The sequence below is a fragment of the Cryobacterium sp. Hz7 genome, from assembly GCF_004402815.1.
GTDB lineage: Bacteria > Actinomycetota > Actinomycetes > Actinomycetales > Microbacteriaceae > Cryobacterium > Cryobacterium sandaracinum.
On the sequence record NZ_SOFB01000027.1, the window covers coordinates 54,554 to 103,776 of the forward strand.

General features: G+C 67.5%; 54 protein-coding genes, 2 tRNA genes and 3 pseudogenes (1 of these 59 cut by a window edge). 33 read left to right on the forward strand and 26 right to left on the reverse strand.

Going from position 1 to position 49,223, the window contains the following annotated elements; genetic code table 11:
- A pseudogene (locus E3N86_RS17815) lies at positions 1-303 on the forward strand (PTS glucose transporter subunit IIA); it begins 104 nt to the left of the window's first position.
- 96 nt (positions 304-399) lie between these two features.
- On the opposite strand, the gene E3N86_RS17625 reads toward E3N86_RS17815, so the two are convergent.
- The 7 genes and pseudogenes from E3N86_RS17625 to E3N86_RS17825 form a co-directional block, all read right to left on the reverse strand.
- Positions 400-525, reverse strand: coding sequence for a hypothetical protein (locus tag E3N86_RS17625; RefSeq protein ID WP_255453042.1), 126 nt, complete (start codon positions 523-525; stop codon positions 400-402).
- Complete coding sequence (locus E3N86_RS17120; RefSeq protein ID WP_198412889.1) at positions 522-761, reverse strand: hypothetical protein; 240 nt, start codon at positions 759-761, stop codon at positions 522-524. The genes E3N86_RS17625 and E3N86_RS17120 overlap by 4 nt, the downstream gene beginning before the upstream one ends.
- A 9-nt stretch (positions 762-770) precedes the next feature.
- Positions 771-989, reverse strand: a complete 219-nt coding sequence (locus E3N86_RS17125) for a hypothetical protein (RefSeq protein WP_198412890.1) — start codon at positions 987-989, stop codon at positions 771-773.
- Between the two features lie 195 nt (positions 990-1,184).
- A complete protein-coding gene (locus tag E3N86_RS07000) occupies positions 1,185-1,514 on the reverse strand; it encodes a hypothetical protein (RefSeq protein WP_134511625.1) in 330 nt (109 codons plus the stop codon).
- The gene (locus E3N86_RS07005) at positions 1,511-2,116 is read right to left on the reverse strand and encodes a hypothetical protein (RefSeq protein WP_134511626.1); all 606 of its coding nucleotides are present in this window, start codon (positions 2,114-2,116) and stop codon (positions 1,511-1,513) included. Before E3N86_RS07005 ends, E3N86_RS07000 begins: the two co-directional genes overlap by 4 nt.
- Before the next feature lie 37 nt (positions 2,117-2,153).
- Complete coding sequence (locus tag E3N86_RS17820; RefSeq protein WP_370295357.1) at positions 2,154-2,291, reverse strand: sigma factor-like helix-turn-helix DNA-binding protein; 138 nt, start codon at positions 2,289-2,291, stop codon at positions 2,154-2,156.
- Positions 2,292-2,338: 47 nt separating this feature from the next.
- Positions 2,339-2,575: pseudogene (locus E3N86_RS17825) on the reverse strand (RNA polymerase sigma factor); the annotation flags it as partial.
- Between the two features lie 264 nt (positions 2,576-2,839).
- Between E3N86_RS17825 and E3N86_RS07015 the strand changes: the two are divergent.
- The 7 genes from E3N86_RS07015 (at position 2,840) to E3N86_RS07045 (ending at position 8,194) form a co-directional block, all read left to right on the forward strand.
- Positions 2,840-3,277 (forward strand): Asp23/Gls24 family envelope stress response protein, encoded by a 438-nt coding sequence (locus E3N86_RS07015; protein WP_104100729.1) that lies wholly within the window; start codon positions 2,840-2,842, stop codon positions 3,275-3,277.
- A 23-nt stretch (positions 3,278-3,300) separates the two neighbouring features.
- Positions 3,301-3,468: a DUF2273 domain-containing protein gene (locus tag E3N86_RS07020; RefSeq protein ID WP_347232577.1), complete on the forward strand. Its 168-nt coding sequence runs from the start codon at positions 3,301-3,303 to the stop codon at positions 3,466-3,468.
- Between the two features lie 98 nt (positions 3,469-3,566).
- The gene (locus E3N86_RS07025; RefSeq protein WP_241980565.1) at positions 3,567-3,866 is read left to right on the forward strand and encodes a hypothetical protein; all 300 of its coding nucleotides are present in this window, start codon (positions 3,567-3,569) and stop codon (positions 3,864-3,866) included.
- Positions 3,863-4,444 (forward strand): DUF6286 domain-containing protein, encoded by a 582-nt coding sequence (locus E3N86_RS07030; RefSeq protein WP_134511627.1) that lies wholly within the window; start codon positions 3,863-3,865, stop codon positions 4,442-4,444. Before E3N86_RS07025 ends, E3N86_RS07030 begins: the two co-directional genes overlap by 4 nt.
- A complete protein-coding gene (locus tag E3N86_RS07035) occupies positions 4,441-5,061 on the forward strand; it encodes a hypothetical protein (protein ID WP_134511628.1) in 621 nt (206 codons plus the stop codon). Before E3N86_RS07030 ends, E3N86_RS07035 begins: the two co-directional genes overlap by 4 nt.
- A 91-nt stretch (positions 5,062-5,152) precedes the next feature.
- Positions 5,153-6,034 (forward strand): SDR family oxidoreductase, encoded by an 882-nt coding sequence (locus E3N86_RS07040; RefSeq protein ID WP_241985970.1) that lies wholly within the window; start codon positions 5,153-5,155, stop codon positions 6,032-6,034.
- Between the two features lie 627 nt (positions 6,035-6,661).
- Positions 6,662-8,194, forward strand: coding sequence for a PTS transporter subunit EIIC (locus tag E3N86_RS07045; RefSeq protein ID WP_134511630.1), 1,533 nt, complete (start codon positions 6,662-6,664; stop codon positions 8,192-8,194).
- Positions 8,195-8,730: 536 nt separating this feature from the next.
- On the opposite strand, the gene E3N86_RS07050 is transcribed toward E3N86_RS07045, so the two are convergent.
- On the reverse strand, positions 8,731-9,186 hold the full coding sequence (locus E3N86_RS07050; RefSeq protein WP_104100736.1) for a hypothetical protein: 456 nt from the start codon (positions 9,184-9,186) through the stop codon (positions 8,731-8,733).
- Positions 9,187-9,281: 95 nt separating this feature from the next.
- Between E3N86_RS07050 and E3N86_RS07055 the strand changes: the two genes are divergently transcribed.
- The 5 genes and pseudogenes from E3N86_RS07055 (at position 9,282) to E3N86_RS07070 (ending at position 11,253) form a co-directional block, all read left to right on the forward strand.
- Entirely contained in the window at positions 9,282-9,857 is a 576-nt protein-coding gene (locus E3N86_RS07055) for a TetR family transcriptional regulator (RefSeq protein ID WP_104100737.1), read from the forward strand.
- Positions 9,858-10,188: 331 nt separating this feature from the next.
- Positions 10,189-10,341, forward strand: a complete 153-nt coding sequence (locus E3N86_RS16790) for a hypothetical protein (protein ID WP_158250256.1) — start codon at positions 10,189-10,191, stop codon at positions 10,339-10,341.
- A gap of 17 nt (positions 10,342-10,358) precedes the next feature.
- Positions 10,359-10,568: a hypothetical protein gene (locus E3N86_RS07060; RefSeq protein ID WP_134372020.1), complete on the forward strand. Its 210-nt coding sequence runs from the start codon at positions 10,359-10,361 to the stop codon at positions 10,566-10,568.
- 243 nt (positions 10,569-10,811) lie between these two features.
- A pseudogene (locus E3N86_RS17830) lies at positions 10,812-11,172 on the forward strand (IS5/IS1182 family transposase); the annotation flags it as partial.
- A gap of 8 nt (positions 11,173-11,180) precedes the next feature.
- Positions 11,181-11,253: transfer RNA gene (locus tag E3N86_RS07070), tRNA-Thr, on the forward strand.
- A gap of 97 nt (positions 11,254-11,350) precedes the next feature.
- Here the strand turns inward: E3N86_RS07070 and E3N86_RS07075 are convergent.
- A complete protein-coding gene (locus E3N86_RS07075) occupies positions 11,351-13,069 on the reverse strand; it encodes an AarF/ABC1/UbiB kinase family protein (protein ID WP_134511631.1) in 1,719 nt (572 codons plus the stop codon).
- Positions 13,070-13,252: 183 nt separating this feature from the next.
- On the opposite strand from E3N86_RS07075, the gene E3N86_RS07080 reads away from it, so the two are divergent.
- Both E3N86_RS07080 and E3N86_RS07085 read left to right on the forward strand, forming a co-directional pair.
- Complete coding sequence (locus tag E3N86_RS07080; protein ID WP_241980561.1) at positions 13,253-13,957, forward strand: NAD(P)H-hydrate epimerase; 705 nt, start codon at positions 13,253-13,255, stop codon at positions 13,955-13,957.
- 110 nt (positions 13,958-14,067) lie between these two features.
- Positions 14,068-14,247, forward strand: a complete 180-nt coding sequence (locus tag E3N86_RS07085) for a hypothetical protein (RefSeq protein WP_134372014.1) — start codon at positions 14,068-14,070, stop codon at positions 14,245-14,247.
- Between the two features lie 108 nt (positions 14,248-14,355).
- Here the strand turns inward: E3N86_RS07085 and E3N86_RS07090 are convergent, their stop codons facing one another.
- Positions 14,356-15,267 carry a LysR family transcriptional regulator gene (locus E3N86_RS07090; protein ID WP_134372012.1) on the reverse strand — a complete coding sequence of 304 codons (912 nt, stop codon included), beginning with the start codon at positions 15,265-15,267 and terminating at the stop codon, positions 14,356-14,358.
- Positions 15,268-15,339: 72 nt separating this feature from the next.
- Here E3N86_RS07090 and E3N86_RS07095 point away from each other — a divergent pair, with 72 nt between their 5' ends.
- The gene (locus E3N86_RS07095; RefSeq protein WP_134511632.1) at positions 15,340-16,308 is read left to right on the forward strand and encodes a DMT family transporter; all 969 of its coding nucleotides are present in this window, start codon (positions 15,340-15,342) and stop codon (positions 16,306-16,308) included.
- A 194-nt stretch (positions 16,309-16,502) separates the two neighbouring features.
- On the opposite strand, the gene E3N86_RS07100 is transcribed toward E3N86_RS07095, so the two are convergent.
- Positions 16,503-17,429, reverse strand: a complete 927-nt coding sequence (locus E3N86_RS07100) for an ornithine cyclodeaminase family protein (protein ID WP_134372008.1) — start codon at positions 17,427-17,429, stop codon at positions 16,503-16,505.
- Positions 17,430-17,849: 420 nt separating this feature from the next.
- On the opposite strand from E3N86_RS07100, the gene E3N86_RS07105 reads away from it, so the two are divergent.
- A complete protein-coding gene (locus E3N86_RS07105; RefSeq protein WP_134342993.1) occupies positions 17,850-18,776 on the forward strand; it encodes a carbohydrate kinase family protein in 927 nt (308 codons plus the stop codon).
- A 15-nt stretch (positions 18,777-18,791) separates the two neighbouring features.
- Here the strand turns inward: E3N86_RS07105 and arsM are convergent, their stop codons facing one another.
- From arsM to E3N86_RS07125, 4 genes are all read right to left on the reverse strand, one after another.
- Positions 18,792-19,580, reverse strand: coding sequence for an arsenite methyltransferase (gene arsM / locus E3N86_RS07110; RefSeq protein ID WP_134511633.1), 789 nt, complete (start codon positions 19,578-19,580; stop codon positions 18,792-18,794).
- A gap of 174 nt (positions 19,581-19,754) precedes the next feature.
- Positions 19,755-20,507: an SGNH/GDSL hydrolase family protein gene (locus tag E3N86_RS07115; protein ID WP_134511634.1), complete on the reverse strand. Its 753-nt coding sequence runs from the start codon at positions 20,505-20,507 to the stop codon at positions 19,755-19,757.
- Between the two features lie 49 nt (positions 20,508-20,556).
- Positions 20,557-21,165 carry a HEAT repeat domain-containing protein gene (locus E3N86_RS07120; protein WP_134342996.1) on the reverse strand — a complete coding sequence of 203 codons (609 nt, stop codon included), beginning with the start codon at positions 21,163-21,165 and terminating at the stop codon, positions 20,557-20,559.
- 49 nt (positions 21,166-21,214) lie between these two features.
- Complete coding sequence (locus tag E3N86_RS07125) at positions 21,215-21,679, reverse strand: GNAT family N-acetyltransferase (RefSeq protein WP_158250258.1); 465 nt, start codon at positions 21,677-21,679, stop codon at positions 21,215-21,217.
- A gap of 55 nt (positions 21,680-21,734) precedes the next feature.
- On the opposite strand from E3N86_RS07125, the gene E3N86_RS07130 reads away from it, so the two are divergent.
- From E3N86_RS07130 to E3N86_RS07140, 3 genes are read left to right on the forward strand one after another with little or no spacing between them, the layout of a single operon-like run.
- Entirely contained in the window at positions 21,735-22,181 is a 447-nt protein-coding gene (locus tag E3N86_RS07130) for a MaoC family dehydratase N-terminal domain-containing protein (RefSeq protein ID WP_104100749.1), read from the forward strand.
- On the forward strand, positions 22,178-22,612 hold the full coding sequence (locus tag E3N86_RS07135; protein ID WP_104100750.1) for a MaoC/PaaZ C-terminal domain-containing protein: 435 nt from the start codon (positions 22,178-22,180) through the stop codon (positions 22,610-22,612). Before E3N86_RS07130 ends, E3N86_RS07135 begins: the two co-directional genes overlap by 4 nt.
- A gap of 13 nt (positions 22,613-22,625) precedes the next feature.
- On the forward strand, positions 22,626-23,804 hold the full coding sequence (locus E3N86_RS07140) for a UDP-N-acetylmuramate dehydrogenase (protein ID WP_134511635.1): 1,179 nt from the start codon (positions 22,626-22,628) through the stop codon (positions 23,802-23,804).
- 65 nt (positions 23,805-23,869) lie between these two features.
- Here E3N86_RS07140 and E3N86_RS07145 read toward each other — a convergent pair whose 3' ends face one another.
- From E3N86_RS07145 to E3N86_RS07160, 4 genes are all read right to left on the reverse strand, one after another.
- Positions 23,870-24,442: a hypothetical protein gene (locus tag E3N86_RS07145; protein ID WP_134511636.1), complete on the reverse strand. Its 573-nt coding sequence runs from the start codon at positions 24,440-24,442 to the stop codon at positions 23,870-23,872.
- On the reverse strand, positions 24,442-25,773 hold the full coding sequence (locus tag E3N86_RS07150; RefSeq protein WP_134511637.1) for a PspC domain-containing protein: 1,332 nt from the start codon (positions 25,771-25,773) through the stop codon (positions 24,442-24,444). Before E3N86_RS07150 ends, E3N86_RS07145 begins: the two co-directional genes overlap by 1 nt.
- Before the next feature lie 402 nt (positions 25,774-26,175).
- Positions 26,176-26,625 carry an ABC transporter permease gene (locus E3N86_RS07155; RefSeq protein ID WP_134511638.1) on the reverse strand — a complete coding sequence of 150 codons (450 nt, stop codon included), beginning with the start codon at positions 26,623-26,625 and terminating at the stop codon, positions 26,176-26,178.
- Positions 26,626-26,662: 37 nt separating this feature from the next.
- The gene (locus tag E3N86_RS07160) at positions 26,663-27,865 is read right to left on the reverse strand and encodes a pyridoxal phosphate-dependent aminotransferase (protein ID WP_104170384.1); all 1,203 of its coding nucleotides are present in this window, start codon (positions 27,863-27,865) and stop codon (positions 26,663-26,665) included.
- A 171-nt stretch (positions 27,866-28,036) separates the two neighbouring features.
- Here E3N86_RS07160 and E3N86_RS07165 point away from each other — a divergent pair.
- The 5 genes from E3N86_RS07165 to rplA all read left to right on the forward strand — a co-directional run bounded on the left by E3N86_RS07165 (position 28,037) and on the right by rplA (position 30,863).
- A tRNA-Trp gene (locus E3N86_RS07165) sits at positions 28,037-28,109 on the forward strand.
- A 42-nt stretch (positions 28,110-28,151) separates the two neighbouring features.
- Positions 28,152-28,427, forward strand: a complete 276-nt coding sequence (gene secE / locus E3N86_RS07170) for a preprotein translocase subunit SecE (RefSeq protein ID WP_104100756.1) — start codon at positions 28,152-28,154, stop codon at positions 28,425-28,427.
- Between the two features lie 134 nt (positions 28,428-28,561).
- Positions 28,562-29,545, forward strand: coding sequence for a transcription termination/antitermination protein NusG (gene nusG, locus E3N86_RS07175; protein ID WP_134343003.1), 984 nt, complete (start codon positions 28,562-28,564; stop codon positions 29,543-29,545).
- A gap of 103 nt (positions 29,546-29,648) precedes the next feature.
- Complete coding sequence (rplK, locus tag E3N86_RS07180) at positions 29,649-30,080, forward strand: 50S ribosomal protein L11 (RefSeq protein ID WP_104100758.1); 432 nt, start codon at positions 29,649-29,651, stop codon at positions 30,078-30,080.
- Between the two features lie 93 nt (positions 30,081-30,173).
- Positions 30,174-30,863, forward strand: a complete 690-nt coding sequence (rplA, locus tag E3N86_RS07185; protein ID WP_104100759.1) for a 50S ribosomal protein L1 — start codon at positions 30,174-30,176, stop codon at positions 30,861-30,863.
- Between the two features lie 74 nt (positions 30,864-30,937).
- Here rplA and E3N86_RS07190 read toward each other — a convergent pair whose 3' ends face one another.
- Positions 30,938-32,497, reverse strand: a complete 1,560-nt coding sequence (locus tag E3N86_RS07190; RefSeq protein WP_104100760.1) for an APC family permease — start codon at positions 32,495-32,497, stop codon at positions 30,938-30,940.
- Between the two features lie 209 nt (positions 32,498-32,706).
- Here E3N86_RS07190 and E3N86_RS07195 point away from each other — a divergent pair, with 209 nt between their 5' ends.
- From E3N86_RS07195 to E3N86_RS07205, 3 genes are all read left to right on the forward strand, one after another.
- Entirely contained in the window at positions 32,707-33,972 is a 1,266-nt protein-coding gene (locus E3N86_RS07195) for a CaiB/BaiF CoA-transferase family protein (RefSeq protein WP_174843002.1), read from the forward strand.
- Positions 33,973-34,010: 38 nt separating this feature from the next.
- A complete protein-coding gene (locus E3N86_RS07200; protein ID WP_104100791.1) occupies positions 34,011-35,165 on the forward strand; it encodes an acyl-CoA dehydrogenase family protein in 1,155 nt (384 codons plus the stop codon).
- 70 nt (positions 35,166-35,235) lie between these two features.
- Positions 35,236-35,895, forward strand: a complete 660-nt coding sequence (locus E3N86_RS07205; RefSeq protein WP_134415396.1) for a GntR family transcriptional regulator — start codon at positions 35,236-35,238, stop codon at positions 35,893-35,895.
- Positions 35,896-35,905: 10 nt separating this feature from the next.
- Here E3N86_RS07205 and E3N86_RS07210 read toward each other — a convergent pair whose 3' ends face one another.
- Positions 35,906-36,679: an ATP-binding cassette domain-containing protein gene (locus E3N86_RS07210; protein ID WP_134511639.1), complete on the reverse strand. Its 774-nt coding sequence runs from the start codon at positions 36,677-36,679 to the stop codon at positions 35,906-35,908.
- Positions 36,680-37,095: 416 nt separating this feature from the next.
- On the opposite strand from E3N86_RS07210, the gene E3N86_RS16800 reads away from it, so the two are divergent.
- A complete protein-coding gene (locus tag E3N86_RS16800; protein ID WP_158250260.1) occupies positions 37,096-37,248 on the forward strand; it encodes a hypothetical protein in 153 nt (50 codons plus the stop codon).
- A gap of 206 nt (positions 37,249-37,454) precedes the next feature.
- Here the strand turns inward: E3N86_RS16800 and E3N86_RS07215 are convergent, their stop codons facing one another.
- Positions 37,455-38,885 (reverse strand): FAD-binding oxidoreductase, encoded by a 1,431-nt coding sequence (locus tag E3N86_RS07215; protein WP_134511640.1) that lies wholly within the window; start codon positions 38,883-38,885, stop codon positions 37,455-37,457.
- Positions 38,886-38,968: 83 nt separating this feature from the next.
- Complete coding sequence (locus E3N86_RS07220) at positions 38,969-40,459, reverse strand: helix-turn-helix transcriptional regulator (protein ID WP_104170391.1); 1,491 nt, start codon at positions 40,457-40,459, stop codon at positions 38,969-38,971.
- A gap of 186 nt (positions 40,460-40,645) precedes the next feature.
- Here E3N86_RS07220 and aceB point away from each other — a divergent pair, with 186 nt between their 5' ends.
- Both aceB and E3N86_RS07230 read left to right on the forward strand, forming a co-directional pair.
- A complete protein-coding gene (gene aceB, locus E3N86_RS07225; RefSeq protein ID WP_104100766.1) occupies positions 40,646-42,328 on the forward strand; it encodes a malate synthase A in 1,683 nt (560 codons plus the stop codon).
- A 109-nt stretch (positions 42,329-42,437) separates the two neighbouring features.
- Entirely contained in the window at positions 42,438-43,010 is a 573-nt protein-coding gene (locus E3N86_RS07230; RefSeq protein WP_134511641.1) for an N-acetyltransferase, read from the forward strand.
- Here the strand turns inward: E3N86_RS07230 and E3N86_RS07235 are convergent.
- The 3 genes from E3N86_RS07235 to E3N86_RS07245 all read right to left on the reverse strand — a co-directional run bounded on the left by E3N86_RS07235 (position 43,007) and on the right by E3N86_RS07245 (position 46,558).
- Positions 43,007-44,434 (reverse strand): deoxyribodipyrimidine photo-lyase, encoded by a 1,428-nt coding sequence (locus E3N86_RS07235; RefSeq protein ID WP_134371988.1) that lies wholly within the window; start codon positions 44,432-44,434, stop codon positions 43,007-43,009. The genes E3N86_RS07230 and E3N86_RS07235 overlap by 4 nt on opposite strands.
- Positions 44,431-45,495 carry an NADP-dependent oxidoreductase gene (locus E3N86_RS07240; RefSeq protein ID WP_241985972.1) on the reverse strand — a complete coding sequence of 355 codons (1,065 nt, stop codon included), beginning with the start codon at positions 45,493-45,495 and terminating at the stop codon, positions 44,431-44,433. The genes E3N86_RS07235 and E3N86_RS07240 overlap by 4 nt, the downstream gene beginning before the upstream one ends.
- A 406-nt stretch (positions 45,496-45,901) precedes the next feature.
- Positions 45,902-46,558: a YqaJ viral recombinase family protein gene (locus E3N86_RS07245; RefSeq protein WP_370295361.1), complete on the reverse strand. Its 657-nt coding sequence runs from the start codon at positions 46,556-46,558 to the stop codon at positions 45,902-45,904.
- A gap of 196 nt (positions 46,559-46,754) precedes the next feature.
- On the opposite strand from E3N86_RS07245, the gene E3N86_RS07250 reads away from it, so the two are divergent.
- Both E3N86_RS07250 and E3N86_RS07255 read left to right on the forward strand, forming a co-directional pair.
- Positions 46,755-47,504, forward strand: coding sequence for a response regulator transcription factor (locus tag E3N86_RS07250; protein ID WP_134371984.1), 750 nt, complete (start codon positions 46,755-46,757; stop codon positions 47,502-47,504).
- Positions 47,501-49,009 (forward strand): cell wall metabolism sensor histidine kinase WalK, encoded by a 1,509-nt coding sequence (locus tag E3N86_RS07255; RefSeq protein WP_241980555.1) that lies wholly within the window; start codon positions 47,501-47,503, stop codon positions 49,007-49,009. Before E3N86_RS07250 ends, E3N86_RS07255 begins: the two co-directional genes overlap by 4 nt.
- Positions 49,010-49,223: the final 214 nt, after the last annotated feature.

Genomic DNA, 49,223 nt, shown 5'->3' on the forward strand with positions numbered 1-49,223 from the left:
CAACCCTCCCCGGAAATCGGCCCCGTGACGGTTCGTGCGCCGGTGAGTGGCACCCTCGTCCGGGTCCAGCCGCACGCCTTCGTCATCCAGTCCACGTCGGGGACCGGGATCCTGGTCCACCTTGGCATCGACACGGTTCACATGAATGGCGAGGGCTTCGAGGTGTTGGCCACCGAAGGGTCCACCGTTCGCGGGCGGTGTGGCGTTGGACCGGCTTCTGCTTATAGCGCTGTGGCCGCAGTGGGGCAGGGATCCACCAGTGCGATGGATGGAGCGAGGATAGGCCATCTTTCCAATGGCTGAGGATGTGCTCGGCCACCCGGGTGACCAGTTCAGAATTAAGCGCCGCCAATTCCAAACCGGACACCCATCGAGTAATACTCACGCGGGGCCGGTCTGCTAGCGCACGATGTTCGTGCGGCGGGTGCTGCCGGTGCCGGCGGAATTCATGCTGTTCTGCATCTTGTTCTTCGCCTGCTCGGCCTGTTCTTTCACGCTGGGCGCGTCCTTGGCCTGTTCTCTCATCTTCGGGGCTTCTTCCTCGGCTTGGCGAGGTAGGACTCCCAGCGGGCCTGTATGGGCTTGATCAGGCCGCCGAGGGCGCCCTGGATGAGGGTCTTCATGCCCGCGGCAACGGCCGCGGCGATGATGATGATGATTGCTACGATGATCTTCGGCAGGAAAGCGATGATCCCGGCGAGCAGATCACTGAGCGGGTTGGGTCCGAATACTCCGAATGCGAACTGTAAAACGAACAACACCAGCGTGTACTACAGAATCTTTGCGATGATGTCCGACGCGTCCATGGACGAGCTGGCCAAGGCCTTTTTCACACCGCCGCGCTCCACAACGCGGTCAAAGTCCACCTTTCCGGGCAGCTTCGCCAGCACCTTGGAGATCAGCTTCGCCACGATCAAGCCGACGATCACAATGACCAGGAACAACAGAAGCTGCGGGACAAAAGTCGAGAGTAGCCAGCCCAACTGCAAGGGCGTTGGTGAATTCGTTTTGCATGTCAACCTCCAGGGATGGGTCGCGCCGATTGGTCGACAGGGTCACTTCGTGTGTCGCGCCTGTCCTGAGTGAAGGGGCGCGTTACGATGCGAACCGAGCGCAAGAGTGCCACACCTCAAAGACGCAGCTACCGGCCGTTTCGTCACGCTCGGCGGAAAATGACCGTACTTCTAGCCGATGCTGGCAACCGTCACAGAGATGGTGTTGATGGGGGCAAGCGCCAAAATGGCGGGATTCGCGGCGATCGTGTCATGCACACGTCGGCACACTCCGGTGGATGACGCTGCGTCGGCGACGCCGATTCTCGCGGTCACGCTCAGGCTGGCCTTTCCCGTCGTCACGGTAACTAGTTTCGGTGCCTTTTCCCGCTGCGTAAGGGCATCGACAACAGACCCGACAATCGTGACGACGATCGGCGTGGTCGGGTACAAGGCTGTCACCCCCGGGACAGACCTTACGATAACTTCGAGATTCCCTGCGAGCTCGGCGGCATCCGTCATGGTGTTGCTTCTTCTTCGCCGTGCTCTGGCTTAGTGAGGTAGATGTCGCGAATGATCACCTCGATGCCCGCCATGGCGAGCTCGGTGTGGGTGCGTAGCGCGCCGACGAGCGTGTCTCGCAACTTGTCGGCAAGGGCGGGAATGTTCTCACCCTTGCAGACGCTGGCATCGACCGTGACCGTGACCGTGATCGGAGCTCCCAGCACAGTGAGGTCCCCGTCGAGCCGGCATCGACCCACGATGAGGTTGTCGACGGTATCGCCTGCCGCGCGAACGAGTCCGCGGACAGCTCCCTCGGTGACGAAAAGTTGCGCGGTCGGTGACGGGTGCGAGATGGGGATGTCGCGCCCGGACCGGACGTCGAGCACGATCCTGTCCAGGATGGCGGTGACCCAGTTGTCGTCTCGGGCCGGTTGCTCTTCTGCCTCATCCCGGAGCGGCGTGCTCATTGCGCCGCGCAGGCGCTCAAGGGAGGCCATCGCCATCTGGCACGCAGCCGATGTGTCGATCGACGGGTCGGTGGGCATCTTGCCTCGGTCGAGGAAGTCGCTGAGTTCGTCAATGGTGTGGCCATCAAGGACGTCAGGTTCGTCATTTGACACGTGCCTGGCCGGGGGTGAGGCGGGCGTTTCCGAGTCGTCACCGCCAGGCCTCCATCTCGCGAATCAAAGTTTTGCGGGCGCTAGCAAGCAGCCCGCGAACGGTAGAAAGGGGCAAATCGAGTTCCTCAGCGATCTCGGAATATCGGTAGTCCCCAAACTCTCTAGGTCCCAGCATTGTCGTTGATCCTCCGGAAGGGCGGAGAAGACTTGGGAGAGTGCCTCGTTACACGAACGCGCCTCCACTATCTGCGTCGGTGAATGGTCCTCCGATGCGGGCACGCCGACGTCGTCGAGGTTGGAGTTCTGCCGCCGTGCGCGGATTCGATCAATGCTCTTGTAGCTGGCGATGCGCATCAGCCAATTTTTCACCAGCGCAGAATCTTTCAAGGTCGATAGCTTCGCCCATGCCGTGATGAACGTGTCCTGTACGACATCGTCGGCATCGTGGCTGCAGCCCAGGTTGCGGGTCGCGTGGGCGCGTACCTACGGGCCGTGCCGTCGCACAATCACTTCGAATGCTCGAACGTCTCCGTCAACAGCGCGGTCCACCAAGGTGCGGTCGTCGGCGTGGGCCAGCAGTGCCCTGCTCTTGCTATCTGAAATGTTTGCCCCTCGATTCGCTGGGAACTGTAGCACCGGGTGTGACGAACGCGTCGTGGCATGCGTCTACATATTAAGTATCGCAATACGTCCCGTTCAGGGAACACGAACAAGGAGCCTCCCATGGCAGATCTCACCAGACCTACTCTTTCCACCGCACCGAACTCCGCCTCGGCGACCCCCGGCCGCGGCAAGACCGTGATCAACGACGCTGTGGTGGCAAAGATCGCCGGCATTGCAGCCCGTGAGGTCAGTGGTGTGCACGCCCTTGGCGGCGGAGCCGCCCGGGCGCTCGGTGCCATCCGCGATGCCCTGAACACCTCGGACGTGAGCCAGGGCATCAATGTGGAGGTCGGAGAAACTCAGGTCGCGGCCGACGTCACCATTGTCGCGGAGTACCCCATGGCCCTGCAGGATGTGGCCGAGCGGGTGCGGTCTGCCGTGATCCGTGTGATCGAAGATCTGGTTGGCATGGAGGTCACCGAGGTGAACGTGAACATCAACGACGTGTACCTGCCGACCGACGACAAGGACGAGAAGTCCGAGGCTCGGGTTCAGTGAGCACCTTGGCGAAAACGGGGGCTGTGTTCGGAGCCGTGCTTGCTCTGACGTGGCTGGTCCTTGGCTTTTGGCCATGCGTGTTCGTGGCCGCGGCCATGGCGGTCGGCGCGATCGTCGGGCGGATTATGGACGGAAAGCTGAGCGTTGCAAACCTGGTTGACGCATTCCGGGGCAAGCGGTCGTCGTCATGACAACCCTCAGTTCCGAAACAGCGGCCCGTCACACGCTGTCGCCGACGGTGCTCAAAAACGGCCGGACCATCGTCTCGACTCGTGCTTTGAATCGGTTAGTGTGTGCGGTCGCGGCGGACGCTCTGGGCGTTGACCCCTCGGCGGTCGGTGCCGAGATCACCGATGATCAGGGCAACCTCGCCCTCACGGTCAGCGCCCCCATCCGGGTCGTTGCGCTCACCCGTGTGCACCGGGATCCCTCCGTCGTGACTCGCACCGGGGGCACGATTCTGGAGCGGGCCGAGCACGCCAGGCAGCACATTCATTACCGGGTGGGCGAGTTGACCGGTTCTACCCTGTCCCGGGTGACCGTGCGGCTTACCGGTGCCGACATTCGACCAGAGGGCCGCGTGCGATGACTAAGTATCGTTCCACCTACCAACGGATCAGCCGTCGCGAGCTTTACTCGCCGCGTTCGGTTGCAGCGATCACTCTCGCGATCCTGGCCATCGCCGCCTGCCTCTGGCTCATGATCGAGATCGTGTTGAACCTGCTCGGCCGGCCGGGGCTCCTCGCGACCCCCGCGGGTATGGCGGGCGCGGTCGCAGGCGTTTCCTCTGCACCGCCCGTGTTCGTGGGCGGGCTCGGCCTCACCGGCGCCCTCATCGGGCTGCTTCTCCTTGTCGTGGCTGTCACTCCTGGCCGGCGATCTCGCCATCTGCTCGAGACCGAACGGGCCGCGACCATCGTCGACAACGAGGTGATCGCATCCGCGTTGGCTCGTGAAGCGGCCCGCGTCGCGGGGTTGGCCCCAGACAACGCGCGGGTCACCGTGACCCCCCGTAACGCCACCGTGCACCTCACTCCTACCTCTGGAACGGCGATCGATCAGCAGGCGGTGCTCACGGCCGTGCGCGAACAGATTGAGGCTTTTGGATTGCTGCGTTCCCTACACGCGAAGGTCGTTGTTGTCTCCACGGGGAGGGTGGGCGGATGAACTCCACCAATCGCATCCTCAACCGCATCTTTGTTTTCCTGGTCGGACTCCTCGTCTTGACCGGTGGCGCGACCCTGGCCCTGGTGGCACTTGTTCCGCTCGTCCGCGACAGCTGGACGAACGCAACTCGTGTTGGCATCGATAGGGCAACCCGGTGGCTTCAGGCCACCCCCTTTCCCGAATCCTTGATCCCGGTCAGCGGCAGCTGGTTATGGCTCATCGTCCTCGCCGCTGGAGTGCTGCTCATCGCGGTGCTGGTCACCTTCAGCCTGCGTCAAGGCCAAGGGCACACCGGCCGGATCGTCTCACTAAACGGGAAAACCAGCAGTGGCGCGGTTGTCATCGAGTCGAAAGTGGCCGAGCACGCCATCCAAGATGCTCTCACAAACCGACCGGAACTTGTTGCCTCCCACGTCTCCACCTACCGCGTCAAGAACCAGTCAGCACTGAAGGTGGCCATCACCTGCCGCCGAGGAATCTCACCTCGGGAAGCCAGCCGGATTGTCAACGAGGTGCTCTTTTCCTTCGATAATCTCCTCGGCCTACAGCTCCCCGCCCTCGTGCAGATTAGCGGCGGCTTCCGCGCGCGAACGACCAATGCCGCCCGCATCCGCTGATGACCCACCGGCTCACAGAAGTCATCTGACGGCGGTCAGCCGTGCTCCCTCAACCGGCAACATCCACCGATTTTCGATAGGGAGTCACGCCTTGACGAACCAAAACGACAACCCAAGGACGAAATACATCACCGGCGGCAACCCCAAGCAGGAACAGAGTCAACCCGGCCTGACCGAGGCGACTAAGCCCCGCCCGGATCGTGGCGAAGACACCTACCATGGCGCCGGAAAACTTGTCGGGAGGCGGGCACTCATCACAGGCGGCGACTCAGGCATCGGCCGGGCCGTGGCCATCGCCTACGCCAAAGATGGTGCCGATATTGCGATCTCCTACCTGCCTGACGAACAGACGGATGCCGAATTCACGGCAGAGCAGATCCGGGCCGCCGGCCGCACCGTCCTGCTCATCCCGGGCGACATCCGCGAGGAAACCCACCGCGTCAACCTCGTAAAGGATACCGTGGCAACCCTCGGCGGCTTGGATATCCTGGTGCTCAACGCCGCCTACCAAAAAAACCGGAACGGTCCAGAAAACCTGTCAACGGCAGAATTTGACCGGGTCTTCAAAACCAATCTTTATGCGACTCTGTGGATCGCGCGCACCGCCATCCCGCACCTCTGGCCGGGAGCATCGATCATCTCCACGTCATCAATCCCGGCATCGAGCCCCGCACAGGTGTTGATCGACTATGCCATGACCAAAGCCGCACTCGTAGCGTACCCACGGGCGCTCGCCCAAGAATTAGGCCCAGCCGGGGTTCGGGTCAACGCAGTCGCGCCCGGGCCAGTCTGGACGCCGCTTATCCCCGTAACTTCATGGCCAGACAAGCTGTCCACTCTCGGTCGGGAAACCCCACTGGGCCAGGCAGGACAAACAGCCGAACTCGCCGCCGCCTACGTTTTCCTAGCCTCACCCGAAGCGTCCTACATTTCAGGCGCCGTAGTGCCCATAACGGGCGGCCGCAGTTTTTAAGGGTCGAGCGAAGACTCGGACCCTGTGGCGCACGCGCTACACGCAAGTCTACGAAAGAGCCCAGCCGTATTCCTGCTTCTAACGAGGATCGCGGCAATTGTGCGGATAGCCAAGTCAGCGAGATTGATTCAGCGGACACGGGATTACGCGGTTTTTTTTGAGGCTCCTGACTCTTCCGTGGGTCGGCTCCGGCCGGCTATTGTCGCTCCGAACACTTCGGCCACCGCCGTCCTCGCGACAGTTACGGTCGCACAGGCGTTACCCGCCACATACGGCGCACTCGTGTGGTTCCGACAGGGTCGTGGCCTGCCTGACTCCGTTACTGAGGGACTACAACTTACGGTTTCAAAATAACTACATCAACTGCAAAATGGTCCACTCGTTTAAGTGCATCAGAGCCACACCTGATCTCCCCGGTGACCAGTGCGCAGCAGCGCAGCAGAGATTTCAGCCTGGGGATTGTCGAAAAATGCCGTCAGCAACGCAGACGAGTGCTGAAAGTAATTACCTCTTGACTCTTCAGTCTGTGAAAGCTATTTTCATATCACGACATAATTTTGTAGCCCGGGCTCTCCATCCCACGAGAGCCCCGTGCACCCTCGCACTTTGCTCGAAAGGACATCAGTCATGGCCGACTCACGAGTCATCGCAGACCAGTTGCTCATTGGTCTGGGCGGCGCCGAGAACATCATCGACGTCGAGAAATGTATGACCCGATTGCGTGTCGGCGTCCGTGACCAGGATCGAGTCGATGTCGCCGCACTGCGTGCGATCGCCGGGGTGCTCGCCGCGCTGCCCGGCGATAACTGCCAGATCGTGCTGGGCCCGGGTCTGGTCGACCGGGTAGCCATCGACGTGGAGTCGGCCCTCAGTGCCGCCCGCGCGGAAGGGTCGGCTGCCTCCTCGGCCGCTCAGCTGGCCGACAAAGGCGCGGCCATCCGGCAACAGAACAAGCAGCGCAACAACACCCCTGTCAAGAACGCTCTGAGGCGCATCTCCAACATCTTCGTCCCACTGATCCCCGCGCTGATCGCCTGCGGACTCATCGCCGGCATCAACGGAATCCTGACCAACCTGGCCACAAGCGGCCAGGTTCCGTGGTTGGCCACCCTGTCTCCGATCTTCAGCGTCATGTCCAGCGGGTTCTTCGCCCTACTCGCCGTGTTCGTTGCGATGAACGCTGCCAAAGAGTTTGGCGGCACACCCATCATCGGCGGCGTCATCGGGGGAATCATTGTGGCTCCTGGAGTCGCAAACATCGTCGTCTGGGGTCAGCAACTGGCCCCCGGCCAGGGAGGGGTTCTCGGCGCCATGGCCGCCGCCATCCTGGGCGCGTACGTCGAGCGGTGGGCCCGCAGATGGGCGCCCGACGTGCTCGCCTTGTTCATCGTGCCCACGTTGACCGTGCTGATCGCCGGCCTCGCCGCCCTGTTCCTCCTGATGCCGGCCGCCGGCTGGGTGTCTATCCAGATCGGTATCGGCGCCACCTGGCTGCTGAGCACTGCGGGTGTCTTCGCTGGCTTCGTCCTCGGCGGGCTGTTCCTGCCGTTGGTGATGACCGGGTTGCACCAAACACTCACCCCAATCCACACCACCCTGATCGAACAGGTCGGTTACACCACCCTGCTGCCGGTCCTGGCCATGGGCGGCGCCGGCCAAATCGGTGCCGCCATCGCCGTGTTCTTCAGGCTCCGCCGCAACACCAGCATCGGACGTACCATCAAGAGTGCACTGCCCGCAGGATTCCTCGGCGTTGGCGAGCCACTCATCTACGGCGTCACCCTGCCGCTGGGCCGTCCCTTCATCACCGCCTGCATCGGCGGCGCATTCGGCGGCGCAGTAATCGGCCTATTCGATCAGCTCGGCTACACCGTCGGCGCGATCGCCATCGGCGCCAGTGACGTCTCGCTGTTTCCACTGCTCCAGGGCAGCCAGGGCTGGGGCGCCGCCGCACTCGGCTACGCTTGCGGCCTGATCGTCGCCTACACCGTGGGATTCTTCGCCACCTGGTTCTTCGGGTTCACCCGCGACCAGCTGGTACGCCTGAACACCGACGACACTATCGACGCAGGATTGGTGCCCGCCGACGACGTCCCAGAGGGGGCGGACGACCCCGCCGATCAGATCCCCACCCTGGCCGGCTCCCACCACCGCTCCTGAAATCTCAGCTCTCGCCTACTTCGAAAACCGCCCCCGACGTACTCTCAGGGGCAGGCGTTGTGTTGCCGCCCACCGCTATCTCCCAGGGTGGTACGAGAACCGAGTGAGATTGCGGGTGTTGCAGGCGCGAAAGCGAATTCCGCGGCCGAGCGATTCATAGGCGGTCTGACTTGTCGCGACCAGGCTCACCAGGTATCCGCACTCGGCGATGTGCCGCGAGTCGGGTGCACAGTTAGCTCTCGCTCCCATCACCTCGAGCACCTGCCGGCGGATCTGCCCTGCAGAATAGGCCACGGCGCCGTGTGCGTCGGGGACCGCACAGCCCGTGATGATCACCAGCCTCACAGCACCAGTCTGGGCGGGCGCTATAAACAGCCCAAGGCCCCCACCAGACCTAGCACCACCCAAACACGCCACTGGTGGACCCGGCGGCGTAGCTTTGGCCGTGGTTAGTGGACACAGGGTTATCCGGCTTGAACGAAGACCTCATTCTGGTGAGGAGACTTACCCCAGGCGCGTGGACGAAGTGGGGATGCTCATTCCGTTATCCGATCAGTGGTGGGAAGCCAGGCGATCATTGTGGTGATCGCGCCGACCGCGGCCACGGCGATGCTCACTATGCGCCACGGCAGCGGCAGGATGGGGGAGCCGTGTTCGGAGACAACCGCCGCAAAAATTAGCAGCGCACTACCCACGCAGAAGGTGGCCGCGCACCACCACCGAGACCACCATGCTTTGCGCCATGCGCCAACGGACGCGATCGCCCACCCGACCACCCCGACCGCGAAGATGCTGTACAAGAAAATCCAGGGAACAATCGGGTCAGGGATCTTGCCAAACGGTTCGTAGAGCTCCTGGACGTGGGCGGCAATACTGTCACTACTCACTTGGTCGACAGCCATCAAGATGAGGGCCACTACCGTCCCAGCCAATCCCATACCAACACAGATCGACAACGCGACCTGCCGCGATGCCGTGCGTTCCGTCTTCATAACACCCCATTCGACAGTGACTATCAGTTGATTGTGACTATATAAAATTATGGCACTGCAAGTCAAATGCAAGTCACTAGTAGTATCATGGGGAGATGGCATTAGGATTGCGGGATCGCAAGCGACGCGCGGCGATGCGTCACATTCAACAGATAGCGTTGGACTTGTTCGACGAGCGTGGCTTCCAGCACGTAATAGTCGAGAACATTGCAGAAGCTGCCGAGGTTTCTCCTTCTACGGTCTACCGATACTTCGGCACCAAGGAAGGGATCGTCCTTGCCGATGACTTCGACACCCTGAGCGAGGCCGAACTTGCTGCTGTCATCGACGTCACTGACCTACTCGGCACGGTGCGCGCCATCGTGGCTCGGTTTGAGCCAGCACCTGATCAGCACATCCCGGAGGGGAGCCTTGCGCGTCGACGCATCCGTTACTTCTTCGACGAACCATCCGTCCGCAGGTCTTCCTACGAGATGCTGGCCAACGCAGTCGATCGGATCGCTCCAATCCTCGCCGCATCCGGTGGACTCACCACCTCGGAAGCCCATATCAAGTCGTCTGCCTTAGTCTTCGGCTACTTCTCCGCACTCGAACAATGGCACCGCAACCCGGCAGGCCGCTCAATCTCGAGTGCACTCGATGACGCACTCGGAGTCCTAAGCCGCCTATAACGACGCGAGACGCGGTGCCCGCGAACGCGGGTCCCTACGGTTGTGCTGGCGTAGCCGCCATCATTTAGAGCGATATCACTTTACAATCTCTGTGCCGCGAAGCAGCTCCACCGGGAAATGGCTCCGACGGCTGCGCCGCTATTTCGTCGCGTTCCGAAAGGGCATGAGCTTGGTTGTGCAAGGTGCTGTCTCCGTGCCGGGGCCGGGGACAGGGAAGCTCAGCGTGGAAGCGGGGCCACTGTCACGCCGGAGCTTGGACTGAGACTATTCCTAGGTGACCTCATCCCAACGGGGGCTTGAATACCCAGCGGGGTGGGGGAAAAGTGAGCTCATGAGGCGAATCTCCTCCAGCGGGGCATCTTTCCTCACCGCTGATGCCCTCTCCGGCGCACTTTTCCACCTCGTCACCGCCCTCGGCATTAGTCAGACAACCGAATCACTCAACCTGCCCACGGTCAATATCACCGGGAAACGATCTTCGTGAAACTAATCGTGGGGCCCATGAGCGAGCTGATCAGCGTCCCCGAGATCTCCCTCTGGGACGAACCGGACATCAGCGAAGTTCTCGCATTCTTCCAAGGCCGCATTCCTGAAGACCTGACCAAGACTGTCTCCGCGAATGGAATCACCTACGCGACCTCGCCCAGGTGCTGCCACCGGTTCTCCGGGCTCAGCAGGCCCGCGCCCACCAGATCGAGCGCGGAACGGTGATCGGCCCGGTTCGTGCTGGCTCGCGGATACCGCGGCCACAACCGCTCACCCGGCGTGCTCACCCCAAACAACGGCCGGCTCGATACATGCGGGCGCCGCGGCCGAGATCTGGGCGTTGACATCATGGTGGTCAGTGCGGCTTGCCACCACGTCCACACCTCCCGCTCGATCCGATACCGCTCCGCCCGAGCCAACAGGGTTCCCAGCACGTTGAGCTGCAGGGCCGCCTGGTTCCGAAGATATCGGGTGCATCAACATGCGACGAACCTTCCGCGCATCACGGGGGCCCTGTCGAAGTACACGAATCTGTTGGAAGAGCCTCCTGATCATGCCAGTGGCCGCTCTCGCGGCGGTTTGACCACCAAGATTCATCAGCTTTGCGACGGAAAAATGTGGCCGCTTGTGGTTCTTCTGCGCACCGGGCAGGGATTCGCCAATGCTCACGGAGATTATGGCTTCGCTCAGCGTCGACCGGATCGGCCCGGGACGGGCCCGCACTCGACCCGACCGGGTGCTGGCAGACAAGGCCTACTCGGCCAAAGCGCACCGGGCCATGCTGCGAAAACGCAATATCCAGGTCGTCATTTCGGAACGCTACGACCAGATTCGTAGCGCGGGGTCGATTGATTGAATCGGAACGATTGTGATGATTGTGTCGCGGGTTCAATTCCCGCTCCCGCTACCAGAACGTATGACGAAGGCCCTGCCTCAGGCGGGGCCTTCGTCGTTTCCCGACGCGCGTAGCAGTCGCACGTGGCAGTCGCTCGATTCAGTCGCACGGGTCACGCGCGGCTGCGGGTCACGAGCGAATCCACGAACGCCGAAACCAGCAGCACCACGGAGCCGGCACCCAGGCTGAACCCGGCCGTCACCGTGCTGATGACCCCCGGGTCCGCCGGTGCGGGTGTCGTGAGGTAGACCAGGGACATCACCCCGGCGGCCCCGCCGACCAGGGCCAGCAGGCTCTGCCGCACCAGCCCGGTGAGCAGCCGCCGGTCGCTCTGGTCCGCGAGCAGCCGCACATTGACGTTGAGGTTGCCCATCTCGAGGGCCTGCCCGATCTGGTCGAAACGCCGGGGGAGCCGGCGCACGCTGGGCAGCAGGGCCAGAAGCTCGGTGGTCAGGAGTTCGCGCACGTTGGCCGGCGCCATCTGGTCGCGGATCTGTACGCTCGCCAGCCCGCGGGACTCCTCGAGCAGGTCGAACTCCGGCATGCTGGAGCGCAGGGTGCCCTCGAGCACCGCGAACGCCCGCGCCGCCGCTACGAACTCGGCGGGGATTCCCACGCCGTACCGGGTGAGGATAGCCACCAGGACATCCACGGTCAGCACGCTGACCCGCGCGCCGGGCCCCAACTCGAACGTGATGAACGCGCTCAGCTCGCGGCGGAACGCCTTCTCGTCCGCACCGTCCCGCAGCGGGGCGACTTTGAGGAGCCCGTCGGCGATGAGCTGGGTGTCGGACTGGAGGAAAGCGATCAGCAGCTCCTGGATCGTCTCCCGCAGCTGCAGGTCGAGCCGGCCCACCGATCCGAAGTCGACTAGCGCGGGGGTGCCGTCGGCCAGCAGCATGATGTTGCCGGGGTGCAGGTCGGCGTGGAAGACGCCGTCGAAGACGATCTGGCGCACGAAGGCGCTGAGCACGGTGCGCATGGCGGCGCCGAGCTCGGCCCGAGGCGCGTCGGACGTCTCGTTCAGGTCGCTGAACGTGTCGCCGACCAGGTACTCCATCACCAGCACGCGATCGCTGGACAGAGACTCGAACAGCTCGGGGAAACGCAGGTCGCCGGCCCGCGGGCCGCGCAGCTGGAGGGCGCGCATGGCCGAGAGGTTCAGCGCCTCCAGCCGGAAGTCCAGTTGGCGCACGAGGTCGGCCGCATAGTCCTCGGCGACCGCCTTGATGCCCAGAGTTCTGGCCTGCGGAGACGTCAGGCTCATCAGGTTCGTCACCCGCACGGCGATGGCGACGTCGCGCCGCAGCTCCGGCACGATCCCGGGCCGCTGCACCTTGACGGCCACTACAGTGCCGTTCATCAGGGTCGCCCGGTGCACCTGGCCGATGGAGGCCGCGGCGATGGGGTCGGGATCGAAGCTGGCGAAGACGCCGGCGAGGGGTCCGCCGAACTCCTCCTCCAGCATCCGTTCGACCTCGCCCCAGGGGGCAGGCTTCACGCTCTGCTGAAGCGTCGCGAGGGCCCGGGCGAATTCCGGGGGCAGGAAGTCGGATCGGGTGGAGAGCAGCTGGCCCATCTTGACGAAGGCTCCACCGGCCTCCTCCAGCGCGGCCCGCAGACCCTCGGCCTGCACGGCGCGAACGGCTGCCCCGCCCGGGTTGGTCGTGAAGTCGAGCCGCCGCACCGGCAGCAGTCCATTCTTCCGGGCGATACGCACGAGTTCGGCGAAGCGGCGGCCGCGCTGCAGGAAGGGCCGCGGGGGAGCCGGGCGGCTCCGCTCGGTGGCCAGAGTCAGTTTCGGAAGGGTGATGCCGCGTGCGCCGGCCACTGTTTCAGCTCTCTTGTCGCGCGCCGGCCGGAGTGGCGGGCGATCAGGACTTCAGCATGCCCGGTCAGGATGGGAGACGGGTGCGAACCGGGTGGCACGAGGGGGCACGGACAGATCTCGGCAGGGCTCGGCCGGTCGCCCTCGGTGCCGTGAGCCGCACCGCCGCGGGAGTACTCTGGCGACGTGAAAACCTACACCGCCGCCCAGATGCGCGAGGCCGAGACTCCCTTCCTGGCCGAGGGCGTGCCGTTGATGGAGCGGGCATCGGCCGCGCTCGCCGCGGAGACGGCGGCCCTGCTCGAGGAGCTGCTCACGGAAAGCGGGGGAGTGCCGGACGCGCGGGTGCTGGTGCTGGCCGGTGCGGGGAACAACGGCGGCGACGCCCTGCACGCGGCCGCGCTGCTGGCCGCGCAGGGTGCCTTGGTGACCATCGTGCCCACGTCGGCACAGCTCCACGACGGCGGCCTCAGCGCTGCCCTGGCGGCCGGGGCGGCGCTGCTGCCCCTGGCTGAAACGGATGCCGCTCTCGCCCGGGTGGCGCGGGTATCCGCGGTGATCCTCGACGGCATCCTCGGCACCGGCACCGGCACGAGCACCAGCCCGGCGCTCCGCGGGCGGGCTCGTGAGGTGGTGGCGGCCATCCTTCCCGCGCTGCACGACCCCGGCGCGCCCCTCGTGGTGGCGGTGGACCTGCCCAGCGGGATCGGCGTCGACGACGGCGCCGTGCCGGACCCCACCGTGCTGCCCGCGCACCTGACGGTGACGTTCGGAGGCTGCAAACCAGGTCTGCTGCGGGAACCCGCGGCGAGCCTGGCCGGACGAATCGTCGTGGCCGACATCGGCATTGGCGACGAGCTCGAACGGATCGCGGCCCGGGATCGCGGGTAAGTTCTTTCTCTGCTGTTTCCACGGTCGGCGCCGTTGCGTATCCGCACCCGGAGCATCAATGGACGGTAGTCATTTCCTCCCGCCCAAAGGCACTGAGGGGGGCCGATACCGTGATCACAGTTCCGCCCGCAGGGTTCGTCGCCGTCTTCGGTATGCTCCAGACCCCTGCCGGGCTGTGGCTGTTCCTGCTGGTCCCCATCTGGTTGGTGTGGGAGATCCCCGCGATGGTCAGGCATCAGCAGTTCACGTTCGATGTGCAGCGAGACAGGGAGCAGCTCGTCGACTGGTGAGGCGACGCATCCGTCGCCCGTCCCCGCTCTCGCGGGGTCGGGTGTCCGCTGGAAGACCTCGGCGACATTGACCATGCCGGTGAGTCGGACATCCTCTCAACGCGGCGGTCATTCCGTGCGGGAGCCGGCCACCGCTCGCAGCTCGCCCAGCACCCGGCGCACCGACGCCCGCAGCAGCGTCTCGGGGCGGCTGAGAACGTCGATCTGGCGGCCGACCCGCAGGTCGTCGATCGGCAGCAGCACCAGGCCGGACCCTGGCGCCGGGGCCATCGTGTACCGGGGCAGCAGTGCGATCGCGGACCCCGAAGCGACCACGGAGGCCGCCACGAAGAACTCGTTGATGCGGTGCTCGATCCGTAGGGGGTGCCCGGCGCTCGCCGCGACGACATTCACCGCCTCCGCGAGCGGGAAGCCCGGGTGCCCGGCGATCCAGGGCTCGTCGGCGATGTCGGCGACCGACACCGACGACCGACCGGCCAGAGGATGTCCGACATGCAGCGCCACATCCAGCGGTTCGTAGAGCAGCGGGGTGACCGTGACCCGTTGCGGCCAGAGGGGATCGTGCGGCAGCCGGTGGGCGATGACGAGGTCATAGTCGGCGACCAGTGCCGGGAAATCCTGCCGTGCGACATCCTCGTCGCCGCACCGGATTGGCGTCCCTGTGGGTCCGGCCGGACTGGCCAATCGCGAGATCAGAGGCCCGAACCAGGCCAGCCCAGCGCTGTGGAACGCCGACAGGCTCACCGGCGCGGCCGGCTCTTCGTGGAAATGTGCCACCGACTGCTCGGCGGCGGCCATCGCGGTGGACACGCTGGCGGCGGCGGTAGCGAGAGCCGTGCCGGCGGGTGTCAGCACAAGCCTGCGCCCGCGTCGTTCGGTCAGCGCCACGCCCGTGCTGCGCTGCAGCGCGGACAGCTGCTGCGACACCGCCGACGACGAGACGAACATCGCGCGGGCCACCGCGGCGACGCTGCCGCGCTCGCCGAGTTCCCGCAGGATGAAGAGCTGATGCAAATCCATAAGCAAACACTAAAGTGTTAGTTCAGAATTGGTGATCTGGACTTAACGGATGCCGCCCGGCAGCATTGGCCCATGACCTTCCTCCCGCGGCTCGGACGTTACCGCATCGACGCCGTCCTGCTGCTTGTCGCGCTGGTCTGGGGTGGCAGCTACCTCGCCGCCAAGGTGCTGACCGAGCAGGCGAGTGTGGGCGCCGTTCTCGCGCTGCGCTTTCTGGTGGCTGCGCTGGCGCTGCTGCTGATCTGGGCGTTGAGCCGGCCTCGGCGGCCGACCCGCGCCGAGCTGGCCGGGGGCGCGCTGCTCGGGCTCACCCAGGCGGCGATTCTCTGGTTGGAGACGGCCGGCGTGGCCGTGACCTCGGCCACCAACGCGGGCCTGATCATCAGCTTGACGATCATCCTCACCCCGATCCTCGAGTCGGTCGCGGCGCGCAACTGGCTACCGCGTTCGTTCTTCGTGGCTGCGGTGCTCGCGGTCGTCGGGGTAGCGCTGCTCGTTTCCGGCAATGGTTTTCGCGCCCCGAACCCTGGCGACCTGCTCATGCTCGCCGCAGCGCTCGTGCGCGCCCTGCACGTCACCATGGTCGGCCGGGTGACCCGCGCCGACGACGCCGGCCGCCGGCCCGGGACGCTCACGATCACGCTGGTGCAGGCCGCCGTGGGTGCCCTGGCGTTCACCGCAGCGGATGCGCCGGGAACACTTCGGGCGATCGGCGCCTTCGGTCCGGCCGCCTGGCTCGGGGTGCTCTACCTCGGTCTGGCCTGCAGCGTGTTCGCGTTCCTGGCCCAGACCTGGGCGATCCGGCACACCTCGGCCGCGCGGGCCAGCCTGCTGATGGGCACCGAACCGGTCTGGGCGGTGGTCGTGGGGGTGAGCCTCGGCAGTGAGAACCTCGGCCTGGTGGCGGTGCTCGGGGCAGGCCTGATCATCGCGGGCACCTCGTGGGGACAGCGGGTGGAGCAGGGGCACCGACTACGGGCGGCGGCCGACGTGCTCGCGGTGCCGGCCCGGTCACATCCGTCGCTCGCGGCCATCGGCTGAAGCCGGGTTCGGCTGCAGCTCAGCGAGCGCGCGCGCTCGCTCGCATTAAATCCAGCCCGAACGAATTCGACGGAGATTTTGCCTGAGACGGTCTCAAACCCTCTGAAACAGCGCCTTGATGAGAAAATCTCCGTCGAATTGGTTCGACGCTACACACGGCGCTCCGTGATGAACGGCGTACACGCGCGGTGGGATTACGGGCGGAAGACGGCCTGGGCGACCACCAGGTCCTGCCAGGACATGCCGGAGCTCGTGAAGACGCGGGGACGCGACTGGTCGACGCCGACCGTGCCGGTCAGGATGTCCCGCATCGGCACCAGGGAATCGGCCTGGATCACGCCCTCCCGGAGCGGGATCAGCACGTCGCCGCCCTCCCGCAGCGCGACCTGGCTGTCTTCGACGACGACCTGCGCGCGTCCGATCAGCTCGCTGGAAAGCTCGCGGGCGTCGGGCTCGTGCGACCCGACCGCCACCGTGCAGGAGTTCCGCGGCACCAGGGACCCGTCGAACAGCGGGGTGCGGGCGGTGGTGGCGCAGACGATGAGCTGAGCGTCGGCCACGGCGCCGGGGGTGCCGGTCTGCGCGGGCAGCCCGCCCGCCCGCACCTGCTCGGCCAGTGCCTCGGCGCGGCCCGGGTGCCGGCCGACCACGGTGACCCGACCGACCCGGCGGATGGCGCGCATCGCCTCGACATGCCCGCGCGCCTGGGGTCCCGCGCCGAACACCACGAGGTGCTCCACCTCGGCGGGCGCGAGCAGGTCGGCGACGGCCGCCGACACCGCCGGTGTGCGCAGGGTCGTCAGTGCGATGCCGTCGAGCAGGGCGACCGGGCTGAGCGTGACAGCATCCATGAGCAGGTAGACGCCCTGGATGAGTGACCGGCCGAGCTGCGGGTTGCCCGGCGCGATGGTGGCGATCTTGACGCCCACGAACTCCGCGGACTGCGACGGCATGAGCAGCAGCTGGCCCCGGTCGAGGGGCAGGATGCTGCGGTTGAAATCAAGCGCCGGGTCGAGCCCAGCCCGCACGGCGACCTGCAGGGCGCGGGCCGCGGCGCCGACGCCGACGCGGGCGAAGATCTCGTCGGCGGAGATCCACGGGGTGGGTGCATCGGAAGCCATGCTCCGACTGTACGTGTCGGAGTGTGGGGGCAGGTCACCCCGATGATGTCCTGCCCCCGACGAGGGGTGCTTCGCTCCGGTCTCATACGGACCCTGCAATCAGGGACTAAGGACCGGTGTTCGGGGAGCCACCCTGCCTGTGTTCGAGCGTACGACGATGCCGCGCCCGGCGGAAGGGTCTGGACAAATGGGGCCGCATTTGGTTTCGCGGGCTGACTCGGGGTGACGCGGGGTGACACAGGCCGGCTCGGGCTAGCGCCCCGAACGAATTCGACGGAGATTTTGCCAGAGTTGCTCCTCAACGCGCCTAAAAAGCAGTTCTGCACGAGAATCTCCGTCGAATTGGTTCAATATCGATGAGGACTCACTCACCTAGGCTTGGTGCGACAGGGTTGTTGGCAGGGGCAAGGGAGAGAGCGAATGACTGAGCAGAACCTGACTGAGCAGAACCTGACTGAGCAGAACCGGGTGGTCGTGGTCGGCGACGCACTCATCGACGAGATGCTGAGCCCGGGGTCCCGCCTGGAGTTCCCCGGCGGCGCCGCCCTCAACGTGGCCGTCGGCCTGGCCGTGCTCGGTGTGCCGACCACCCTGATCGCCATGGTCGGCGACGACGCCGACGGTGCCCGGCTGCGCGAGTTCCTCGCCGCGCACGACGTGACGTTGGTCGCCACACCCGGGCCGTTTGGCAGCTCCCGCGCCACCTCCGACCGCACCGACGGCGAGCCCACCTACGCCTTCAATGAGGCCGCGCGGAAGCGCCGCATCGAGTTCGGCCCGGCCGAGCGCGCGGCCCTGGACAACGCCCGCCTCGTGGTCGTGAGCTGCTTCCCTTTCGATGACACGGCCCAGACGGATGCCTTCATCGCCGCGGTCGCGGAGCCGGAACGCCGCCTCGTGATCGACCCGAATCCGCGTTCGGGCATGCTCGCCGACGGCGACCTGTTCGTGGCGAACTTCGAACGAATCGCTGCCCGGAGCCTCCTCACGAAGGTGGGGGACGAGGACGCCGAGCTGCTCTACCGCAGCACCCTCGAAGAGTTGCGGGAGCGGCTGCTGGCTGCCGGCACGCAGACGGTGCTGGCCACGGCCGGGCGCGCGGGGGCATCCGTTGCCTGCGGCGCCGATCTGCGGGTCAGCGAGCCGATCGCCGTGCTTCCCGGCGCCGTCGTCGACACCATGGGCGCGGGCGACGCCACCCTCGCCGGGGCTGTGCAGACCATGCTGACGAGGGGCGTGCCCACGGATGCCGCGGGCTGGCAGGCCCTGCTGGCCGACGCCATGCTGATCGCGGCCGCCACCTGCCGCCGGGAGGGTGCCCTGCTGCGCGTACCCACCGCGGGTTAGGCGTCGCTGGCCGGTCTAGGCGGCGCCGGCCGGCTTGACCGCCCGCACAATGGCGCCGTGCATCCCGTCGGTCACCCCGTGGGTCAGGGTGACGCCCACCTGCTCGAAGCCCGCGGCGGCGAGCAGGGACTTGTACTCCGTGATCGAGAGCGCGCCGGCGATGCAGCCCACGTGGGAGCCGCGCTCGGCCCGCTGGGCGGGAGCGAGGTGGTTCTCGGCCACGACGTCGGACACTCCGACGCGGCCGCCGGGCCGCAGCACGCGAAACATCTCGCCGATCACGGCGGGTTTGTCCGTCGACAGGTTGATCACGCAGTTGGAGATGACGACGTCGACGCTGCCGGAGCCTAGTGGGATCTCCTCGATCGTGCCTTTCAGGAACTGGACGTTCTGCGCCTGGGCTGCGGCCGCATTATGCCGGGCAAGGTCGAGCATCTCGTCGGTCATGTCGAGGCCGTAGGCGAACCCGGTGGGGCCGACCCGGCGGGCGGAGAGGAGCACGTCGATGCCTCCGCCCGAGCCGAGGTCGAGCACGGTTTCGCCGGCCTGCAGGTCTGCGACCGCCGTGGGGTTGCCGCAGCCGAGGCTCGCCAGCAGGGCCGCGCCCGGGAGGTCCGCGGTCGACGCGTCGTCGTAGAGCGCGGAGCCGAAAACCAGGCTCTCGTCGATGGCGGCCGGTTCGCAGCAGCCGGCGGCAGGCGTCTCGGTGAGCAGCGACCGACGCCCCTCATTCGTAACCGAGACGGCCACGCTCGCGTAGCGGGCCCGCACCTCTTCGCGCACCGGGTTACTATTCTCGCTCATGGTGTTCTCCCTCGACTGAGACCTACATACATTGATGACTATCGATGCAATCTACCGCCGAAAATCGATCGCCGTCAATCCGCGCGCGTGAGGGGACGCAAATCGACTCTCCCGGGCCGGATGCGGGCCCGACGCGGCAGCCTGGTCGCGGCGCGGGCGCCCCTTCGGGAAAGATCAGCCGACATCGACCGGGTCCAGGGTGGGCCGCTTGGGCGGGCGGCCGTCTCCGGAGGAGCGTCCGGTGAGCCGGCGTCCGATCCACGGCAGCACGAACTCGCGGTAATACGCGGTCGTGCTCTGCACCTGCTCGTCGGCCGCGGCGGGCGCATCCAGCCACTCCACCGGAACCGGCACCCCCAGCTCGGCCAGCACGTTTGTGGCCACCCGGGTGTGCCCGAGCGCGTTGAGGTGCAGTTTGTCGACCGACCAGAACCGCTTGTGCTCCAGCTCGGAGTCGGCCCAATTGTCGACGAGCGTGACGCCCGGCCGGTCGAAGGCGGCGCGCGCGGCATCCGCCAGCTGATCGCCACGCCGGCGCATCAGGTTGCCGAGCGGCAGGTGGTGCGAGGGATTGCCGCCACTGAGCACCAGCACGTGCACGCCCTGCGCCTCGGCCCGGTCGACGACCTTCCGCATCAGGTCGACCACATAGGGGATCTCGACCCGCGGCCGCATCACGTCGTTGCCGCCGCCGCAGATGCTGAGCAGGTCGGGGCCGAGCGCGAGCGCGGACTCCAGCTGCTCCGCCACGATCGGGCCGAGCAGCCGGCCGCGCACGGCGAGGTTGGCGTAGGAGACGGGGTGGGCGGATGCCGCGGCGAGCCCGAGCGCGACCAGGTCGGCCCAGCCGCGCACCTGGCCGCCCGGCAGGTCGTCACCGACGCCTTCGGTGAAACTGTCGCCCATGGCCACAAAGCGATGGAACATCCGGACCCCCCGTCTCGGTACTGCGTGTGTGTCCCGGTTCCGGGCTCGGCTACGCGCTCGGGTGGGTGTGCCGGGTTCCGTGGGTCTGCTCGGTGCCCTGGCCCTGCTCGACCGTAAGGTTCCACCGTGCGTTGAGCACGTCGCGGGCCTGCTGGGCCGCGCGGCGCACCTCTTTGTCGGGGTCGCGCAGACGCTGCACGATGGTGGCGAGGTGGTCGGCGGTGCCCTGGGCGGCCAGCGCGTGCAGGGCCGCGGCGCGCACGCGCGGAACCTCGTCGGTGGTCAGGCGCACCAGCTTGGGCGCCACCTCGAGGCCGCGCAGCAGGACGACCTTGGCGCACATCTCGCGCACCCGCCAAGCCTGGTTGTTCATGCCGACGACGATGTACGGTGCCGCCGAATCGCCCCAGACGTAGAGCAGCGCACGGGCACCCCACAGCTCGGGCCAGTAGAGGGCGGGGGCACCTTCGAGGATGCCCAGGGCGTGGCGTCCGCCGGCGTAGAGCAGGAAGTCCTTGCCGGCGTTCTTGGCGCGGAGTAGCGCGACGGAATTGTCGATGACGGCCTGTTCGCCATAATGCGCGACGGCCGCATGGATGCGTTCGGCCGTGGGCAGGTCGATGGGAAGGTCGGGATGTGGCTCTAATTTGTTAGGCATGACGTGTCTACGCTAGCAAGCGGGCGTGTCGCAGGCCAATGCCGGACTGTCAGGCGGGGCGTTCCGGGGAGGCAAACGTGCGCTCGAACCCGGTCGCGTTCTCGTAGATCCCGTAATTGCCGATCTCCCGGTAGCCGAGGCGCCGGTACAGCGCGAGCGCCTCCGGCTGCGCGTGGCCCGTCTCCAGGCGCAGGTGCCGGTAGCCGAATTGCTGCGCCACCTCCTCGAGGGCGGCGAGCAGGGCCACGGCGTGGCCCTGCCGGCGGTAGGCCGGGTTGGTCCACATCCGTTTCACCTCGCCGGTCGTCTCGCTCAGGCGACGGATGCCGCCACCCGCCACCGTCACGCCCCCATCGAGCAGCACGAGGAAGGTGCCGCTCGGCGGGGCGAAGGCATCCGCCGGCACGTCGTGCACCGAGTCGCCGTCGCCGTAGCGCTCGTCATACTCCCGCGCCAGGTCGGCCAGGAGCGGGACCACCTCAGGGTCACCCAGACGCACGCGCTTGATCTTCACACCAGCCAGTCTGCCCGATGGCGCCGTCCCCGGCCGAGGCCGGTAAACTCGGCCTGTGTCTGTCAACCCCGAACTGCAGGGCCGGGTCTTCCCGCCCGTCGCCCCCTATCTCGTCGGCCGGGAGAAGGTGCGCGAGTTCTCCCGCGCGGTCTTTGCCACGAGTCCGATCAACCTCGACCCGGAGGCCGCGCGCGCCGCGGGCTACGCCGACGTCGTCGCCCCGCCCACATTCGCCGTGGTCGTTCAGGAGGCCACCCTGGCGCAGCTTCTGGCCGTCCCGGATGCCGGCATCGACTTCACCCGCGTCGTGCACGGAGACCAGCGGTTCACGTTCAGCCGCCCGATCGTGGCCGGTGACGAACTCACCGCCACGCTCCACGTGGCCGGCGTAAAGAGCCTCGGCGGCCACTCCATGGTGACGGCCGTGTCAACCATCGTCGACGCCGCCGGCGCGCACGTCGTGACCGCGACCTCCACCCTTGTCGTCAGGGGAGACGAATGACCATCATCGCTACGCCCCGCCTCGCTGACCTGACCGTCGGAGACGTCGTCGCCGAGGGCACGTTCCCGCTCACGCGCGACTCCCTCGTGCACTACGCCGGGGCATCCGGAGACTTCAACCCCATCCACTACCGCGACGACGTGGCCGTGTCCGTGGGACTGCCCGGCGTGCTCGCGCACGGCATGCTCACCATGGGCTTCGCCGTTCAGCCGGTCGTCGCCTGGGTCGGCGACCCCGGCCGCATCGTGGACTATCAGGTGCGGTTCACCCGCCCCGTGCTCGTGCCGGCCGACGGCGCGGCGGTCGTGACCGTGGTCGCCAAGGTCGGCGCCATCGACACGGATGCCGGCGTCGCCCGCATCGACCTCATCGTGTCGTCGGGCGAGGTGACTGTGCTGGGCAAGGCGCAGGCACGCGTGCGCCTTGTCTGAGTGGTCGTTCCCGATGACGAGCCCCGCTGCCTCCGCGCCGACCTTTGCCGACCTGACCACCATGGGCGTCGGCGGCCCTGCCGCCCGGATGGTGTCGCCCGCCACCGAGCAGGACCTTGTCGACCAGACCCTGATCGTGTGGGCCTCGGGCGATGAGTGGCTGCTGCTCGGCGGCGGATCGAACACGATCGTGGCCGACGAGGGCTTCGACGGTACGGTGATCCGGGTGCTGACCCGCGGGGTGGACGTTGTCTCGGCTTCCTCTCCCGCGTCCCCTTCGCCGTCTGATCACCCGGACCGGCTGGTGCTGCGAGTGCAGGCCGGCGAGCCCTGGGACGAGCTGGTGGCCTACACCGTGGCGCAGGGCTGGTCCGGTATCGAGGCACTCTCCGGCATCCCCGGTTCGACCGGGGCCTCCCCGGTGCAGAACATCGGCGCCTACGGCCAGGAACTCGGCAACAGCCTGGCTGCCATCGACTTCCTCGACTACGACAGTGGCGAACGGCGACGGATGGAGGCTGGCGAGCTCGAACTGGGCTACCGCACCTCGGCTCTGAAACAGGGGCTCCGCGGTCTGGTGATCGCGGTCGAATTGAACCTGCACGACACGCAGAGCGAGGCATCCGTTCTCGGCGGCGCGCTCAGCCGGCCGGTGTCCTACCCGCAGCTTGCGACCGCACTCGGCGTGCAGCTGGGCGATCGGGTGCCGCTCGCGCAGCTGCGGGGCGCCGTCCTGGCCCTGCGCGCCGGGAAGGGCATGGTGCTCGACCCGAATGACGCCGATACCCGCAGCGCCGGCTCCTTCTTCACCAATCCGATCGTGTCGCTGGCGTTTTCGCGCACATTGCCGGACGCCGTGCCCCGCTGGCCGCTCGCCGAGCAGGAACTGCCCGACCGGGTGATCCCGCTCGACGAGTATGCCGGCGTCGGACCGATCCCCGGGGAGCGGTCCGTGCCGCTCGTGAAGCTGAGCGCCGCCTGGCTGATCGAGCACTCCGGGATCTCGCGCGGCTTCCGGCTGCCGGGCTCCCGCGCCGCGATCTCCAGCAAGCACACCCTTGCGCTGACCAACACTGGCGGGGCCACCGCCGACGAGATCGCGCAGCTCGCCCGGCTGGTGGAGGCTCGCGTGCAGTCCGAGTTCGGCGTGATCCTGCAGCCCGAGCCCGTGCTCGTCGGCCTCGACGCCTAGCGCGGCCCGCGCCGCTCTCGCGGGCCTGAAGCCGTCAAACCGGGGTGTGAGCGCGGGCGGGGGCGTCAGCCGGCGCGGCGGAGCGCTGCGATGATGCCGACCACGATGAGCAGGAGTCCGATCACGATCACGCCGCCGAGCAGCCAGAGCGTGGGATCGGCGGGAGCAGGCGCCAGCACCCCGAGCAGCACGTAGCCGGCCAGGGCGAGCAGGATCACTCCCCAGACGATCGTGCTGAACAGCGGGCGGCGGAGGGGTCGCATGGATGCCTCGGGGTACGCCGGTTCGGCGGCGGCGGCGGTCGGGGCCGCGGCGCGGGCCGTCGGCACTGGCGCGACCGGAAACGGCGGGTCCGAGGCGAGAAACGCCGGTGCCGTCGCTGGCGGCTCGACGGAGGGCTCCATCGCGTAGTCGGGGATGGGGCTCGGACAGGCGACCGTGTGAGCCGGGGCTGCACGGGTGGTCTCAACCTCCACCTCGTGACCGCTCTCCCCATGGCCCTCGGGCTCGGCGGGCGCGGGGTCAGGTGATGCCGTCACAGACGTGACGGCATCCGTGGGCTGATAGTCGAGCGGCCGGGCGAACGGCGGGTTCGGCGGCTCGTTCGGCGGCTGGTTCGGGTCGGGGGTCGTGGTCATCAGGGTTCCAGACGCGAGGGGCCGACGACAGTGACCTGGCCGAGCGCCGTCCAGACGCGGACGCGGGCCACGGTGCCGGTGCCGTCGTCGTTGAAGGTACGCGAGTCAGAGTAGAAGGCGCCGCCCTGCTGCACGGCGACCGAGCCGCCGACGTAGTCGATCCCGCCGGCCAGCGCATTCGTCTCCACCAGCACGGCCCGGCCGCGGGGCAGGATCAGCTCGGTGACGCCCACGCCCATCCAGATATCGATCGTGCGGTCCTCCACGCTCGCCGCGTTGAGGGCCGTGAGATCGATGGTGGCCCGGCCGGAGAGCACGGCATACCCCGGGGGAGCAGCGTCGGCATCGGCGCTGACCGTCCAGACCGGGATGCCGACCAGGAAGAACGCGGTGCCGCTCGGGAATAGGCCCAGCAGCACCAGTGCCACCGCCGCAAGGAAGGCGAACCCACCCAGGGCGCCGCTCTGCTTTCCGCGAATGCCCGACACGATGATGCCAACGGCCAGCACCCCCAGCGTGACGGCCAGGCCCAGCACCAGCGCGGCATCCGACCAGTTGCCGCCCGACCACACACCGGCGGCGACCGCGCCGCAGAGCAATGCCGACCCGAGCACGATCGCGCTGAAGCCGGCCCCGGGGCGAAGGTCGCGCCAGGAGCCGCGTCCGGGTGGTGGCGCGGCAGGGCCGCCGACGGTGACGGCGCCGCCGGCTGTGCCGGCTGTCCCGGAGCTGCCCGCTGCTTCGGCGGGCTGCATGGCCCCGAAAGCGACACCGGCCCCGATGCCTTCCGCGGCGGTGCTGTGCGGGTACCCGCCGGCCGGCGCCGTGGTGCGTCGGGCCAGGAAGAACACCAGCCAGATGAGCCCGATCGTCACCCCGACGCTCCAGCCCACCGCGAGTGTGGTCGCCAGCCAATCGGGCAGCACGGCCGCCGGGCTCTGCCACCACAGGCTGCGCGTGTAGGAGGCGAAGCTGATGCCCACCAGCGCGATGATCCCGATCATGACGGGCGGGAAGACGCCGCGAACGGCCTGTTCGGCATGGATGCGACCGGTCGGGCCGGGCAGGAGAGCCCAGCCGACCGCGTACGTGAACAGAACCCGACCGCCGAGGACGCCCAGCGCGATGGTCACAACTCGCACCAGCGTGGGGTTCAGCCCAGCTCGCAGTGCGACTCCGCCGCAGACGCCGGCCAGCCAGCGGTCGCTCCCGCGCACGATCCCCGTGGAACGGATTGCGGCGAAGAAGTCGTTGCTCTCGTCGGAGGGGGTGGGGGGAGTGCCGGGCCCCGCGGCCGACGGCGTCGTCTGGCTCTCGGGTGCGTCGGTCATGCTGCCAGTGTGCTCGCGGTGGCCCAAGCCGACAATGCCGGGTGTCGTTCGGTGAGTGAGCCCTGATGGCTGCGGGCGATGGGGGTTCGCGGCTCGGGGTTCCGAGGTCGTTGTTCTGGAGGCCGACGCAGGCGCGCAGTGGACCGCGACGCGGGATGGACGTGCGCTGCAAACGCCGTGTCGGTCGAGTCTGGGCACTGCCGCAACTCGTCCCGAACGAATTCGACGGAGATTTCGCTCTGAACAGCGCGTTTGAGCTCAAAAATGGGTGTTTGGCCCAAAATCTCCGTCGAATTGGTTCGACGCCGGGCCCGGTGCTCAACCTGTGATGAAGAGTGTCCACGCGGTGCGGTCAGCTCTGACCTTCCGTGAGCGACACAACAAGCCGTTAGGAGACACGCCCTAGGTGTCCTTGCGGATCCAGCGAAACGTGACCCGGCTGAGCACCAGCCCCACCACCAGCCAGATGAGCAGGCTCAGCGCGATCAGCGGAAAGTCCCGGGAACCGCTCTGCACAAGGTTCGCGAAGCTGTCGGGCAGGAACACTCCGCGCATGCCCTTCGCCATCCACTTCAGTGGGAATACGCTGGCCGCGTTCTGCATCCAGTCGGGCAGCAGGTAGAACTGCAGATAGACGCCGGAGATGAACTGCAGGATCGGCACGATGGGGATGACCAGCGGCAGCGGAATGCCGACGATCAGGGCGGCGGTGTGATGACTGAGGAAGGCGCCGGGTGGTATCCGTCGCAGGATGGCGGTGCGGCGCTCGAGCGTGGACAGGGTGCCGGAGATTGTCCACAGCCCCGGCCGAGCGACAGGAAGGGGGGAGCAGAAGGGCCCCTGACCCCCCAAGCTGTCGGTTCACCGGCGAGCCGTTTGGCGCGCTGCGCTAGGCGAACAGCCGCTGGAGGCGCTGCACGCCCTCGAGCAGGGCCGCGTCGCCGAGCGCGTAGGAGAAGCGCAGGTAGCCGCTGGGGCCGAACGCCTCGCCGGGCACGACGGCCACCTCAGCCTGGTCCAGGATAAGATCGGCCAGCTCCAGGGAGGTGGTCGGGGTGACGCCGCCCCAAGTGCGTCCGAGCAGGCCGGTGACGTCGGGGTAGACGTAGAACGCCCCCTGCGGCGTCGGCGTGACGATGCCGGGGATCGTGTTCAGCTCGGCGACGATGACCTGTCGGCGACGGTCGAAGGCATCCCGCATGGCGATCGCGGCATCCTGAGGGCCGTTGAGTGCGGCGATCCCGGCGCGCTGGGAGATGTTCGACACGTTCGACGACAGGTGCGACTGCAGGTTGGCGGCGGCCTTCATCGCGTCCTGCGGGCCGACCATCCAGCCGAGCCGCCAGCCGGTCATCGCGTAGGTCTTGGCGACGCCGTTGACCAGGATGGTGCGGTCGGCCAGCGCGGGGACGGCCTCGACGATCGAGATCGCACGCACGCCGTCATACGTGAGGTTCTGGTAGATCTCGTCGCTGACGATCCAGAGGCCGTGTTCCTCGGCCCACTCGCCGATGGCCTTCGTCTGCTCGGGGGAGTAGACGGCTCCGGTGGGGTTGGACGGCGACACGAACAGCAGCACCTTGGTGCGCGGCGTGCGCGCCGCCTCGAGCTGCTCGACGGTGACGAGGTAGCTCTGGTCACTGCCGGCGAAGACGTCGACCTGCACGCCGCCGGCCAGCCGGATCGACTCCGGGTAGGTCGTCCAGTACGGCGTGGGCACGAGCACCTCATCGCCCGGGTCGAGCAGCGTGGCGAAAGCCTGGTAGACGGCCTGCTTGCCGCCGTTGGTGACGACCACCTGGCTGGGCGAGATCGCCAGGCCGCTGTCACGAAGCGTTTTGGCCGCAATGGCCTCGCGCAGGTCGGGCAGCCCGGCCGCCGGAGTGTACCGGTGGTTCTTCGGGTCGCGGACCGCCAGTAGGGCGGCTTCGACGATGTGCTCCGGGGTGGGGAAATCAGGCTCGCCCGCGGCGAAACTGATGACCGGCCGGCCGGCGGCCTGCAGGGCCTTCGCCTTGCCGTCCACCTTGAGGGTCGCGGACTCCGCAATGGAGCCGATTCGGGTAGAGATGCGCTTGGATTCGTGGGCCACGCTTCGAGCATACGGGGCTGCCTCGTTCTGCTGGGGCTGTCTCGGCTTTACAGTGGCCCCCGGGTGACCTAGACTCGACGAGGTAATTCAATTCTGCCAATTTTTTTTGCGCCCGCTTGTCGGTTCGTTCCGGGGTCCGAGTGCTACGAGGTAGTTTGACTTTCGTTCCATAGGGTGGTGGCTCAATTGGTAGAGCAGCGGTCTCCAAAACCGCAGGTTGCAGGTTCGAGTCCTGTCCGCCCTGCAAGTCGGTGGCATTCCGTCGGCACATGAAAGGTGTAATCAGGTGGCCCGAAAAGTTGTCGACGAACCCAGTGAGGAAATCGTCGCAAACGCGAAACTTGCGCTCGATTCCAAGCGCGGTCCTTTCGCTCGGATGTCCCTGTTCATCAAGCAGGTCATGGCGGAGCTCCGCAAGGTCGTCACCCCCACCCGCAAAGAACTCCTCAGCTACACGGGTGTGGTGCTGGTATTCGTTGTCATCATGATGGCCATCGTTTCCGCCTTCGACTGGATGTTCGCGCTCGCCGTCACGTACGTGTTCGGAACGCCGGGCGGGTAGGCAGCTTCCGGTGCCGCATCCGCTCCCAGCGGTCGCAGCCACGCATCAATGAAGAAGAGTCACTGCAGAACTCAGGGCAAACGCTGTTTGGGTCACGGTTTCGTACCCACGCAATAGAAAAGGATTGAAATTTAGTGACTGACACGAATCACGACGATGCCGATTGGGCCACCGCCGCCGAGCAGTCCTCCACCGAGGACGAGGCGCAGGAGGGCAACACCCTCGCCGCTGAAGAAGACTCCGTAGAGGCTGCCGAGCAGGTCGCCGTGCACGTGTTCGACCCGAGCATGGGCGTCGAAGTCAACCTCGACGCCGCGCTTGACGCGTTGGCCGAGCCCGCTGACCCCGACGCCGACGCTCTCGTCGACGAGGCCCTCGACATCGATTCCGACGACGAGGCCGAGGCCGCCGTCGAGGCCGTGGAAGACGAAGACGAAGTGGCAGTCGAGGCTGAAGAGGCAACGGATGTCGATGCCGAGCCCGCCGCGGACGAGACCCCCGAAGACCCCTACGAGGAATTCCGCAAGGAACTGCGCTTCCAGCCCGGCAAGTGGTTCGTCATTCATTCCTATGCCGGCTTCGAACGCCGCGTGAAGTCGAACATCGAGAACCGCAAGCAGTCGATGGCCATGGAAGATTTCATCTACCAGGTCGAGGTTCCGATGGAAGATGTCGTCGAGATAAAGAACGGCCAGCGCAAGATGGTCACCCGCGTGCGCATCCCCGGCTACGTGCTCGTTCGCATGGACCTCAACGAAGACAGCTGGTCCGTGGTGCGTCACACGCCCGGCGTCACCGGATTCGTCGGCAACGCGCACAACCCCACGCCGCTTCGCTTCGAGGAAGCCTTCGGCATGCTGAAGAGCCTCGTCGAGATCCAAGACGTCCCCACCGCCAAGACCGGCGGACACGGCGGCAAGGTCCCGACCCGCGCCCTCCCGGCCGAGATCGACTACGAGATCGGCGAGACGATCACGATCAAGGAAGGCTCGTTCGCGGGCCTGCCCGGATCGATCAGCGAGATCAAGGCGGAAAGCGGCAAGCTCATCGTGCTGGTTTCCCTCTTCGAGCGCGAAACCCCGGTCGAGCTCAGCTTCGACCAGGTCACCAAGCTCTAAAGGGACTGAACACCCTCCCCACGGATTTAAGTTCACCGGGGCCCGTCCGGGCCACCGGGAGAGCGGCCCCTGGCTGCTCGTCATTACAAAGTAAGGAAGAACAATGGCACCGAAGAAGAAGGTAACCGGTCTGATCAAGCTTCAGATCAAGGCCGGCGCCGCCAACCCCGCACCGCCCATCGGGCCGGCGCTGGGTCAGCACGGCGTCAACATCATGGAATTCTGCAAGGCGTACAACGCTCAGACGGAATCCCAGCGCGGCAACGTCATCCCGGTGGAAATCACCGTCTACGACGACCGTTCATTCACTTTCATCCTGAAGACTCCGCCGGCGGCGGAGCTCATCAAGAAGGCGGCCGGCGTCGCCAAGGGCAGTGGAACCCCGCACACCGTCAAGGTTGCGAAGCTCACCCAGGCCCAGGTCCGCGAGATCGCCGAGGCCAAGATGGTCGACCTCAACGCGAACGACCTCGACGCAGCGTCGAAGATCATCGCCGGCACCGCCCGCTCCATGGGCATCACGGTCGAGGCCTAACCACCTCCCCCAGGCATCCCGCCACCAGCAGTACGTGGAAGAGCCAGCCAGGCTCGCACCACACTCTCAATTTCGTTTTACAGGAGATTCAACATGGCACAGAAGTCAAAGGCCTACCGGGCCGCGGCCGAGAAGATCGACGCAGACAAGCTCTACACCCCGACCGAGGCCGTCACCCTGGCCCGGGAGACCGGCTCCGCGAACTTCAACTCGACCGTCGAGGTCGCCCTCAAGCTCGGCGTCGACCCTCGCAAGGCTGACCAGATGGTTCGCGGTACCGTGATTCTTCCTCACGGCACCGGTCGCACTGCCCGCGTCATCGTCTTCGCAACGGGCCCCGCGGCCGAAGCGGCAATCGCTGCCGGTGCCGACGAGGTCGGTGGCGACGAGCTCATCGAGAAGGTGGCCGCCGGCTACACCTCGTTCGACTCCGCCGTCTCGACCCCGGAGCTCATGGGCAAGGTCGGTCGTCTCGGTAAGGTTCTCGGCCCGCGCGGCCTCATGCCGAACCCGAAGACCGGAACCGTGACGCCTGACGTCGCGCGCGCCGTGTCCGACATCAAGGGCGGAAAGATCGCGTTCCGCGTCGACAAGCACGCCAACGTGCAGTTCGTCGTCGGCAAGGTGTCCTTCACCGCCGAGCAGCTGAATGAGAACATCAGCGCCGCTCTCGAGGAGATCGTTCGCCTCAAGCCCAGCTCCTCCAAGGGCCGTTACATCATGAAGGGTGCCGTTTCGACCACGTTCGGCCCCGGCATCGCTCTCGATGTGAACAGCATCTAGTCAGTTCCACCGCAGCCCGGCTGCACCAGGAGGGGCCCGTCGAAAGACTGGGCCCTTCCCTCGTTAACGGATGCTCACTCGCTGGCCATCGTGGGGCGTGCGTCTCTGCGTGCGGGGTCGTCCCGATCGGTGTTCTGCGGGTGCGCGCGAAGCATCGCGGCGACCGCGATCGCGTCGCCCTCCGGCTGGTGCGAGGTGGTGTGCGGCTTCGCGATGAAGAGGTAGAGCAGGCCGCTGCCCATCACTACAGCCAAACCGATCAGCACGATCCAGTCGTCGAGGAACACCCCGGTCGTGCCCGGGCGCGCCAGCAGGATCATGGCGGAGATCCCGTAGGCCAGGGCAATGATGTTCACGATGAACCCGAGAGGTCCCAGGCTGAACGGCCCGGCCGGACGCCACCCCTTGAACCGTTGGCGGAGCGCGGCCAGAACCACGGCCTGGAACGCGACATAGATGCCGAGCACCGCGAAGGCCGTGATCTGGGTCAGGATCGTGCTGCCGCCCAGGTAGATCACAACGCAGAGCAACAGCGGGATCGTGGACGCGACGATCAGTGCGTTGACCGGCACTGCCGTGCGCGGGGACACCTGGCCCAGCCAGGTCTTGCCGGGGACCATCCCGTCTCGTGCGAAAGAGAAGATCAGGCGGCTGGCCGCGGCCTGCAGGCTGAGCACGCAGGACAGGAAGGCCGTGATCGCCACTATGAGGAACAGCGTGGCACCGACCGTGCCGAGGGTCGCGTCCAGGATCGCGGGGATCGGGTCGATGTCTGTCCCGTCGACCACGGCCTGCAGGTCCGGCGCGGCCAGGACGTACCCGCCGAACGAGAACAGGGCGGAGACGCCGCCGACCAGGATGGTGAGGATCATGGCCCGGGGGATACCTCTGGCCGGGTCGGGCACCTCCTCGGCCACGTCGCCGCAGGCTTCGAAGCCGTAGAACAGGAACAGTCCGGCAAGCGCGGCCCCGAGGAACGCGGTGGCGTAACTGCCGTCACCCTCGACGCCCAGGGTGTCGAAGAAGACGCTGAACTCCTGCTTGCGCTGGAAAAGGAGTAGGTAGAGGCCGAGACCGATCACGCCGATCAATTCGGCAGCGAGCCCGATCCGGGCCGCGCGGGCCAGCATCTTCGTGCCGGAGAAGTTGAACGCGAAGGCCACGACGAGAAAGAGCACCGAGAGCCCGAGCGTGACCTCTTTGGTGACGGGCGCGTTGATCAGGCTGGCGAGGAACCCGCTGCCGAATTCCGCGACGGCGGTGATTGTGACGAGCATCGCCCAGACGTAGACCCAAGCGGTCATCCATGCGTACCTCTTGCCCCAGAGACGACGTGTCCACGGGTAGATACCGCCCGCGATCGGGTATTGGGACACCACCTCGCCGAAGACCAGTGCCACCAGCAGCTGGCCGGTGCCCACGATCACCAGCCAGAAGATCGAGGGTGGCCCGCCCGTGCTCAGGGCCAGGGCGAACAGCGAGTAGACGCCGACGAGCGGCGAGAGGTAGGTGAAGCCAAGGGCGAAATTGCCCCAGAGCGACATCGAGCGATGGAAGGTGTCTTCGTAGCCGAGGGCCTCGAGGTGCTCGGCGTCGCCGAGCCCTTTCCTCTGGGATGACGCGTGTGATGACATGGGAACCTTTCCGATCGAGCCGGAGAGCGAGAATGTGCTCACCATAGTGCTGTGCGCGCGCAAACGCACGGAACCGATGGATTCAACTTTCACCGAGAGTTCCCGTTCGCAGTTCCTGCCTCCGGGTCACGACCCGCCCGGTAGGATCGGAGTCAGAGCGGCCACTGGCGGAGTCCTGTGGTCCGAGTCGACGGGGACAGAGGTGGGTCGTGCCGCAGGACGCAACCGGGCAGCCGTTGGCGGGCCTTCGGGTCGCGGATTTCTCCCGGGTACTGGCCGGCCCCTACGCCACCATGATGCTGGCCGACTTCGGCGCTGACGTGATCAAGATCGAGAGCCCGGCCGGCGACGACACCCGGCAGTGGCTGCCGCCGGTCGACGCGCAGGGGGACTCCACCTACTTCGGGTCGGTGAACCGCAACAAGCGCAGCGTCGTCTGCGACCTCGGCACCGATGCGGGACTGGCCGTGGCCCGGCGACTCGCCGAGACCGCCGACGTCGTGGTGGAGAACTTCCGGCCCGGCGTGATGGACCGGTTTGCTCTGGGCTTCGAGCAGCTGCGGGCCGTCAATCCGAGCTTGGTCTACTGCTCGATCACGGGCTTCGGCGCGGGGGCCGGCGCCCGCCTGCCCGGCTACGACCTGCTCGTACAGGCTGTCGGCGGGCTGATGAGCGTCACCGGTCGCCCAGACGAAGAGCCGAGCAAAGTGGGAGTGGCCCTCGTGGACGTGCTCTCCGGGCTCAACGCGGTCAGCGGCGTCCTACTCGCCCTGCGTGCGCGTGATGCGACCGACGCGAGCGGGACCGCCGGCCACCGGGTGGAGGTGGACCTGCTGACCACCCTGCTCTCCGCACTGACCAACCAGGCCGCGGGCACCCTCGCGACCGGGCAGTCACCGACCCGGATGGGCAATGCGCACCCGAGCATCGCGCCGTACGAGCTGTTCGACGCCGCCGACCGGCCGCTGGTGATCGCGGTGGGCAACGATCGCCAGTTCCGGACCCTGGTGCGACTGCTCGGGGCTCCCGCCTTGGCCGACGACGACCGGTTCCGCGGTAACGCTGACCGGGTGCGGCACCGCATGGTGCTGAAAAAGTTGATTGAGGACCGGCTCCGGCCCGAGCCCGCGGCGCACTGGGTGGGCGTTCTGACGGATGCCGGTGTGCCGGCCGGCCAGGTCAACACCCTCGACGAGGCGTTCGCCTTCGCCGCCGCGCTGGGGCTCGACCCGGTGGTGGAACTGGGTGCGGCCGGCCGCACCAGCCGCCAGGTTGCCAACCCCATCCACCTCGCCGGCCGCCCGGCCGCCTACCGCCTGTGCCCGCCGCGGCTAGGCGAGCACGAGGGCGCCGACTGGCTCGCCCCGTCCCCGACCGCTGCCCCAGGGCGAGCCCCCGTACCAGCCCCCGTACCAGCCCCCGTACCAGCCACAGATCTCTATCGTGTTCCGCCGACCCCCAAAGGACTCTCGTGACCGCCGCAGGCCGCCCCACCCCGCTTGTGCACAGCCCGCTGGTCGACACCGTCTTCGACCTCGATGCCCTGCTCGAGCCGGAGGAGATCGTCTGGGCGCGCGCGGCGCGCGCTTTCGCGACCAACCGCATCCTGCCGACCATCGAGGACGACTTCGAGGAGAAGCACTTCCGGGCCGAGCTGATCCCTGAACTCGGGGCGGCCGGGTTCCTCGGCATGCACCTCACCGGGTACGGCTGCGCCGGCGCGGGGGCGGTGAGCTACGGGCTGGTCTGCCTCGAGCTGGAGGCCGCTGACAGCGGCTGGCGCACTTTCGTCTCGGTGCAGGGCTCGCTGGCGATGTCGGCCATCCACAAGTATGGGTCTGCGGAGCAGAAGCAGCGCTGGCTGCCGGGCATGGCCGCCGGCCAGCTCGTGGGCTGCTTCGCGTTGACCGAACCGACCGGCGGCAGCGACCCGGCCGCGATGGCGACCACCGCCACCCGGGGCGCCGACGGCTGGGTGATCGAGGGTGCCAAACGCTGGATCGGTCTGGCCAGCATCGCCGACGTCGCGATCGTCTGGGCCCAAACGGATGCCGGTGTGCGCGGCTTCCTGGTTCCGACCGACAGTATCGGTTTCACCGCCATCCCCATCGGCAAGAAGCTTTCGATGCGTGCGTCGATCCAGTGCGACGTGCACCTGGACGCCGTGCAGGTTCCATTCGATGCGATCCTGCCCGGTGCCGCTGGGCTGTCCGGGCCGTTCGGCTGCCTCAACGAGGCGCGCTTCGGCATCGTCTGGGGGGCCATGGGCGCCGCCCGCAGCTGCCTCGACGCCGCCATCCTGCGCGCGAAGACCCGTGAGGTGTTCGGCAAACCGATCGGGGCCACCCAGTTGATCCAGGCCAAGCTCGCCGACATGCTCGTGGAATACGAGAAGGGGGTGCTGCTGGCCCTGCACCTCGGTCGGCTCAAGGAGCGCGGCACGCTGACCCCCACCCAGATCAGCATCGGCAAGCTCAACAGCGTGCGCGAGGCGATCCAGATCGCCCGCGAGGCCCGCGTCATCCTCGGCGGCGACGGCATTACCAGCGAATTCCCGGTGATGCGCCACCTGGCGAACCTGGAATCGGTGCGCACCTATGAGGGCACCGACGAAATCCACCAGCTCGTGCTCGGGCGGGCCCTGACCGGCCTGAACGCGTTCTCCTGAGGCCGCGATGTGACATAGTGGCAAGCAGATTGGCTGTCGGGCCGATCGACGGGGGAGGAGCACAGTGGGGGTGACGGGGGGACAGACCGTGTTCGCGAACCTGCGTGCGCGCATCCTCTCGGGGGAATTGCCCGCCAGGGCCACGCTGCGGGAGACGGCGCTGGCCCAGGAACTCGGCGTCAGCCGCACCCCCGTGCGCGAGGCGCTGCGCCGGCTCGACGAGGCCGGCCTGGTGGAGTTCGTGCCGAACCGGGGTGCCACGGTCGTGGAATGGACCACCGAGCAGATCTGCGAGACGTATTTTCTTCGCGCGGCTCTCGAGAGCAGGGCGGCGGGCCTCGCGGCGGCGCGGATCGAGCCGGCCGACCTCGACCGGCTGGCCATCCTGATTGACGCCATGGAGGAGTTCGTGCGCGCAACCGACGCCGAGGGCATCGGCCGGCTGGGCGTGCTCAACGCCGAATTCCACCGCATCATCGTGGCCGCGTCGGGCGTCACCCAGCTGATGGCCCTGGCCGCGTCCGTCGGCCGCGCCCCGATGATGGCCTCGCTCTTCCGCCGCGACGCCGCCGTCTTCCGGGCCGGCAGCAACCACCACCACCGCGACATCCTCACGGCGCTATGGTCGGGAGACGCACTCTGGGCCGAGGTCGCCATGCGCTCGCACATTCTCGCAGCGCGCAACGCGGTGTCGTCGGGTCGGTCCGGATCGGGGACGGAACCGGCCTAACCGGAACCGGTCAGCCGCGCGCGTAGCGGGCCGCCTCGAGCAGGCTGTGGGTGTGCGGATGCCGCGGTGAAGCGAGGATCTCGGCCGCCGAAGCCTGCTCGACGACCCGTCCCGCCTCCACGACCGCCACTCGGTCGCAGATGGCGGCCGCCAGGCCGAGGTTCCGGGAGACCACGATGATCGACAGTCCGAACTCCTGGAGGAACCCGCGGCAGAGCTCCAGTGCGGAGGGCTCGCCCGCAGCCTCGACGGCGCGCGTCGGCTCGTCCAGGATCAGGATGTCCGGGGGCTGTGAGAGCGCGGCCGCGATCGTCACCTGGAGCAGCGCGGTCGGTTCGAGCTGGGTCGGAACCACCAGCGACGTCGCCTGCGGATCCGGCAGCCCGACCTTCTCGAGGAGTTCCAACGCACGCCGAGCGGCATCCGTTCGGGACAGACCCCCTGTCCGGCGCAGGGTTCGGGCGAGCTGGCGGCCGATGACCTGGTCCGGGGCCAGGCCCGTCGGCGCGGCAGGGGAAGTGAGAGAGATTTTCGTGTCGCGCAACCGGTTGAGGGCGCGCCGCGATGCCCCGACGAGCTCGATACCGTCGATCAGGATGGAGCCGGCCGCGATCACCGCCGGTTCGGGCAGCCGGCCCGGGATGGCCAGAGCGATCTCGCGTGCCCCGGAACCGGTGACACCGACCAGGCCGATGACCTCACCCCGCGCCACCGAGAGGGAGATGCCCGTGGCCAGCACCGGGGCACCCGTCTGGGTGCTCTCGGTAATCTGCAGACCGCGCACGTCGTCTTGCGGGCTGAGTGGCTGGACGCGCTGGACGGGGCGCGCCCCGGGCCGGGGATGAGGTGTTCCCCGAGCTCACCTCGCTCACGGCCTGTCCCGCTGGCCGCGGTGCCCCGCGTGATCGAGCAGGAGGAGCGGCCCACGGTCGAGTCCGGCGTCAGCCGCGACGAGGCGTGGCACTTCTGCAACCTGGGCCGCAGCCTGTGGAGGGGGACATGACCGCACGGTTGCTGGCCAACCCGGTCGTTGACCGAGGCCAGCGGGCCTTCGGGGACGACCATCCGGCACTCCGTCGGGGGCCTACGAGGCCGGCTGTTTCCGCGGTCGGTGGCCTTGTTCATCTCGCGGGCGGAACAATGCCTGCGCGAGATGGAACCGCACACCGACCGCGTCGGTGTGACCGAGGGTCGCAACGGGTGCTGGGTCAGATCCGCAGCCAGCTGGAATACCGGCCGATCATGGACCTCCTGAACGACCTGTCGAATCAGATGGACATCGTGCAGGCCACCAGCACGGCCTTTGAGGTCATCGGCGACCGCTATCTCCTGATCAGCGCCGTCCCGACCTGAACCCGGGGAGGCCTGAGCCGCGCCGCGGCATCCGTTGCCTCGGACCCGCGGATGCCGTGGCTCACCCACCCCGCCCGTCGAACCAATTTGACGGAGATTTTAAGGATGGAGCGCTCTCCCAACGTGGTTTAAACCGTTTTGAGCCAAATCTCCGTCGAATTTGTTCGGGCCGCGGACGCTGCCAGGGTTCCGAGCGCTATCGAGCCCTACGAGTCGAAGCCGAGGCCCAGCGCGTCGAGCGTCTTCAGGATGATGTTGCGGCGGCCTCGGTTGTGGTCGGCGCGGTCGAGTGACCAGCGCGTGGTCTGGATGCCCATCGAAGCGAGGGGCTCCGGTGGGAACGGGAGCGGCCGCCCGCGCACCATCTCCAGCTGCGTGCGCTCGGTCCTGCGCTCCGCCAGTTGGTCGAGCATGACCTTCGCCGCGAAGTGCGTCGCGGCCACGCCCAGACCGGTGAACCCGGCGGCGTAGCTGATCCGTCCGCCGCGGGCCGTGCCATAGAACGCGCAGAACTGGGTCGACGTGTCGATGGCGCCGGCCCACTGGTGGCTGAAGCGCAGCCCGGCCAGCTGCGGAAATGTGGTGAAGAAGTGGCCGGCCAATTGTTGGAAGCTTTCCGGCCGGTTCTCATAGCCGCTCCGCACTCGGGCTCCGTAGTGGTAGACCGCGTCGTAGCCGCCGAAGAGTATGCGGTTGTCTGCGCTCAACCGGTAGTAGTGGAACTGGTTGGCCAGATCGCTCAGCCCCTGCCGCTTCTGCCAGCCGATGGCGGTGAGCTGATCGGGCGACAGCGGCTCGGTCATCAGCACGTAATCGTAGACCGGCACCGTGGACAGGCGGTTGCGGGCCAGCAGCGAAGGGAACACGTTGGTCGCCAGCGCGGTCTTCGTCGCCCGCACCACACCCGACTCGGTGCGGAGCCGGGTGCCCTGCGCCGGAGTGAGTCCCTGCGTGTCCAGGTTCTTCACCGGGGTGTGTTCGAAGATCTCGACCCCAAGTTCGGTGGCGACCCGGGCGAGCTCGGTAGCTAGCTTACCCGGGTGCACGAGCGCGTTGCTTCGCTTGTGCCAGATGCCGGCCAGGTACGTGGGGGAGCCGACCTCGGCGCGCAGGGCCGCGGCATCCAGGAACACGCTGTCGGTCCCGGTCGGTTCCTCGCGCAGCCAGTCGACCTGGTGCTCCTCGACGGCCAGGTCGATGGCGCCGGTGCGCTCGAAGTCGCACTTCAGCCCGAGCTCGGTGACGGCCCGCTCGATCTCGTCGAGGTTCTTGAGGCCGAGTTCGGTGAGCCGGTCGATCTCCGTCGGCCAGCGGCGTCGGCCGTTCTCCTCGCCGTGGGTCAGGCTGGCCTCGCAGAAACCGCCGTTGCGGCCCGACGCAGCCCAGCCGATCGTGCGCGCTTCGAGCAGCACCACGCGAGCGCCCGGGTTCTCCTGCTGAGCGAGCACGGCGGTCCAGAGTCCGAGGTAGCCGCCGCCGACGATGGCGAGATCACAGTCGAGGTCGGCCGTGAGGGTCGGGTAGCCGGTCTGCGGAGACACGTCGTCCAGCCAGAACGGCGCGGAGCGGGTGTCGGCGAGGGCGCCCGCGATGACGGATGCGGCGGGCCTGGCCCGCTCGAAAATGGTCGTGCCCACGGATCGTCCTTTGTTCGGCGCGGCTCTGCTACTCGTTCATCATCTCAGGCGCGGTCCCCGTCGGCCATGTGCCCGCCCCGCTCTCATCTCACCGGCGCGTGCGACTCCAGAAACTGGAACACCTCGGTCTGGTCGACGCCGGGAAAGGTGCCCGTGGGCAGGGCCGCGAGCAGGCTGGTGGGCGTGCGCGCGGCCGGCCAGGACTGCCCGGACCAGCGCTCCGAGAGCTCCTCGGGCGCGCGGCGGCAGCACGACTCGTCGGGACAGGTGGACACGGCCCGGTTGTTGGTTTCGCGGCCACGGAACCACTTCACGTGCGTGAACGGCACGCCCACACTGACGGAGTAGTCGCCCTCTTTGGCCTTCTCGATGCGCGAGGTGCACCAGAAGGTACCGCTCGGGGTGTCGGTGTACTGGTACCAGGGGCTGAACCGGTCGGCGACGTGGAAGACGGTGCGCGCGGTCCAGTTGCGGCAGACCGTCGAGCCCTCGACCGCGCCGAGCGCGTCGCTCGGGAAGCGCACCGAATCGTTTTCGTACGCCTTGATCATGGTGCCGGACTCGTGCACCTTCATGAAGTGCACCGGGATGTCGAGCCGCGCGGTGGCGAGGTTCGTGAACCGGTGCGCCGCCGTCTCATAGGACACCGCGAAGGCGTCCCGCAGATCCTCCATCGAGATACGTCGAAGGTTCTTCGCCTCGGTGAGGAGTTTCACGGTGTCTTTTTCGGGCAGCAGGATGGCCGCGGTCAGATAGTTGGTCTCCACCCGCTGAGACAGAAATTCCGCATAGTTTCCGGGCTCCTCGTGTTCGCAGAGCAGGGTGGCGAACGCTTGCAGAATGGGGGAGCGGGAGTCGCGGGACGCCGACTGCTCGGTGGGCAGGTAGATGCGCCGGTTGCGCTTGTCCGTCACCGAGCGGGTCGAGTTCGGAAGGTCGCCCACGTAGTGCAGCGAGTAGCCGAGATGGGTCGCCATGTCGGCCACCACCTGGTGGGAAACCGGCCCGCCGGTGTGGCCGACCGCGGCGAGCAGGCGCTGCGCCTGTGCCTCGAGCTCGGGAAAGTAATTGTCCCGGGCCCGCATGGTGGCTCGCAGCTCCACGTTCGCTCGCCGGGCCTCCTCCGGGGTCGCCGCCCGCTCCCGGTGCAGGCGCAGGATCTCGTTGTGCAGGCTGAGCAGTGTCTGCAATGTTTCGTCGCTCGTTCCCCGGCCAACACGGATATGCGGCAGTCCGAGGGCGGTAAACACCGGGCCCCGCTGAGCGCGCTCGACGGCGATTTCCAGCGCCGCCCGCTCGGACGGGGCATCCGTTTTCAATAGGTCGTCGACCGTGGTGCCGAGCGCGGTCGCGATGGTGCGCAGCATCGACAGGCGCGGCTCGCGCTTGCCGTTCTCGATCATCGACACCTGAGAGGGTGCCCGGTCGATGGCGGCCGCAAGGGCGTCCAGAGTCATGCGCCGGTTCGTGCGCAGTTCACGGATGCGCCGCCCCAGGGTGAGCGCATCGAGCCCTGCCTCCTCGGGAGGAGCCGCGGACAGGGAGGAGCGGAAGGCGGGATCGACGGTGACCATGCCCCATGCTCACATACTCCGGGGATAACTTCTCGTAGCCAGAAGAAATGCTGTTCTTCTGTTATGCCGGCGACGGCGTGACCGGGTCTCCTAGTCCACAGTGGGAGTCAGGCAAGCAATGGCGCTTTCCCCAGGCGGCGCCAGTCACGCAGCCCTCCCCGTTCAACTTCCGAAGGAGCTCAGCCCATGAACACCCCGCCCCTGGCGACATCCGACCAGGTCCAGGCCGCCAGTCTGACCACGAACACCGGCAGTTTTGCCACCATCGAACCGCACCTCGAGATCACCGGCGATCTCGGTCCGCGCTATGAGGAGATCCTCACGCCGGAGGCGCTGGTATTCCTGGCCGAGCTGCACGACCGGTTCGCCGGTACGCGGCAGGACTTGCTGGCGACTCGACTGCGCAAGCGCGTGGATGCCTCCAATGGGCGCGACCCGGGATTCCTCACCGAGACCGCGCACATCCGTCGTGACCTCACCTGGACGGCTGCCGGTGCGGGTCCCGGGCTGGTCGACCGCCGGGTGGAGATCACCGGGCCGACCGACCGCAAGATGGCCATCAACGCGCTGAACTCGGGCGCGAAGGTCTGGCTGGCCGACCAGGAAGACGCCACCAGCCCCACCTGGGCGAACGTCGTCGAGGGCCAGCTGACCCTGTTCGACCAGGTGCGCGGTCAGCTGAGCTTCACCAGCCCGGAGGGCAAGCAATACGCCGTCACCGGCGACGCCACCGGCGCCACGCCCACCATCGTGATGCGCCCGCGCGGCTGGCAGCTGGTGGAGAAGAACCTGACGTTCGTCGATCGCGCGAACCGCCGGACGAACGCGTCCGGCAGCCTCGTCGACTTCGGGCTGTACTTCTTCCACAACGCGCAGCACCTGATCGAGGGCGGCAGCGGGCCGTACTTCTACCTGCCGAAGCTCGAGAGCCACGTCGAGGCCCGTCTCTGGGACGATATCTTCAGTCACTCGGAGGACCGCCTCGGCATCGAGTACGGCACCATCCGGGCCACCGTGTTGATCGAGACGATCCAGGCCGCCTTCGAGATGGAGGAGATCCTCTACGAGCTGCGTGACCATTGCGCAGGCCTGAACGCCGGACGTTGGGACTACATCTTCAGCATCATCAAGACGTTCCGCACCCGCGGGAGCCGGTTCGTCTTCCCCGACCGCAAGCAGATCACGATGACCGTGCCCTTCATGCGTGCCTACACCGAGCTGCTGGTGTCGACCTGCCACCGGCGCGGTGCGTATGCCGTCGGCGGAATGAGCGCGTTCATCCCGAACCGGCGCGACCCGGAGGTGACCCGGCGTGCCCTCGAGGCGGTGGCCGCCGATAAGAAGCGCGAGGCCACCGACGGCTTCGACGGCACCTGGGTGGCGCACCCGGACCTCATCCCGACGGCCCAAGCCGAGTTCGACCGCGTGCTCGGCGACCAGCCGAACCAGCTGCACCGCACCCGCGCCGAGGTGAGCGTCACGGCCGCCCAGCTGCTCGACGTGGAGTCCGTCGGCGGGCAGATCACCGAGGCCGGCGTTCACGACAACCTCACGATCGGGTTGCGCTACATCGAGTCCTGGCTGCGCGGCGTCGGCGCGGCGGCCATCGACAACCTGATGGAGGACGCCGCGACCGCGGAAATCTCCCGCTCACAGATCTGGCAGTGGATCCACCTGGGCTCGATCACCGCCGAGGGCATCCGGATCGACGGAACCTGGGTCGAGGAACAGCTCGTCGACGTTTACGAGGCACTCGAGCGCACGCCCGGAGACCGGTTCGACGACGCGCTCGAGGTGTTCCGGGCATGCGCGCTCGAGCCCGAGTTCCCGACGTTCCTCACCGTGGGAGCGTACGCCCGTTACCTGTAGCTCCTGGCCGCGTATGCGCGCACTCAGCCCGTTCAGCACTACTGAGGGGGCATCGTGCGCGCTCTCGCATGCAGTGGTGGGCTGGTGGGGGCGTCGATAAGCTGGATCGGTGATCGAGATTCGCACGGCGACGGCGACGGATGCCGCGGCGCTGGCCGAGCTGGCCGTCGCCACCTTCGCGCTCGCCTGCCCGCCACACACCTCGGCCGAGGCCATCGCCGCGTTCCTGCGTGACGTGCTCGCGGAGGGCAACTTCGACGCCTACCTGGCCGACCCGGACCGGCTGATTCTCGTGGCCGAAGTGGCCGGGGAGGCCGGGGAGGCCGGGGCGGCCGGGGCGGCCGGGGCGGCCGGGGTCATGCTCGGCTACACGATGCTCGTATTCGCCGAGCCGGCCGATGACGATGCGCGGGCGGCGGCCACGATCCGACCCACGGCGGAACTGAGCAAGTGCTACCTGCGCGCCGAGACGCACGGCCGCGGGGTGGCGGCGGCCCTGATGAACGCGACCCTGGACGCCGCCCGGTCGCGGGGCGCGGCCGGCAGCTGGCTGGGCGTGAACCAGGAGAACGCGCGGGCCATTCGCTTCTACGAGAAGAACGGGTTCGTCACGGTCGGCGAGAAGCGCTTCCTGGTGGGCGAACGGTACGAGGACGACTTCGTGCTGGAGCGGGCGCTCTAACCGGTGCCCTCCGCCCCGGCCGCGCGGGCCGCGATCGACTGCTCCTTCATCCCCTTGATCTGTTCGTAGGCGGCGAGGGCCGCCCGTCTCGTCTCGCCGAGGTCGACGATCGGGGCCGGGTAGGCATCCGTGCCGTATTCCGGCACGTTCTGACGGATATACTCCGCGTTTGGATCGAACTTCTTCGCCTGCAGCTCCGGGTTGAAGACCCGAAAGAAGGGGGCGGCGTCGGCGCCGGACCCGGCCACCCACTGCCAGCCGAACGGGTTGCTCGCGGCGTCGGCGTCGACGAGGGTGTCCCAGAACCACTGCTCTCCGAGCCGCCAGTCGATCAGCAGGTTCTTGATCAGGAACGATGCCGTCACCATGCGCACTCGATTGTGCATGCTGCCGGTGCGCCAGAGTTCTCGCATGCCGGCGTCGACGAGCGAGATCCCGGTGCGGCCGCGCTGCCAGGCTTCGAGCACGCGCTGGTCAAGTTTCGGCCAGGGGAAAGCGTCGAATTCGGGCCGCAGGTTGACGGTGGCGAGGGTGGGGTTGGTGAACAGCACGTGGTAGCTGAACTCCCGCCAGCCGATCTCGGTAAGGAATCGGGTCGCACTGGCCTGGGCGGGCCCGGTGAGGCCGATCCTGGCCCGCTCGGTTGCATGCCAGATCTGGAATGGACTGATCTCGCCCCAGCGCAGGTGCGGCGACAGACGCGAGGTGACCGCCTGGGCCGGCTCGTCGCGCTCGTCGCCGTACCGAGTGAGGGACTCGCTCAGGAAGGTCTCGAGTAGGCGGTGAGCGGAGTCCTCGCCGGGCTGCCAGGCGCCCCGCAGCCCGGCCGCCCAGTCGGGCCGGGTCGGCAGGAGGCCCCAGCCGGCGAGCGCGTCGGAGGGGATCTCTCCGGGGAAGCCGGGGATCGACTCGGGTGCGGGGTAGGGTGCGCGCGGCGGCGGGCCGGCCGTGCACGCCCGCCAGAAGGGGGTGAACACCGAGTAGGTGCCCCCCTGGCCGGTCTGGATCGTCCATGGCTCGAACAGGAGAGCGCCGGCAAAGCTGCGGGCCTCCGTTCCGGCCGCGGTGAGGCCCGACTTGATCCGGGTGTCCACCTCGCGCTCGGCGGCGCCGTAGCGACGGTTCCAGAATACGGCGTCGGCGCCGACGGATGCCGCGAGCGCCATGATCATGTCCTCGGCCGGCCCCCGGCGCAGCGTCAACCGGCCGCCCAGGCGTTCCAGCGAGTCGGCCAGCGCTGTCACGCTCCCGTGAAGCCACCACCGGGCCGCGCCACCGAGCGGCCGGACCGCAGGGGACTCATCGTCCAGCACGTACACGGCCACGATCGGCTTGCCGCGTTCGAGCGCGGCCTGCAGGGCCGGGTTGTCCGCGAGGCGCAGGTCGTCGCGGAACCAGACGAGGGACGGGCCGTCGCCGCTCATGAGCGAGGCCCGGCAGAGTCGGAGCCGGCAGCGGTCGAGGCAGAGGCAGAGGCAGAGTCCGCAGAGGAGCCGGTCGGGTCATCCGTCACCCGCAGCACGATCTTGCCGCGTGTGTGTCCCTCCTCGATCAGGCGGTGCGCCGCCGCGCCGTCTGCGAGGGGGAACACCCGGTCCACGTGCACCCGCACGGCGCCGTCGTCGATGAGTTCGGTGATGACGTCGAGGGTGTGCCCGGAGGGCGCCACTTTGAATCCGGTGGCACGGATGCCCGCGGCCGCGGCCTCCTCCGCCATGGTCGGCCAGCTTCCGGTCGGCGCGTTCACCAGGATTCCGCCGGGGCGCAGCACGCCGAGCGACCGAGTGCCGGTGTTGTCGTGAACATTGCCGACCAGGTCGATCACCGCGTCCAGCCCGGAGAGCACCTCGTCGAACCGGGCCTGGGTGTGGTCGATGACGGCGTCGGCGCCGAGCTCTCGCAGGAAATCAAGGTTGCGGGTCGACCCGGTCGCGGTCACGTGGGCGCCGAAGGCCTTGGCAAACTGCACGGCGAAATGGCCGACCCCGCCGCTGCCGGCGTGGATGAGCATCCGTTGCCCGGGAGCCGCCGCGGCCAGGTCCACGACCATGCCCCACGCGGTGAGCGCCGCCACCGGTACGGCGGCCGCCTCGACGTGGCTGAGTCGCACGGGCTTGCGGGTGACGTTCAGGCTGGAGACGGTCACCAGCTCGGCGTAGCTGCCGGGGGTGCGGGGCACGCGGGCGATGCCGAAGACCGCGTCGCCGGGCTGCAGCGGGAACGCCTCGTAGGGAGCGCTGACCACGACGCCGCTGAAATCGAGTCCGAGCACGGCCGGGTAGCCGCGGATGGCCTTCGTGACGCCGCCGCCGGCCCTGGTTTTGGCATCGATCGGGTTGACTCCGGCGGCGACGACCCGCACGAGGAGTTCATCGAAAATCGCGATCGGGGCGTCCACCTCGGCAAGGTGCAGCTCGTCGGCCGGGCCGGGGCGGTCGATCACGAGGGCGCGCATGGTCGGTGAGTGATTCGTGGCGTTTCCCATCTGCCCATTCTCTCGTGGGTTGCGCGCCGCCGGGGCACAACCGGGACAAACCGGCACATCCCGGTGTCCCTCGAATTGGGGGTGCAAGAGGCCGAATCTGGTGGCGGCGAGGTCTGGCTGGAAGGGGGGCCAGGCGCATAGTCTGTCCACATAAAGGGGGACCGACCCCGGTGTGTGGAAGAGTCCCTGGTTTCCCGCATCCGGTCTCTCTTGGGTTCGGTTCATCCCCCACCGAGCCAGTACTCAGCACTCCGCCCGGCTCATCTGAAAAAGTCGTACCGCACCCGAAGCGGCGCGAACTTGCTCGATCAGTAGTGGCGTGACGCCGAGGGGAAAGCCGCCTGCGACACCCGGCAAGCGGCTTTCCCGCGGGCATCCGCGCGCTGCGAAACCGGTGGACGACCGGTCAGGCCTGCGTTGGCGGTGGACCCGAGGTGGTCTGTTGGTTGAGCAGGGCGATCAGGTTGTTGGCGTACCCCACCAGGATCGCGATCTGGTCTTCGTCACGGTCGATCCACCGGCACTCGGGCTCGGCATTCACGGGGACGAAGTCCTGGTGCTGTTCCCAGACGAGCAGGGTGCGTTCGGCGCCGAGCACGTACTGCTGCCACCACACCTGACGCAAGTACGAGCGCGGGATGCTGCGCCAGGCCTTGCTCGTCGTCTTGATCTCGGCCAGTTCAAGGCCGCCGGCACCCTGGCCTGAACCGGTGCCGACGCCGTCGGGGGTGGCCAGGTGCCGCCGGTGGTGGGCCGCGTGGAACAGGGCCGTGCTGGGCTCGATGCCGTAGCGGCCGAGCACCCAGGCCGCGATCTCGGGCTCCCGGGCGCGCCCGTGGTCCGTGAAGCTGTTGCCGTTGAAGCTGCTGCCGTTGAGCTTGTCGTAGACGGCGGTCTGCAGCGATTTCGGGGTGGCGAGCTTGGCGACATCCGTGGCCGTGATCCCTTGGGCGCGGGCCCGCAGCCAGGTCACCCGGTCGGTGGAATCGGCAACGATGCGCCGGAGGTGCGCCGCGGCGACCAGGGGCGCCACCGGCCGGGCGTCGACGGGCGACGGATGCACCTCCTCATCGAACAGGGAGAGCAGCTGGTTCGTCACTGTTCCATTGTGCCTGTTCGCCGGGCCTGCCCACGCCGGGCGGCATCAGCCGTCGCGCTATGGCTGCGGGGCGACAGCGGACGGATGACGGTTTCGCGTCACAGCAGAGACCAAGACTGCGCATAGCCGATTCATAGCCAACACTCGGATACTGGTAATCATGAGCACTAGCGAGAACGAGCGAGTGGTCCGCGCACCGCGCCTGACCAGGGCGGACGGCAGCCCCATCCGGGTGCTCGTGGTCGACGACGAACCCACGCTGACCGATCTGCTCCAGATGGCGCTGCGCTATGAGGGCTGGGAGGTGCGCACGGCCGGCGAGGGGCGTCAGGCGCTCACGATCGCCCGCGAATTCCGGCCGGATGCGATCGTGCTCGACATCATGCTGCCCGACCTCGACGGCCTGCAGGTGTTGCAACGCGTGCGGTCGGACGGCCACGAGACGCCCGTGCTCTTCCTCACGGCCAAGGACTCCCTCGACGACCGGCTCAAGGGGCTGACGGCCGGCGGCGACGACTACGTCACCAAACCGTTCAGCCTTGAAGAGGTCGTCGCCCGGCTCCGCGGGCTCATCCGCCGGTCCACCCTCACCGTGGCCGACTCCCTGGATCCCCGCATTTCGGTCGGCGACCTCACCCTCGACGAGGACAGCTACGAGGTGTTCCGCGGGGGAGACGCGATCGAGCTGACCGCCACCGAATTCGAACTGTTGCGCTTCCTGATGCGCAACCCCCGGCGGGTGCTCAGCAAGGCCCAGATCCTCGACCGGGTGTGGAGCTATGACTTCGGCGGCAAGTCCTCCGTCGTCGAGATCTACATCTCCTATCTGCGCAAGAAGGTCGACGCCGGCCGCGTGCCGATGATCCACACGGTGCGCGGCGCCGGCTATATGTTGAAGACCGCTTCGTGACCCCGAATTCTCCCCGCGAGCCGGGCGCTCGCCGGCGACGCGCGCCGTGGACCCTGCGCCGGCGGCTGGTGCTCGCCGTCGTCGGCCTCCTCGCCCTGGTCAGTATCGGTATCGGGATGGTCAGCGTCGCCATTCTCCGTGCCTCCCTGATCGACGGCCTCGACCAGCAGCTGCAAAGCGCGTCGGACCGGTCAGGCGCCGTGATCGACGTGCGCCGGGATGCGGACGACGAGGGCGGCAACGGGGCACTCTTCACGCCGACGGCGCAGATGATTCTGTCCGGTCCGGCCCAGCAGCCTGGAACGCTGGCCCTGGTCTACGACGGCTCGACCGTCACGGCCGGCTACACGGAGGAGGAGAGCGGCGAGATCGCCAAGCTGACCGGTGAGCAGGTGCAGTTGCTGGCCGAACAGATGCGGGAATCGACCGCGGTGACGGTGCATCTCGGCGAAGACGCCGGCAGCTACCGGGTCAGGGCCGACACGACCCGCAACGGCACCCTTTACCTGGTGGGCCTGCCGCTCTCCGGGGTGCAGAACACGGTCACCCAGCTGGGCATCATCATTGCGGTGGTCTCCCTGGTCGGCATCCTCATCGTCGCGATTCTGGCCACCTGGATCGTGCGGCTCGCCCTGCGCCCGTTGGTGCGCGTGACCGAGACGGCGGCGCGGGTGTCCGAGCTCCCCCTGGACCGTGGGGAGGTCTCGCTCGTCGACCGGGTACCGGCCGCCGACACCGACCCCCGCACCGAGGTCGGCCGGGTGGGATCGGCGCTGAACCGCATGCTCGACCACGTGGACGTGGCGCTCGAAACACGTCAGGCCAGTGAGCGCAAGGTGCGCCAGTTCGTCGCCGACGCCAGCCACGAGCTGCGCACGCCGCTGGCGTCGATCCGCGGCTACGCCGAACTCACCCGCCGCTCCGACCAGGAACTGCCGCCGGACGCGCTGCATTCCCTGGGGCGGATCGAGTCGGAATCGGTGCGGATGACCGGCCTGGTCGAAGACCTGCTGCTCCTCGCCCGTCTCGACGAAGGCCGGGAGCTGGTCAGCGGCCCGGTCGACCTGACCAGCCTGATCGTGGACGTCGTCAGCGACGCCCACGCCGCCGGCCCGGGACGGGTGCTGGGCTTGGAGCTGCCCGACGAGCCGGTGGAAATCGTCGGTGATGCCGCGCGGCTGCACCAGGTGTTCGCCAACCTGCTCGCCAACGCGCGCATCCACACGCCCCCCGAGACCACGGTCGACGTGGCCCTCGCGCGCCAGAACGACCGCGTTATCCTGACAGTGACGGATGACGGCCCCGGCGTCCCCGAGAACCTCCGGGCCACACTGTTCGAGCGTTTCGCCCGCGGCGACAGCACGCGCTACCGGGGAACGGGCAGCACGGGCCTCGGCCTGGCCATCGCCCACGCGGTCGTGGCCGCGCACCAGGGCGAGATCGAGGTCGAGAGCCGCCCCGGTTTCACGTGTTTCCGCGTCTCCCTCCCCGTCGCGCTCGCCTGACCCCGTCCCGTGCCGGTGCGTGGTCTGCCCGGTTCGCCATGCGAATTCGACGGAGATTTTGCTCCAGAACAAGGTTTTGAACCCGAAACCGGCCATTTCGGGCAAAATCTCGGCTCTCCTGCTGCTTCTGTGGGTTAAACCCGGCCGGGGAGCACTGGTTTGTGGCCGCCGAGGCTGAGCATGGCGAGGGCGATGAGGGCGTCGGGTGATTTGA

Excerpts from the sequence above, each read along its gene's own strand:
- rplA (WP_104100759.1), top strand. The coding sequence starts at position 30,174 with ATGGCACAGAAGTCAAAGGCCTACCGGGCCGCGGCCGAGAAGATCGAC.
- aceB (WP_104100766.1), top strand. The coding sequence starts at position 40,646 with ATGAACACCCCGCCCCTGGCGACATCCGACCAGGTCCAGGCCGCCAGT.
- E3N86_RS17625 (WP_255453042.1), bottom strand. The coding sequence starts at position 525 with ATGAGAGAACAGGCCAAGGACGCGCCCAGCGTGAAAGAACAGGCCGAG.
- E3N86_RS07120 (WP_134342996.1), bottom strand. The coding sequence starts at position 21,165 with ATGCCTAACAAATTAGAGCCACATCCCGACCTTCCCATCGACCTGCCC.
- E3N86_RS07060 (WP_134372020.1), top strand. The coding sequence starts at position 10,359 with ATGAGCGAGCTGATCAGCGTCCCCGAGATCTCCCTCTGGGACGAACCG.
- rplK (WP_104100758.1), top strand. The coding sequence starts at position 29,649 with ATGGCACCGAAGAAGAAGGTAACCGGTCTGATCAAGCTTCAGATCAAG.
- E3N86_RS07000 (WP_134511625.1), bottom strand. The coding sequence starts at position 1,514 with ATGACGGATGCCGCCGAGCTCGCAGGGAATCTCGAAGTTATCGTAAGG.
- E3N86_RS07105 (WP_134342993.1), top strand. The coding sequence starts at position 17,850 with ATGACTGAGCAGAACCTGACTGAGCAGAACCTGACTGAGCAGAACCGG.
- E3N86_RS07220 (WP_104170391.1), bottom strand. The coding sequence starts at position 40,459 with ATGGTCACCGTCGATCCCGCCTTCCGCTCCTCCCTGTCCGCGGCTCCT.
- E3N86_RS07135 (WP_104100750.1), top strand. The coding sequence starts at position 22,178 with ATGACCATCATCGCTACGCCCCGCCTCGCTGACCTGACCGTCGGAGAC.
- E3N86_RS07015 (WP_104100729.1), top strand. The coding sequence starts at position 2,840 with ATGGCAGATCTCACCAGACCTACTCTTTCCACCGCACCGAACTCCGCC.
- E3N86_RS07235 (WP_134371988.1), bottom strand. The coding sequence starts at position 44,434 with ATGAGCGGCGACGGCCCGTCCCTCGTCTGGTTCCGCGACGACCTGCGC.
- E3N86_RS07030 (WP_134511627.1), top strand. The coding sequence starts at position 3,863 with ATGACTAAGTATCGTTCCACCTACCAACGGATCAGCCGTCGCGAGCTT.
- E3N86_RS17820 (WP_370295357.1), bottom strand. The coding sequence starts at position 2,291 with ATGCTGGGACCTAGAGAGTTTGGGGACTACCGATATTCCGAGATCGCT.
- arsM (WP_134511633.1), bottom strand. The coding sequence starts at position 19,580 with ATGAGCGAGAATAGTAACCCGGTGCGCGAAGAGGTGCGGGCCCGCTAC.
- E3N86_RS07145 (WP_134511636.1), bottom strand. The coding sequence starts at position 24,442 with ATGACCACGACCCCCGACCCGAACCAGCCGCCGAACGAGCCGCCGAAC.
- E3N86_RS07050 (WP_104100736.1), bottom strand. The coding sequence starts at position 9,186 with ATGAAGACGGAACGCACGGCATCGCGGCAGGTCGCGTTGTCGATCTGT.
- E3N86_RS07240 (WP_241985972.1), bottom strand. The coding sequence starts at position 45,495 with ATGGGAAACGCCACGAATCACTCACCGACCATGCGCGCCCTCGTGATC.
- E3N86_RS07090 (WP_134372012.1), bottom strand. The coding sequence starts at position 15,267 with ATGGATTTGCATCAGCTCTTCATCCTGCGGGAACTCGGCGAGCGCGGC.
- E3N86_RS07250 (WP_134371984.1), top strand. The coding sequence starts at position 46,755 with ATGAGCACTAGCGAGAACGAGCGAGTGGTCCGCGCACCGCGCCTGACC.
- E3N86_RS07100 (WP_134372008.1), bottom strand. The coding sequence starts at position 17,429 with ATGGCTTCCGATGCACCCACCCCGTGGATCTCCGCCGACGAGATCTTC.
- E3N86_RS07045 (WP_134511630.1), top strand. The coding sequence starts at position 6,662 with ATGGCCGACTCACGAGTCATCGCAGACCAGTTGCTCATTGGTCTGGGC.
- E3N86_RS07115 (WP_134511634.1), bottom strand. The coding sequence starts at position 20,507 with ATGTTCCATCGCTTTGTGGCCATGGGCGACAGTTTCACCGAAGGCGTC.
- E3N86_RS07190 (WP_104100760.1), bottom strand. The coding sequence starts at position 32,497 with ATGTCATCACACGCGTCATCCCAGAGGAAAGGGCTCGGCGACGCCGAG.
- E3N86_RS07140 (WP_134511635.1), top strand. The coding sequence starts at position 22,626 with ATGACGAGCCCCGCTGCCTCCGCGCCGACCTTTGCCGACCTGACCACC.
- E3N86_RS07055 (WP_104100737.1), top strand. The coding sequence starts at position 9,282 with ATGGCATTAGGATTGCGGGATCGCAAGCGACGCGCGGCGATGCGTCAC.
- E3N86_RS16790 (WP_158250256.1), top strand. The coding sequence starts at position 10,189 with ATGAGGCGAATCTCCTCCAGCGGGGCATCTTTCCTCACCGCTGATGCC.
- E3N86_RS07035 (WP_134511628.1), top strand. The coding sequence starts at position 4,441 with ATGAACTCCACCAATCGCATCCTCAACCGCATCTTTGTTTTCCTGGTC.
- E3N86_RS07095 (WP_134511632.1), top strand. The coding sequence starts at position 15,340 with ATGACCTTCCTCCCGCGGCTCGGACGTTACCGCATCGACGCCGTCCTG.
- E3N86_RS07150 (WP_134511637.1), bottom strand. The coding sequence starts at position 25,773 with ATGACCGACGCACCCGAGAGCCAGACGACGCCGTCGGCCGCGGGGCCC.